General features: G+C 68.6%; 50 protein-coding genes. 21 read left to right on the top strand and 29 right to left on the bottom strand.

Annotation, left to right across the window (positions count from 1 at the left end):
- On the top strand, positions 1-300 hold a 300-nt coding region (locus tag BMY69_RS04445), incomplete at its 5' end, for an integrase core domain-containing protein (RefSeq protein ID WP_143070383.1).
- Between the two features lie 50 nt (positions 301-350).
- On the opposite strand, the gene lolA is transcribed toward BMY69_RS04445, so the two are convergent.
- From lolA to BMY69_RS04465, 4 genes are all read right to left on the bottom strand, one after another.
- Positions 351-1001: an outer membrane lipoprotein periplasmic chaperone LolA gene (gene lolA, locus BMY69_RS04450; protein WP_090175634.1), complete on the bottom strand. Its 651-nt coding sequence runs from the start codon at positions 999-1001 to the stop codon at positions 351-353.
- Between the two features lie 32 nt (positions 1002-1033).
- Positions 1034-1462, bottom strand: a complete 429-nt coding sequence (locus tag BMY69_RS04455) for a hypothetical protein (protein ID WP_090053061.1) — start codon at positions 1460-1462, stop codon at positions 1034-1036.
- A 6-nt stretch (positions 1463-1468) separates the two neighbouring features.
- The gene (locus BMY69_RS04460) at positions 1469-3748 is read right to left on the bottom strand and encodes a DNA translocase FtsK (protein ID WP_255364459.1); all 2280 of its coding nucleotides are present in this window, start codon (positions 3746-3748) and stop codon (positions 1469-1471) included.
- 97 nt (positions 3749-3845) lie between these two features.
- Positions 3846-4910: an alanine dehydrogenase gene (locus BMY69_RS04465; RefSeq protein WP_090053058.1), complete on the bottom strand. Its 1065-nt coding sequence runs from the start codon at positions 4908-4910 to the stop codon at positions 3846-3848.
- A 222-nt stretch (positions 4911-5132) separates the two neighbouring features.
- Here BMY69_RS04465 and trxB point away from each other — a divergent pair, with 222 nt between their 5' ends.
- The 3 genes from trxB to aat are packed head-to-tail and all read left to right on the top strand — an operon-like array spanning position 5133 to position 7974.
- Positions 5133-6095, top strand: a complete 963-nt coding sequence (trxB, locus tag BMY69_RS04470; protein ID WP_090053057.1) for a thioredoxin-disulfide reductase — start codon at positions 5133-5135, stop codon at positions 6093-6095.
- A gap of 38 nt (positions 6096-6133) precedes the next feature.
- A complete protein-coding gene (locus tag BMY69_RS04475) occupies positions 6134-7267 on the top strand; it encodes a GNAT family N-acetyltransferase (protein ID WP_090175637.1) in 1134 nt (377 codons plus the stop codon).
- On the top strand, positions 7264-7974 hold the full coding sequence (gene aat, locus BMY69_RS04480) for a leucyl/phenylalanyl-tRNA--protein transferase (RefSeq protein WP_090175638.1): 711 nt from the start codon (positions 7264-7266) through the stop codon (positions 7972-7974). The genes BMY69_RS04475 and aat overlap by 4 nt, the downstream gene beginning before the upstream one ends.
- Before the next feature lie 48 nt (positions 7975-8022).
- Here aat and BMY69_RS04485 read toward each other — a convergent pair whose 3' ends face one another.
- Positions 8023-9420, bottom strand: coding sequence for a DHA2 family efflux MFS transporter permease subunit (locus BMY69_RS04485; protein ID WP_090175640.1), 1398 nt, complete (start codon positions 9418-9420; stop codon positions 8023-8025).
- Positions 9421-9464: 44 nt separating this feature from the next.
- Positions 9465-10328: a pseudouridine synthase gene (locus BMY69_RS04490; RefSeq protein ID WP_090175641.1), complete on the bottom strand. Its 864-nt coding sequence runs from the start codon at positions 10326-10328 to the stop codon at positions 9465-9467.
- 115 nt (positions 10329-10443) lie between these two features.
- Between BMY69_RS04490 and BMY69_RS04495 the strand changes: the two genes are divergently transcribed.
- The gene (locus BMY69_RS04495) at positions 10444-11487 is read left to right on the top strand and encodes an HDOD domain-containing protein (protein WP_177191074.1); all 1044 of its coding nucleotides are present in this window, start codon (positions 10444-10446) and stop codon (positions 11485-11487) included.
- Positions 11488-11518: 31 nt separating this feature from the next.
- On the opposite strand, the gene BMY69_RS19530 is transcribed toward BMY69_RS04495, so the two are convergent.
- A complete protein-coding gene (locus BMY69_RS19530; RefSeq protein WP_177191075.1) occupies positions 11519-12046 on the bottom strand; it encodes a hypothetical protein in 528 nt (175 codons plus the stop codon).
- 214 nt (positions 12047-12260) lie between these two features.
- Here BMY69_RS19530 and BMY69_RS19535 point away from each other — a divergent pair, with 214 nt between their 5' ends.
- The 3 genes from BMY69_RS19535 (at position 12261) to BMY69_RS04510 (ending at position 16723) form a co-directional block, all read left to right on the top strand.
- Positions 12261-13046, top strand: a complete 786-nt coding sequence (locus BMY69_RS19535) for a restriction endonuclease (protein WP_177191076.1) — start codon at positions 12261-12263, stop codon at positions 13044-13046.
- Positions 13047-13133: 87 nt separating this feature from the next.
- Complete coding sequence (locus BMY69_RS04505; RefSeq protein ID WP_090175646.1) at positions 13134-15500, top strand: phosphoketolase family protein; 2367 nt, start codon at positions 13134-13136, stop codon at positions 15498-15500.
- Entirely contained in the window at positions 15497-16723 is a 1227-nt protein-coding gene (locus BMY69_RS04510) for an acetate/propionate family kinase (RefSeq protein WP_090175647.1), read from the top strand. The genes BMY69_RS04505 and BMY69_RS04510 overlap by 4 nt, the downstream gene beginning before the upstream one ends.
- Before the next feature lie 101 nt (positions 16724-16824).
- Here the strand turns inward: BMY69_RS04510 and BMY69_RS04515 are convergent, their stop codons facing one another.
- A complete protein-coding gene (locus BMY69_RS04515) occupies positions 16825-18342 on the bottom strand; it encodes a fumarate hydratase (RefSeq protein WP_090175649.1) in 1518 nt (505 codons plus the stop codon).
- Between the two features lie 118 nt (positions 18343-18460).
- On the opposite strand from BMY69_RS04515, the gene BMY69_RS04520 reads away from it, so the two are divergent.
- The 5 genes from BMY69_RS04520 (at position 18461) to BMY69_RS04540 (ending at position 24288) form a co-directional block, all read left to right on the top strand.
- Positions 18461-19432, top strand: coding sequence for a thioredoxin family protein (locus BMY69_RS04520; RefSeq protein WP_090053041.1), 972 nt, complete (start codon positions 18461-18463; stop codon positions 19430-19432).
- Positions 19433-19513: 81 nt separating this feature from the next.
- Positions 19514-20119, top strand: coding sequence for a PadR family transcriptional regulator (locus BMY69_RS04525; RefSeq protein WP_255364460.1), 606 nt, complete (start codon positions 19514-19516; stop codon positions 20117-20119).
- On the top strand, positions 20116-20865 hold the full coding sequence (locus tag BMY69_RS04530; RefSeq protein ID WP_090175654.1) for a siderophore-interacting protein: 750 nt from the start codon (positions 20116-20118) through the stop codon (positions 20863-20865). The genes BMY69_RS04525 and BMY69_RS04530 overlap by 4 nt, the downstream gene beginning before the upstream one ends.
- A 232-nt stretch (positions 20866-21097) precedes the next feature.
- Positions 21098-23245 (top strand): AsmA family protein, encoded by a 2148-nt coding sequence (locus BMY69_RS04535; protein ID WP_090175655.1) that lies wholly within the window; start codon positions 21098-21100, stop codon positions 23243-23245.
- Between the two features lie 146 nt (positions 23246-23391).
- Complete coding sequence (locus BMY69_RS04540) at positions 23392-24288, top strand: DMT family transporter (RefSeq protein WP_090175656.1); 897 nt, start codon at positions 23392-23394, stop codon at positions 24286-24288.
- A 209-nt stretch (positions 24289-24497) separates the two neighbouring features.
- On the opposite strand, the gene BMY69_RS04545 is transcribed toward BMY69_RS04540, so the two are convergent.
- The 4 genes from BMY69_RS04545 to orn all read right to left on the bottom strand — a co-directional run bounded on the left by BMY69_RS04545 (position 24498) and on the right by orn (position 28464).
- Entirely contained in the window at positions 24498-25436 is a 939-nt protein-coding gene (locus tag BMY69_RS04545; protein WP_090175658.1) for an isopenicillin N synthase family dioxygenase, read from the bottom strand.
- A gap of 64 nt (positions 25437-25500) precedes the next feature.
- A complete protein-coding gene (glmM, locus tag BMY69_RS04550; RefSeq protein WP_090053034.1) occupies positions 25501-26904 on the bottom strand; it encodes a phosphoglucosamine mutase in 1404 nt (467 codons plus the stop codon).
- 83 nt (positions 26905-26987) lie between these two features.
- Positions 26988-27893, bottom strand: coding sequence for a dihydropteroate synthase (folP, locus tag BMY69_RS04555; RefSeq protein WP_090175659.1), 906 nt, complete (start codon positions 27891-27893; stop codon positions 26988-26990).
- A 4-nt stretch (positions 27894-27897) separates the two neighbouring features.
- A complete protein-coding gene (gene orn / locus BMY69_RS04560) occupies positions 27898-28464 on the bottom strand; it encodes an oligoribonuclease (protein ID WP_090053031.1) in 567 nt (188 codons plus the stop codon).
- A 105-nt stretch (positions 28465-28569) separates the two neighbouring features.
- Here orn and sbcB point away from each other — a divergent pair, with 105 nt between their 5' ends.
- Positions 28570-29994: an exodeoxyribonuclease I gene (gene sbcB / locus BMY69_RS04565; RefSeq protein WP_090175661.1), complete on the top strand. Its 1425-nt coding sequence runs from the start codon at positions 28570-28572 to the stop codon at positions 29992-29994.
- 8 nt (positions 29995-30002) lie between these two features.
- The gene (locus tag BMY69_RS04570; protein WP_090175662.1) at positions 30003-30689 is read left to right on the top strand and encodes a DUF2461 domain-containing protein; all 687 of its coding nucleotides are present in this window, start codon (positions 30003-30005) and stop codon (positions 30687-30689) included.
- 106 nt (positions 30690-30795) lie between these two features.
- Here BMY69_RS04570 and BMY69_RS04575 read toward each other — a convergent pair whose 3' ends face one another.
- The 3 genes from BMY69_RS04575 to ligA are packed head-to-tail and all read right to left on the bottom strand — an operon-like array spanning position 30796 to position 34522.
- Entirely contained in the window at positions 30796-31179 is a 384-nt protein-coding gene (locus BMY69_RS04575) for an SMU1112c/YaeR family gloxylase I-like metalloprotein (protein ID WP_090175664.1), read from the bottom strand.
- Positions 31180-31184: 5 nt separating this feature from the next.
- Positions 31185-32135 (bottom strand): EF-P lysine aminoacylase EpmA, encoded by a 951-nt coding sequence (gene epmA, locus BMY69_RS04580; RefSeq protein WP_090175665.1) that lies wholly within the window; start codon positions 32133-32135, stop codon positions 31185-31187.
- Complete coding sequence (gene ligA / locus BMY69_RS04585) at positions 32132-34522, bottom strand: NAD-dependent DNA ligase LigA (protein ID WP_090175667.1); 2391 nt, start codon at positions 34520-34522, stop codon at positions 32132-32134. Before ligA ends, epmA begins: the two co-directional genes overlap by 4 nt.
- Positions 34523-34621: 99 nt before the next feature.
- Between ligA and BMY69_RS04590 the strand changes: the two genes are divergently transcribed.
- Positions 34622-36097, top strand: coding sequence for an MFS transporter (locus BMY69_RS04590; RefSeq protein ID WP_090175668.1), 1476 nt, complete (start codon positions 34622-34624; stop codon positions 36095-36097).
- A 65-nt stretch (positions 36098-36162) separates the two neighbouring features.
- Positions 36163-37350: a cation:proton antiporter gene (locus tag BMY69_RS04595; protein ID WP_090175670.1), complete on the top strand. Its 1188-nt coding sequence runs from the start codon at positions 36163-36165 to the stop codon at positions 37348-37350.
- Here the strand turns inward: BMY69_RS04595 and BMY69_RS04600 are convergent.
- On the bottom strand, positions 37289-38767 hold the full coding sequence (locus BMY69_RS04600) for a cryptochrome/photolyase family protein (protein ID WP_090175672.1): 1479 nt from the start codon (positions 38765-38767) through the stop codon (positions 37289-37291). The two genes, BMY69_RS04595 and BMY69_RS04600, sit on opposite strands and share 62 nt — an antisense overlap.
- A gap of 115 nt (positions 38768-38882) precedes the next feature.
- Here BMY69_RS04600 and BMY69_RS04605 point away from each other — a divergent pair, with 115 nt between their 5' ends.
- Entirely contained in the window at positions 38883-39332 is a 450-nt protein-coding gene (locus BMY69_RS04605) for a glycine zipper 2TM domain-containing protein (RefSeq protein WP_090175673.1), read from the top strand.
- A 138-nt stretch (positions 39333-39470) separates the two neighbouring features.
- On the opposite strand, the gene lpxK is transcribed toward BMY69_RS04605, so the two are convergent.
- The 9 genes from lpxK to BMY69_RS04650 form a co-directional block, all read right to left on the bottom strand.
- The gene (gene lpxK, locus BMY69_RS04610) at positions 39471-40451 is read right to left on the bottom strand and encodes a tetraacyldisaccharide 4'-kinase (protein ID WP_090175674.1); all 981 of its coding nucleotides are present in this window, start codon (positions 40449-40451) and stop codon (positions 39471-39473) included.
- A 4-nt stretch (positions 40452-40455) separates the two neighbouring features.
- The gene (gene msbA / locus BMY69_RS04615) at positions 40456-42231 is read right to left on the bottom strand and encodes a lipid A export permease/ATP-binding protein MsbA (RefSeq protein ID WP_090175676.1); all 1776 of its coding nucleotides are present in this window, start codon (positions 42229-42231) and stop codon (positions 40456-40458) included.
- On the bottom strand, positions 42228-42656 hold the full coding sequence (locus BMY69_RS04620; RefSeq protein WP_090053011.1) for an ExbD/TolR family protein: 429 nt from the start codon (positions 42654-42656) through the stop codon (positions 42228-42230). Before BMY69_RS04620 ends, msbA begins: the two co-directional genes overlap by 4 nt.
- A gap of 3 nt (positions 42657-42659) precedes the next feature.
- Positions 42660-43319 carry a MotA/TolQ/ExbB proton channel family protein gene (locus BMY69_RS04625; protein WP_254779039.1) on the bottom strand — a complete coding sequence of 220 codons (660 nt, stop codon included), beginning with the start codon at positions 43317-43319 and terminating at the stop codon, positions 42660-42662.
- Between the two features lie 146 nt (positions 43320-43465).
- A complete protein-coding gene (locus BMY69_RS04630; protein WP_255364461.1) occupies positions 43466-46822 on the bottom strand; it encodes a GH92 family glycosyl hydrolase in 3357 nt (1118 codons plus the stop codon).
- A gap of 116 nt (positions 46823-46938) precedes the next feature.
- Positions 46939-49239, bottom strand: a complete 2301-nt coding sequence (locus BMY69_RS04635; RefSeq protein ID WP_255364462.1) for a DNA internalization-related competence protein ComEC/Rec2 — start codon at positions 49237-49239, stop codon at positions 46939-46941.
- A gap of 182 nt (positions 49240-49421) precedes the next feature.
- Entirely contained in the window at positions 49422-50054 is a 633-nt protein-coding gene (locus BMY69_RS04640) for a hypothetical protein (RefSeq protein ID WP_143070385.1), read from the bottom strand.
- A gap of 112 nt (positions 50055-50166) precedes the next feature.
- Positions 50167-51084, bottom strand: coding sequence for a histone H1-like repetitive region-containing protein (locus BMY69_RS19965; protein ID WP_090175679.1), 918 nt, complete (start codon positions 51082-51084; stop codon positions 50167-50169).
- 168 nt (positions 51085-51252) lie between these two features.
- Positions 51253-51858, bottom strand: coding sequence for a rhomboid family intramembrane serine protease (locus BMY69_RS04650; protein ID WP_090053005.1), 606 nt, complete (start codon positions 51856-51858; stop codon positions 51253-51255).
- 138 nt (positions 51859-51996) lie between these two features.
- Between BMY69_RS04650 and BMY69_RS04655 the strand changes: the two genes are divergently transcribed.
- Both BMY69_RS04655 and BMY69_RS04660 read left to right on the top strand, forming a co-directional pair.
- On the top strand, positions 51997-52872 hold the full coding sequence (locus BMY69_RS04655) for a PhzF family phenazine biosynthesis protein (RefSeq protein WP_090175681.1): 876 nt from the start codon (positions 51997-51999) through the stop codon (positions 52870-52872).
- A gap of 2 nt (positions 52873-52874) precedes the next feature.
- The gene (locus BMY69_RS04660) at positions 52875-53333 is read left to right on the top strand and encodes a YaiI/YqxD family protein (RefSeq protein ID WP_090175683.1); all 459 of its coding nucleotides are present in this window, start codon (positions 52875-52877) and stop codon (positions 53331-53333) included.
- A 178-nt stretch (positions 53334-53511) separates the two neighbouring features.
- On the opposite strand, the gene BMY69_RS04665 is transcribed toward BMY69_RS04660, so the two are convergent.
- The 4 genes from BMY69_RS04665 to BMY69_RS04680 form a co-directional block, all read right to left on the bottom strand.
- Positions 53512-54369: a dimethylarginine dimethylaminohydrolase family protein gene (locus tag BMY69_RS04665; RefSeq protein WP_090175685.1), complete on the bottom strand. Its 858-nt coding sequence runs from the start codon at positions 54367-54369 to the stop codon at positions 53512-53514.
- Between the two features lie 60 nt (positions 54370-54429).
- On the bottom strand, positions 54430-54711 hold the full coding sequence (locus tag BMY69_RS04670; protein ID WP_090052999.1) for a hypothetical protein: 282 nt from the start codon (positions 54709-54711) through the stop codon (positions 54430-54432).
- Between the two features lie 90 nt (positions 54712-54801).
- A complete protein-coding gene (locus BMY69_RS04675; protein ID WP_090175687.1) occupies positions 54802-55692 on the bottom strand; it encodes an NAD(P)-dependent oxidoreductase in 891 nt (296 codons plus the stop codon).
- 24 nt (positions 55693-55716) lie between these two features.
- Positions 55717-56892: a BaiN/RdsA family NAD(P)/FAD-dependent oxidoreductase gene (locus tag BMY69_RS04680; protein WP_090175689.1), complete on the bottom strand. Its 1176-nt coding sequence runs from the start codon at positions 56890-56892 to the stop codon at positions 55717-55719.
- Between the two features lie 81 nt (positions 56893-56973).
- Between BMY69_RS04680 and BMY69_RS04685 the strand changes: the two genes are divergently transcribed.
- Positions 56974-57456 (top strand): YajQ family cyclic di-GMP-binding protein, encoded by a 483-nt coding sequence (locus tag BMY69_RS04685; RefSeq protein WP_090052994.1) that lies wholly within the window; start codon positions 56974-56976, stop codon positions 57454-57456.
- Positions 57457-57606: the final 150 nt, after the last annotated feature.

Here is a 57606-nt window from a genome sequence, read left to right on the forward strand (position 1 = left end):
ATCGTGCACACCGATCAGGGGTGCCAATACACCGCCGATCTGTTTGTTGCTCATCTGGCCGAACACGGCGCCATCCAAAGCATGAGCCGCAAAGGCAATTGCTGGGACAACGCCGTGGTCGAGCGGGTCTTCCGGACCCTGAAACACGAATGCCTCGGTGAGGAACGCCTGCCGCGGGAAATGACTCGCGTGGCGGTCATCGACTATCTGGCCGGCTACTACAACCACGAGCGTCTACACTCGACCCTCAACTACCTTCCGCCAGCAGAATTCGAAGCACTGGCGGCTCAATGCTCCTAGCTCGTGGTCCAGGAAAGTCCAGCCACTACAGGCGCGCTCCTACCAGGCGATCAGTGGACGGGCTGGGTCTGCAGCACCGGGGCGTCGCCGACCACGTCGGTCCCTTGCGGCGGGACGAAGGTGAACGTGCCCTCCGGCAACGCGGTATTACGCGTCAGGTTCGCGAAGGTGATGTTCGTGAGGTTGCCGAGCTGGTCCTGGAAACGCATGGCGGCGAGCGCGCCCTTCGCGTCGAACCCGAGGTCGGCGTAGGTGAACTGCGGATCCGCGCTCGTCGAGGTCAGGCGCAGCCACTGGTAACCGTCGTGCTGGCCCTGCTCCGTCACATGGAAGTCGCGGTCGAGCTGCGAGATGTCGGTGAGCACGGTCAGCGGGCTCTGCGCCTCTTCGCTGCTCTGCTTGCGCACGGTGACCTGCTCCAGGTCGGGGTCGTAGAGCCACACGCGGCTGCCGTCGGCGACGATGGTCTGCTTGTACGGCGCCGTGGTCTCCCAGCGGAACTGCCGCGGCGCCTCGAGCGCCAGCGTGCCCTTGCTGATCTTGCCGGCTTCGCCGTTCGGGCCCGACAGGGTCTGCGTGAAGCTGCCCGCGAGCGAATGCATCCCCTTGGCGAAGGCGTCCAGGCGGTCGCGCGCCGGGCCGGCGGCGAAGGTCGGCAGGCTGAGCAGGGACAGCGTCGCGGCGAGCAGGAGGCGTTTCATGGGCGTGGATTCCGTGGGATTCGGCGCGATTGTCAGCGATCGGTTTCGAACAGCGACTTAAGCATGTCGATGGCCTCGGCGGGCGTGATCTCGCCGGCCTCCATCTTCTCGCTGATGTCGGCGATGGCCTTGCCGTCGCGATGCCAGTAAGGCGCGTCACGCGTGGCCGTGTGCACCGGGCGGGCCTCCTGCCCCAGCACCGCGATCTCCGCGATCTCGGGCTGTTCGGCGAAGATGACTTCCAGCGCGTCGTCCACCCCGGCGGTATGGCCGCTCGGGTAGTCGCGGGTGACGAAGCATGCGCGGCCGTCGTCGGCGCGCAGCTCCAGCCCGGGAATCGACGGGTTCAGTTCGAAGATGCTCTCGACCTCGTCGAGCACCTCGGCCGTGGGCGCGAGGTCGCCGGTGACGAGCAGGCTCCAGGGGCGCTGGCGGAGCGCGCCCGGCTTCATCGGGTTCATGCGGGATCAGTCCTTCGGAGGCGGCGGCGCCAGCACTTCGCGGTTGCCGTTGTGCTGCGGCGCGCTGACGATGCCGTCCTGCTCCATCTGCTCGACGAGGCGGGCGGCGCGGTTGTAGCCGATGCGCAGGTGGCGCTGCACGCCGGAGATCGAGGCGCGGCGCGTCTCGGTCACCACGCGCACGGCGCGGTCGTAGAGCGCGTTGTCACCGTCGCCCTCGCCCTCGGCGTCCTGCGGCAGGCCCGAGTCGTTGATGATCTTGCCGTCGGCGGTGGACTGGACCTCTTCCAGCACGCCTTCGATGTAGTTCGGCGCACCCTGCGCGCGCAGCCATTCCACGACATTGTGCACCTCGTGATCGTCCACGAACGCGCCATGGACGCGCTCCGGCGTGGCGGTGCCCGGCGGCAGGTAGAGCATGTCGCCGTGGCCCAGCAGGGCCTCGGCGCCGGACTGGTCGAGGATGGTGCGCGAGTCGATCTTCGACGACACCTGGAACGCGATGCGCGTCGGGATGTTCGCCTTGATCAGGCCGGTGATGACGTCGACCGACGGGCGCTGCGTGGCGAGGATCAGGTGCACGCCCGCGGCGCGCGCCTTCTGCGCCAGGCGTGCGATGAGTTCTTCGACCTTCTTGCCGACGATCATCATCATGTCGGCGAATTCGTCGATGATGATGACGATGTGCGGCAGCGGCTCGAGCGGTTCGGCCGTCATGCCCGGCATGTCCGGGTTGGCGCGGAACAGCGGATCGAGCAACGGCTGGCCGCTGCTCTCGGCGTCCTTCACCTTCTTGTTGAAGCCGCCGAGGTTACGCACGCCCACCGCCGCCATGAGCTTGTAGCGGCGCTCCATCTCGGCCACGCACCAGCGCAGCGCGTTGGCGGCTTCCTTCATGTCCGTGACGACCGGCGCCAGCAGGTGCGGGATGCCTTCGTACACCGAAAGCTCCAGCATCTTCGGATCGATCATGATCATCCGGACGTCTTTGGCGCTCGACTTGTACAGCAGGCTGAGCACCATGGCGTTCACCGCCACGGACTTACCGGAGCCGGTGGTGCCGGCCACGAGCAGGTGGGGCATCTTGGCCAGGTCGGTGACCACGGCCTTGCCGCCGATGTCCTTGCCCAGCGCGAGCGCCAGTGGCGACTTCACCTGGTCGTAGCGCTCGGAACGCAGGATCTCGGAGAGGTAGACGATCTGCTTCTTGGTGTTCGGGATTTCCAGGCCGATGACGTTCTTGCCCGGAATGACGTCGACGACGCGCACGCTGACGACGGAAAGGCCGCGCGCGATGTCCTTGTCGAGGCTGGACACCTGGCTGCCGCGCACGCCGGCGGCGGGTTCCAGCTCGAAACGGGTGATGACCGGGCCGGGATAGACCCCGACGACGCGGGCCTCGACGCGGAAATCCTTGAGCTTCAGCTCCACCTGGCGCGAGAGCACCTCGAGGGTTTCCTCGGAGTAGCCCGGGCCCTGCGGCGGCGCTTCATCGAGCAGCGACAGCGGCGGCAGTTCGCCGTCCATCGACGCGCCGGTGAACAGCGGGATCTGGTTCTCGCGCGTGGCGCGGTCGCTCTTGACCACCACCGGCGCAGGCGTTTCGATGCGGACCGGTTCGCGCTTGGCCTGCTTGACGGCCTCGGCCTTCTTCACGACCTCGCGCTCGGCACGCGCGGTGCGCGCGGCCATGACGTCCGGCGCGCTGCGCAGCTTGCCGCCGAACCAGCCGCCGATGCGCATGACGAGCTCGCCCGTGGCGTCCATCAGCCGGAACCAGGAGAGGCCGGTGGCCAGCGTGACGGCGATCAGGCACACGGCGAGCAGCAGCAGCGGCGCGCCCTTGTCACCGAACGCGCCGTGCAGGCCGCGCCCCACCCACTTGCCGACGATGCCGCCCGGACCTTCCGGCAGGACGGCGGTGTCGACGTTGAGGTACATCAGCGCGGGCGCGGTGATGAAGAAGAACACGAAACCGATGAGCCGCAGCGACGGCTCCCACGGCTGGACGTTGCGCTCCCCGCGATGGCGGAGCACCTGGATGCCCAGCGCGAGGAGCAGCAACGGGAAGCCGTAACTCACCAGGCCGAAGATGTACCGGAGCAGGTTGGCGATGTTCGCGCCGACCGAGCCACCGAAATTGGTGGCGTGTTCGGCGACGCCCATGTGCCCCCAGCTCGGGTCCTGGTCGTTGTAGCTGAGCAGGCAGACGAGGAGGTAAAGGGCCAACGGCAGGAGGAGCAGCGCCCCGGCCTCGCGGAGGCGGCGCTTGAGCTCTTCGCTCAAGCCCTCCCGCTGGGCCTTGACCTGCGCCTTCGCCTGCTTCTTTACGACTTTCGCGCTTCGCGCCACTAACGAACGACCTCGGTCCCGGTTGCCGGCATCATGCCATGCCCTGGAGGGCCGGGTGCACGATCTTGCCGTTCTCGATGTTGATGCCCGCGGCGAGCGGGGCGTAGTCGCGCCACTCGTTGCCGGCGGCCAGGCGCTGCACGTACGGCAGGATGGCGGCCGAGATCGCGGTGGACGACGTCTGCGGCACGGCGCCCGGCATGTTGGTCACGCAGAAATGCGTCACGCCGTGGACCTCGTAGGTCGGCTCCTTCCAGGTGGTCGGACGCGACGTCTCGAAGCAGCCGCCCTGATCGATCGAGATGTCGACGAGTACCGAGCCCTTCTCCATCGTCTTGACCATCGCTTCGGTGACCACGCGCGGGGCCTTGGCGCTGGGGATCAGCACGGCACCGACGACGATGTCGGCGTTGCGGACTTCCTCGGCGACCGACGACTCGTAGGCGTACAGCGCGGTGACGTTCGGGCCGAGGGCCATCATCTCGGCCATGCGATCCGGACGCTTGTCGAACACGACCACGTTGGCACCGGCCGACGCGGCGAGCGCGGCGGCGTTGCCACCGGCGGCGCCGGCGCCGAGCACGACCACCTTGCCACGCGGCGTGGACGCCATGCCGCCCAGCAGCTTGCCCTTGCCGCCGTTGGGCTGGTGCAGGAGCGTGGTGCCGATCTGGGTGGCGATGCGGCCGGCGATGACGGACATCGGCAGCAGCAGCGGCAGCGCGCCGTTCTCGTCGACGGACTCGAAGGCGACGCCGGTCAGACCGATGTCCAGCAGGCTCTTCGTGAGCGCCGGCTCGGCGGCCAGGTGCAGGTAGCAGAACAGCAGGTGGTGCTTCTTCAGCAGCTTCAGGTCGCCTTCGATCGGCTCCTTCACCTTGACGATCAGCTCGCCCTTCTCGTAGACGGCGGCGGCATCGGGCACGACGGTGACGCCCAGGGCGGCGTAGTCGGCATCCGCGTAGCCGCTCTTGGTGCCGGCACCGGACTGGATGAAGACCTCGTGGCCACGGCGGACCAGATCGGCCGCTGCGGCCGGGATGAGGGCCACGCGGCCTTCGAGGGTCTTGGTTTCGGAGGGAATACCGATGCGCATCTTATGGAGGATCCTGAATGAGCCGATAAAAGTCGGGAGTAAGCCGCTCCGTGGGGACGAAGCGGGCACCATCGTGAGCCGAGCGTCTTGAATCGCACCCCCGTCTTCCCCATTCTTCCGGGTCGACCATGTCCTCGCGGACCTCGATACGGCCTTAGCATCCTGCCGCAAGAGGCGAGCGGTACGACTTAAAACACGCCGCAGTAAACCCAAGGATTATACATGAGCACCCCCAAGCACAGCCGTCTCCTGATCCTCGGATCCGGTCCCGCCGGCTACACGGCCGCGGTGTACGCCGCGCGCGCCAACCTGAAGCCGACCATGGTGACCGGCCTGGCGCAGGGCGGCCAGCTGATGACCACCACCGAGGTGGACAACTGGCCGGGCGACGAGAAGGGGGTGCAGGGCCCGGAACTGATGCGCCGCATGGCCGAGCACGCCGAGCGCTTCGAGACCGAGATGGTGTTCGACCACATCCATAGCGTCGACCTGCAGACCCGTCCGTTCCGCCTCAAGGGCGACGCCGGCGAGTACACCGCCGACGCCCTGATCGTGACCACCGGCGCCACGGCCAAGTACCTGGGCATCGCCTCCGAGGAGAAGTTCAAGGGCCGCGGCGTGTCCGCCTGCGCCACGTGCGACGGCTTCTTCTTCCGCGACCAGGACGTCGTGGTCGTCGGCGGCGGCAACACGGCCGTCGAAGAGGCGCTCTACCTCTCGAACATCGCCCGCAAGGTCTATCTCGTCCACCGCCGCGACAAGCTGCGCGCCGAGAAGATCCAGCAGGACAAGATCTTCGAGAAGGCCGCGGCCGGCAAGATCGAACTGCTCTGGAACCACAAGGTGGACGAGGTGCTGGGCGACGATTCCGGCGTCAACGGCGTGCGCGTCGAGGACGTCAACACCGGCGCGAAGCGCGATCTCGACGTCCAGGGCTTCTTCGTCGCCATCGGCCACACCCCGGCCACGGGCATCTTCGAAGGCCAGCTCGAGATGACCGACGGCTACATCCAGATCAAGTCGGGCCTGAACGGCATGGCCACCGCCACGTCGGTGCCGGGCGTGTTCGCCGCGGGCGACGTCGCGGACCACGTGTATCGCCAGGCGATCACGTCCGCCGGCTTCGGCTGCATGGCGGCGCTGGACGCCGAGCGCTGGCTCGACCAGCAGAACATGCTGGCCTGAGGGAACCGCCCCGCGACCCGCGCGGGGCGTTCCGCGACATGGACGGCATCCGCTTCCTCGACGGTCTCGGCGGCATCGCGTCCGCCGACTGGGATGCGCTCGTCCCGGACGGCAATCCCTTCGTCTCGCACGCGTTCCTGAGCGGCCTGGAGTCCCGGGGCTGCCTGCGCGAGGACTACGGCTGGAAGCCCTACCACCTGGCCCTGTTCGAACAGGGCCGCCTGGTCGCCGCCGCTCCCACGTACCTGAAGGGCAACTCGCACGGCGAGTTCGTCTTCGACTGGAGCTGGGCCTCCGCCTGGGAGCGGGCCGGCGGCGATTACTATCCGAAGCTGCTCGTCGCCTCGCCCTACTCGCCCGTGCCCGGCCCGCGCCTGCTGGTGCCGGAAGGAACGGCCGCCGAGGTGATCCGCAATCGCCTCACCGCCGCGCTGGTCGACGAGGCCGACCGCCTGGGGCTGTCGTCGATCCATGCCAACTTCCTGGCCGACGCCGACCTCGACGCCTTCGACGACCGCTGGCTCGCGCGCTCCGACTACCAGTTCCACTGGCACAACCGGGGCTATGCCGACTTCGACGCCTTCCTCGCCGCGCTCACCGCGAAGAAGCGCAAGAACATCCGGCAGGAGCGCGCACGCGCGCACGCGTCGGGCCTCACGATCGAGATGCGCGGTGGCGACGAGCTGTCCGACACCGAGTGGCGGCAGATCCACGCCTTGTATGAGCTTACGTTCGACATGAAAGGCAACCACGCGGCCCTGACCGCGCGGTTCTTCCAATACCTCGGCCGTACCCTCGGCTCGAATGTGCAGGTGGCGCTGGCGCGCGATTCGCACGACATCGTCGCCATGGCGCTGTTCCTCCGTGGCGGCGGTGCGCTGTACGGACGTTACTGGGGTGCCAGCGTGGAGGTATCGGGCCTGCATTTCGAACTGTGCTACTACCGTGGCATCGACTACGCGATTCGCGAAGGGCTCGCCCGGTTCGAACCCGGCGCGCAGGGCGAGCACAAGCTCGCGCGCGGCTTCCTGCCCACGCCGACGCACTCGCGGCATTACATCGCCCACGAAGGCTTCCGCCGCGCGGTGGCGGACGCGCTCGAGCACGAGGCCCGCCATCGCGAGGCGTATCGCGAGGAGCTCATGACCCACTCGCCTTACGCCGATCGATGATCCGCCTGCCGCAACTGCACCGGACGCGCGTCAGCCTGTTTCCGGATCCGGAGACGGCCCTGCAGGACCCGAACGGCCTGCTCGCCTGGGGCGGCGACCTCTCGCCGGAGCGGCTGCTCGCGGCCTACGGCCAGGGTGTGTTCCCTTGGTTCAACGCCGACGAACCGATCCTGTGGTGGTCGCCCGATCCGCGCTGCGTGTTTCGCACCGACGGCGTGCACCTCAGTCGCAGCCTGCGCAAGCAGCTGCGCCAGTCGAACTGGCAGGTCACGGCCGATACGTCCTTCAGCCGCGTGATGCACGCGTGCGCCGCGCCGCGCGACGGCCAGCCCGGCACCTGGATCGGCGACGACATGATCGCGGCGTACGAGGAACTGCACCGCCGTGGGCACGCGCACAGCGTCGAGGTGTGGGATCGCGGGTCGCTCGTGGGCGGCATCTACGGCGTGGCCGTCGGCAGGCTGTTCTGTGGCGAGTCGATGTTCAGCGCGCGCAGCGGTGGCTCGAAGGTCGCGCTCGCGGCGCTGTGCAACCTGCTGCATGGCTGGGGCTTTCCGCTGCTCGATGCCCAGGTGACGAACAGCCACCTGCTCAGCATGGGCGCCGTGGAAGTGCCGCGTGCCGAGTTCGTCGTGCAGGCCCGCCGCCTTGCCGCGATGCCGGGTGTGACGGGGTCGTGGGTGAAGTATCCGCTCGCGCTGCCCTGACCACGTAGGAGCGCGCCCTGCGCGCGACATGTTTTAAGGCCAAGCGATTCAGCGTGCCCTGTGACCGCTCATTTCCGCGCCGGCATTTCGGGGCAACAGCGCGCACACCGGTGCCGCGATCAGCGACACGAACGTCACCACCAGGAACGCCGCGCTGAAGTCGGGCAGCTGCGCGCTGGCGTGCCCGTTCCACACCACGGACACATGCAGCGCGGCGGACGCCACGCAGATACCCAGCGACAGCATCAGCTGCTGGAACGTGGTGTAGAAACTGGTCGCGCTGGAGAAGCGCTCGCTCGGCACGTCCGCATAGGCCACGGTGTTGTACGCGCTGAACTGCAGCGACTGGAAGAATCCCGAAAGCAGCAGCACGGCGTAGATCGTCCACAGCGGCCAGTCGGGGCGGAACGCCGCGCACAGCGCCACGCACACCATCGACAGCACGCCGTTCCACATCAGCGTGGCGCGGAATCCCCAGCGACGCAGCACCGGCGCGGCGGTCGCCTTCATCAGCATCGCGCCCAGCGCGGACACGAACGTGACGACACCGCTGTGCGCCGCCGAGAGGCCGAATCCGAGCTGCATCATCAGCGGCAGCAGGAACGGCACCGCGCCGGCGGTGATGCGCGTGAGCGAGCCGGCCACCACCGAAAGACGGAACGTGGTGAAGCGCATCAGCGACAGGTCGAGGATCGGGTTCGGCACGCGGCGCGAATGCCACACGTACAAGGCACCCACCAGCAACCCGCCCACGATCAGCACGGCCGAGAGGTTCGACGACGCCGTGCCGTGACTGACCATTTCGAGACCGAAGACCAGGCACGACAACGCGACGCCGGACAGCACGAAACCGAGCCGGTCGAACCGCACCTTGTCCGGCAGTCGCACGTCGGGAATGTATCTCGTGGCGAGCCACATCCCCGCGAGGCCGATGGGCACGTTGATGTAGAAGATCCAGCGCCACGACACCCAAGTGACGATGAAACCGCCCAGCGGCGGTCCGACCACCGGGCCGATCAGCGCGGGCACCAGCAGCCACGACATCGCCGAGACCAGCTCGGATTTCGGCACGGAACGCAGGAGCACGAGGCGCCCGACGGGCACCATCATCGCGCCGCCGATGCCTTGCAGCAGGCGCGAGGCCACGAGCAGCGGCAAGTTGCCCGAGACGCCGCAGAGGATGGAGCCGAGGGTGAACAGCGCGATGGCGGCGCGGAACACGTTGCGCGAGCCGTAGCGATCGGCGATGGCACCGCTGGCCGGAATGAACACGGCCAGGCTTAGCATGTACGACGTGAGCGCCACGCTCATGTGCAGGGGAGACACGTCGAACGACTGCGCCATCGACGGCAGCGCCGTCGCCAGGATGGTGCCGTCCAGTTGCTCCATGAACATCGCGCTCGCGATGATCAGGGCGACGGTGCGGAAGCCTGGTGCGGAAGTCATCGGGGACGCGCGGCTGAGAGGCGCATAGTTTGCGCCTGCAAGCGTCAAAGGTCGAGGCTTCGCCCGCTGCGGAAGTGGCGGGGCTTGCCGCTGAGCGGGTCGACGAAGCGCAACTCGCGCGCGAGCAGGCGCAGCGGATCGCCGTAATCGCCCGTGTCGTCGCGCAGCTCGGGATAGGTGCGGTCGCCGACGATCGGCGCGCCCAGACTGGCCATGTGCACGCGAAGCTGGTGCTTGCGACCGGTCTCGGGCTCCAGGCGGTAACGCCAGTGACGCTCGCCGCGCTCGATGACGTCGACACGCGTTCGCGCGTTCGGCTCGCCGGACACCTCGCGCATGCGGAAGAATGGCTCGGCGCGTTCCAGGCGCGATGCGTGGAAAAAGGGAAAGTCACGCCCCGGCATCGGTGGCGCGATCGCTTCGTAGATTTTCGCGATGGCGCGTTCCCGGAACAGGCGGGTGTACGCGTCGCGGCTCGCGGGACGCGCGGAAAAGACCACGAGGCCTGCGGTGCCGCGGTCCAGCCGATGAAGCGCGGCGAGGTCCGGGTTGTCCAGGCGGCGCATGAGCCTGACCGAGAGCGTCTCCTCGACATGACGACCGGCGGGCATCACGGGAAGGAAGTGCGGCTTGTCGGCGACGACGAGGTCGTCGTCCATGAAGACGATCGATTCGTCGAACGGGATGCGTGGTTCGTCGGGAACCTCGCGCCGGTAGGCCACGACCGCGCCCGGGCGATAGGGTGACGTTCGCGACACCGGCTGCCCGTCGGCCGTGACGGTGCCGCGCTCCATCCGGTCGATCCACGTCGCGCGATCGATCGTGGCGAAGCGCTCGCAAAGGAAATCGAGGACGGACGCCCAGCCGCCGGGAGGCAGGACGATGCGGCTCGTGGGGTGATGGGTCATGTCGGTATCTTACGGCCGTCCGGTCCGGCGGCAGGCGACACGCCTCGCCAATCGTTTCGCCCCACCTTGCGGCATATACTGCCCGCATCGTCCCCATCCCAACGCGGAGCCACACGTGATCGGCCGGTTCTTCAGGAAGTGGTTCGGAGGTGCGCGGGCACGGTCCGCCGACGCATCGGCGCGCCTGTCGCTGCCCGATGCCGCGCCATTCGTGCCCAAACCGTCCGACGCACCGCCTGGCGCCCTCACGGGCGACGAGATCGAAGATCGCTTCTATCGCCTCGTGTTCGGCATCGGTCCCGCGCGCGACCCGGGCCTGACGCCCGCCGAACAGAACGTGCTGCGCCGCGTGCGCGACGCCTTCGGCAGCGAGCGCTTCGACGTCGCCACCCTGCCCCGGCTCCCCGCCGTCGTGCCGCAGCTGATGCGCTCGCTGCGCAACGACGATGCCGACAATCGCGCGCTGGCCGAACAGATCTCGCGCGACACCGTCCTCGTCGGCGAAGTGCTCCGGGTGGCGAACAGCGCGTACTTCCGCACGGCCCGCCCCGTCTCGGGCCTGCCCCAGGCCATCGCGATCATGGGCCACGACGGCCTGCGCCGCGTGGTGATGCAGATGGTGATGCGACCGATCCTGCGCACGGACGACGGCCCGCTGGGGCGCGACGCCGGCGAGCGGCTGTGGGAACACGCGGAGCGCTGCGCGCGGGCCTGTGCGTTTCTGAGCCGTGGCGTGTGCGACCCCTTCGAGGCGTTCCTTGCCGGCATCGCGAGCCAGGCGGGCGCGCAATCGATCATCCGCGAGGTGGCCAACGTGCCCGGTGCGGCCGGTCTGGCGTACAGCCGTCCGTTCATGGCGGCGATAGGGCAACAGATCGAACGCCTGTCGCTGCACGCGGCGCGGCACTGGAGCTTTCCCTCGCGTGTGGTGCAGGCGCTGGCGGAACGCGCGGATCCGGCCGACGCGGGCGCGCGAACCCCGCTGGGGCGGTCCCTGCTCGCCGCCAGCCGCGTGGCGATGCTGGACGTGCTGACCGAACGCGGCGCGGCGGATCCCGACGCGGTACTGCTGGCGCACGCCGCGCTCGGCTTCGGCCAGGAGCGGCTCGTGGCCTGCCGGGACGAGCTGCGCACGGCCGTGGCGGTCGCGGAGGCCTGAGCAGGCGCTCCGGCGACCACCTGTCGCGAGGCTAGCGCTTCACGCCCGTGCCGAGGACGTCGGTCCAGAGACGCTCGGCCAGATCGGCCGAGGCGGCATCGATCAGCGTCGGCACCGCGACATCCAGCCGGGGCGAGGCCGTGTCCAGCTTCCGCGATTCGTGCAGCCGATACGATTTCGCGGCGATCAGCCCGCGCGCCACGATGCGGCAGTCGATCGCCATGTCGATGTCCAGCGACGGCGGCTCGGCGTCGGCCTTCGCGCCGACCAGGACCTCGAGCCCACGGCAGTTGATGATGAGGTCGGTGAAATACTTCGGCTGCAGCGCCGTGCGCAGGCGCGCCTCGACGACGCTGGCGATGTCCGGCGTGACCTGCACCTTTTCCTTCGACTCGAGGCCCGCCACGGTCAGCACCCGAGCGCCCGGGTTGTCCACGGTCAGCCACGGCGACGATGGGCTTGCCGACACAGCGCGGCTCATGTCGCTTTCGATCATCGCGCGGCCGCCACAGCCGGCCAGCGCCAGCGCCGCGGAGGCGACGACTACATGCTTCAACACCTGTCTTTCCCCGATTTCCCCTGACTCGACCTCCCAATGTACCGGGCATGTGCATATGCGGCAAGAAAGTCAGGAATGTGAAGGGGCGGATGCGCGGCCGAGAGCACGCCACCGGCAACCCCGCTATCATCTGGCGCCTGTACGTCTGGAATCCCGCCACCCCATGTTCGACGCGCGACCGCACCCACCTGTCGGCACGGATGCCCTGGCGCGCATGAGCTGGCACACGTTCGAGCACCTGCTCGCCGAGTACTACCGCGAGCAGGGCTGGCGCGTCGAATACGACTCCCGTCCGAAATCCCTCAAGGCGCTGGGCGCGAGCCTCGACCTGCGCATGCGTCGCGGCAACGAGGTCACCATCCTCCAGTGCCGCCAGTGGGACGCCACCGAAGTGCAGGTGCAGGACGTCAACGAACTCCTTGCGACGATGCTCAACGAAGGCGCATCGGGCGGCATCCTCGTCACGCGCGGCACCTTCAGCGGCGACGCGCGCACGGTGCAGCTTCGCCAGCCACGCCTCCAGCTGATCGACGGCGACGTGCTGCGCGTGATGCTGAAGCTCGACGGTCCGGCGACCGGCGTGACGTCGCACGTCGCCGCCAGCGAGAGGCCTGCACGCAAAGAGAAGCCCGCACGTGCCCCGGCGCCCCGTCACGACCGGCCGTGGCTGGTTCCCTCGATCGTGGCCGCGGTGGTGGTCTGCCTGCTCGGCCTGTTCGTGTGGCGCGCGATGACGCGGGTCACGGCGCCGCCACCGCCCGTCGCCGCGACGCCGGCCGCTCCTCCGGCCGCCCCCGCCCCGGCCGCCACCACACCGCCCGTCGCCGCGACGCGCCCCCGGAACGACCTGCCCTCGCCGACGCTCTCGCGCGAGCTCGCCGAACGCGCGCGGCTGCAGGAATCGCGCTCCGAAGCTTCCCGCCACGGCACGCAACGCCAGGCCGAGGACGCGATGAAGGTGATGGAGCGGAACACGCGGGAACTCGGCTCGGCGGAATGACCCGCCAAGCGGCGCGACGTTCTTTCACGCCAGGCGAATCCACCCGGGCCTAGGCTGAAGGGCGACCTCGTCGCCTGGATGCCCGCCATGACCGAACCGCTCGCGCCCGATCTGCTGCGCCGCATGCACGCCTACTGGCGCGCCGCGAACTATCTCTCCGTCGGCCAGATCTACCTGCGTGACAATCCGCTGCTCGAGAAACCGCTGGGCAAGGAGCACATCAAGCATCGCCTGCTCGGTCACTGGGGAACGACGACCGGACTCAACTTCATCTACACGCACCTGAACCGGGCGATCGTCGAACGCGACCTCGACATGATCTACGTGATCGGCCCGGGGCACGGTGGACCCGGCCTCGTCGCGCACACGTACCTCGAAGGCTCGTACACCGAGGTCTATCCGCACATCGATCGCAGCGCGGCCGGCATGCGCGAGCTGTTCAGGCAGTTCTCGTGGCCGTACGGCATCCCGAGTCACGTGGCCCCGGAAACGCCCGGCTCGATCCATGAAGGCGGCGAACTCGGTTATTCCCTCTCGCATGCGTACGGCGCGGCCTTCGACAATCCGGAACTCATCGTCGCGTGCATCGTCGGCGACGGGGAGGCCGAAACCGGCGCGCTCGCGACAAGCTGGCACTCGAACAAGTTCCTGAACCCCGCGCGCGACGGCGCGGTGCTGCCGATCCTGCACCTCAACGGCTTCAAGATCGCGAACCCCACCGTGCTCGCGCGCATCGAGCCCGACGAGCTGCGCGACCTCATGCGTGGCTACGGCTACGAGCCGCACTTCGTCGAAGGCCACGAATTCGAACCGATGCACCAGGCCTTCGCCGCGGCGCTCGACCGCTGCCTCGACGAGATCCGCCGCATCCAGGAGAAGGCGCGCGGCGGCGACGCCGACGCGGCCACACGTCCGCGCTGGCCCATGATCGTGTTCCGCAGCCCCAAGGGCTGGACCGGGCCGAAGGAGGTCGACGGCAAGCCCGTGGAAGGCACCTGGCGCGCGCACCAGGTGCCCATCGCGAAGTTCGAGAACGACGAACACGTCGCGATCCTCGAGCGCTGGATGAAGAGCTACGAACCGGAGGAGCTCTTCGACGAGCGCGGCCGCTTCCGCGAGGAGTTCGCCTCGCTCGCACCGACGGGGCGCCGACGCATGGGCATGAACCCGCACGCGAACGGCGGGCTGCTGCTGAAGCCCCTGCACATGCCCGACTTCCGCGGCTTCGCCGAGGACGTGAAGACGCCCGGCGAGCACAAGGCGGAGGCGACGCGCGTGCTGGGCCGCTTCCTGCGCGAGGTGATGCGGCAGAACATGGAGACCTTCCGCCTGTTCGGTCCCGACGAGACGGCCTCGAACCGGCTCGAGGCGGTGTACGAAGCCAGTGGCAAGACATGGCTGGCCGAAACGGAAAGCGTCGACGAGAACCTCTCGCCGGCCGGGCGCGTGATGGAGGTGCTGAGCGAACACCAGTGCCAGGGCTGGCTCGAGGGCTACCTGCTGACGGGCCGGCATGGGTTCTTCTCGTGCTACGAGGCCTTCATCCACATCATCGATTCCATGTTCAACCAGCACGCGAAGTGGCTGAAGGTGACGCGCAAGATGGCGTGGCGCCCGCCGATCGCGTCGCTGAACTACCTGCTGAGCTCGCACGTGTGGCACCAGGACCACAACGGCTTCTCGCACCAGGATCCGGGCTTCATCGACCACGTCGCCAACAAGAAATCGGAGATCGTGCGTGTTTACCTGCCACCGGACGCGAACTGCCTGCTCTCGGTCGCCGACCATTGCCTGCGCAGCCGCCATTACGTCAACGTGATCGTGGCCGGCAAGCAGCCCGACTGGCAGTGGCTGGACATGGAGAGCGCCGTGCGCCATTGCACGGCCGGCGCGGGAATCTGGGAATGGGCAGGACGCGGCGGAGACGATCCCGACGTGGTCATGGCCTGCGCGGGCGATGCGCCGACGGTGGAGACGCTCGCCGCGGTGATGCTGCTGCGCGAGTACGTGCCCGACATCCGCATACGCGTGGTCAACGTGGTCGACCTGATGTCGCTGGAAACGCCCGACGAACATCCGCACGGCATGGACGACGAGCAGTTCGACGGCCTGTTCACGAAGGATCGTCCGGTGATCTTCGCCTTCCATGGCTACCCCGGCATCATCCACAAGCTGACCTATCGCCGGCACAACCACGACAACATCCACGTGCGCGGCTACAAGGAAGAAGGCACGACCACCACCGCGCTCGACATGATGGTGCTGAACAACATGGACCGCTTCCAGCTCGCGCTCGACGCGATCAACCGTATCCCGCGCCTGGCGGGCGAACGCGAAAAGGCGGCACAGCGCTACTGGTCGGCCATCGAGCGGCACAAGCTCTACGTCAGCGAACATGGGCAGGACCTGCCCGACGTGCGCGACTGGCAGTGGAAGGCCGAGGAGGCCTCGTGAGTCGCGCCGGGCACGTGCTGGCCCTCAACACGGGCTCGTCGTCGCTGAAATACGGGCTCTATCGTGTGGAAGGCGACATGTGCGAGGCACTCTTCGCCGACCAGACCGACGCGCCGGGCGGTGACGCGGACCCGGTGGCGGCGATCGTCGATGCCCTGCGCACGCGTTCGCTGCCGACGCCGGACGCGGTCGGGCACCGACTCGTGCATGGCGGGCCGAACATCCGCCGGCATGCGCGTATCGACGATGCCCTGATGGCACACCTGGAAGAGGCGAAGGCGTTCGCGCCGTTGCATGTTCCCCCGGCGGTCGAGATGGTGAAGCGGGCGCGCAAGGCATTCCCCGATGCGCCGCAGGTCGCCTGTTTCGATACGGCGTTCCACGCCAGCATGCCCGCCGTCGCGCGCGCCCTGCCCCTGCCCGCCGATCTTCGCGAGGGCGGCATCGAACGTTACGGGTTCCACGGGCTGTCGTACGAATCGATCGTGCGGAAGCTGGGGCCTTCGATGCCGTTGCGCGTCGTGATCGCGCACCTGGGCAACGGCGCGAGCCTGTGCGCGGTGCGTGACGGCGAGTCGGTGGATACGACGATGGGCCTGACGCCCACGGGCGGCATCGTGATGGGCACGCGGCCGGGCGATCTGGATCCCGGCGTGTTGCTGTACCTGATGCGCGAACGCGCCTACGACGCGAAGCGGCTGGAGTTGCTGGTCGACCGAGAGTCGGGCCTGAAGGGTCTTTCTGGCGGCATCAGCGACATGCGCAAGCTGCGCGAGTCGCACGACGCGGCGGCGAAGCTGGCGCGCGACGTGTTCGTGCATGTCGCACGCAAGCACGTCGCGGCGATGGTGGCGTCCCTGGGCGGGCTCGACCTGCTGGTGTTCACGGGCGGCATCGGGGAGAACGACGCGGCGACGCGGGATGCGATCCTCGCGGGCCTGCAGTGGTTCGGCGACTTCGAGGTTCGCGTGATGGCGACGGAAGAAGACGAACAGATCGCGAGGCACACAAAACAAGACGCCGGGAGCCGCAGGTCCTGTTGCTCACGGCTTAAACAGATGTCGCGCGCAGGGCGCGCTCCTACAGGACGGCGTCAGACGACCACGACCGGGCGGGATGCGATCCTCGCGGGACTGCAGTGGTTCGGCGACTTCGAGGTCCGCGTGGTGGCGACGGAAGAAGACGAACAGATCGCGAGGCACACCTGGCGCCTCGCTTCGTAGGAGCGCGCCCTGCGCGCGACATCTTTCGCCGGGAGCCGCAGGTCCTGTTGCTCACGGCTTAAACAGATGTCGCGCGCAGGGCGCGCTCCTACAGGACGGCGTCAGACGACGACCACGGGAATCTTCCCGATCTTCGAGCGCCACTCCTTCGGGCCCGTCTCGTGCACCGACGTGCCCGCGCTGTCGACCGCGACCGTCACCGGCATGTCCTTGACCTCGAACTCGTAGATCGCCTCCATGCCGAGGTCTTCGAACGCGAGCACGCGCGAGGCCTTGATCGCCTTGGAGACGAGGTATGCCGAGCCGCCGACGGCCATCAGGTACACGGCCTTGTTGTCGCGGATCGCCTCGATCGCGGCCGGACCGCGCTCGGACTTGCCGACCATGCCCAGCAAGCCCGTCGTCTCCAGCATCTGGCGCGTGAACTTGTCCATGCGCGTGGCCGTGGTCGGGCCGGCCGGACCGACGACCTCGTCGCGCACCGGATCGACCGGACCGACGTAGTAGATGAAGCGGTTGGTGAAATCGACGGGCAGCGTTTCGCCGCGGTTGAGCATGTCGATCATGCGCTTGTGCGCGGCGTCGCGGCCCGTGAGCAGCTTGCCGTTGAGCAGGATCGTCTCGCCCGGCTTCCAGCTCTGCACGTCCTCGCGGGTGATCGTGTCGAGGTCCACGCGACGGCCCTTCGAGGCGTCGTACGTGAGCTTCGGCCAGTCTTCCAGCGACGGCGGATCGAGCGCGACCGGGCCGGAGCCGTCGAGCACGAAGTGCGCGTGGCGCGTGGCGGCGCAGTTCGGGATCATCGCCACCGGCAGGTTCGCCGCGTGCGTCGGGTAATCCTTCACCTTGATGTCGAGCACGGTGGTGAGGCCACCCAGGCCCTGCGCGCCGATGCCGAGCGCGTTGACCTTCTCGTAGAGCTCGAGGCGCAGTTCCTCCGCGCGGTTCGACGGGCCGCGCGCGATCAGGTCGACGATGTCGATCGGCTCCATCAGCGCTTCCTTCGCCAGCAGCATCGCCTTCTCGGCGGTACCGCCAATGCCGATGCCGAGCATGCCCGGCGGGCACCAGCCGGCGCCCATCGTCGGCACGGTCTTCAGCACCCAGTCGACGATGGAGTCGGACGGGTTGAGCATCGCGAACTTGGACTTCGCCTCGGAGCCGCCGCCCTTGGCGGCGACGATGACGTCGACCTTGTCGCCCGGCACGACCGAGACGTTCACCACGGCAGGCGTGTTGTCGCGCGTGTTCATGCGCTTGCCCGCCGGATCGGCGAGCACCGAGGCGCGCAGCTTGTTGTCGGGGTGGTTATACGCGCGGCGCACGCCCTCGTTGACCATGTCCTCGACGCCCATGGTGGCGTCGTCCCAGCGCACGTTCATGCCGATCTTGAGGAACACGGTGACGATCCCGGTGTCCTGGCAGATCGGCCGGTGGCCCTCGGCGCACATGCGCGAATTGATCAGGATCTGGGCGATGGCGTCCTTCGCCGCCGGGGATTCCTCGCGCTCGTACGCGGCCGAGAGGTTCCGGATGTAATCCACCGGGTGGTAGTACGAGATGTACTGGAGGGCGTCGGCGACGCTGGTGATGAGGTCGTCCTGCTTGATCGAGGTCATGGCGCTACGGCTGGCTCGCGAGGCTGGCAAAGACCACGATTTTAACGCACCCGGGCGTGTAAGGTGCCGCTGCCCCGTCCGGTCTTCTTCCGGGACCCGCCAGAACCCTGGAGTCTCCATGCGCCACCCGTTCCGTTCCGCCTTCCTCGTCGTCGCCCTCGCCGCCACGGCGCTGGGACTGGCGCGCCCTGCCGCCGCGGCGCAGACCGCGCCGGAGTTCGCCGGCATCGCCACCTGGCAGAACTCGAAGCCGCTGACCATGAAGCAGCTGCGCGGCAAGGTCGTGCTGATCGATTTCTGGGCCTATTCCTGCATCAACTGCCTGCGCACCCTGCCCCACGTGACCCGCTGGTACGACCAGTACAAGGACAAGGGCCTGGTCGTCGTGGGCGTGCATTCGCCCGAATTCCCGTTCGAGAAGCAGGAAGGCAACGTCCGCGACGCCATCAAGCGGTACAACATCCACTACCCCGTGGCGCAGGACAACGACCTGGCCACCTGGGACGCCTGGGACAACCAGTACTGGCCCGCCGAGTACCTCGTCGACCAGCGCGGCAACGTCGTCGCCCATCACTTCGGCGAGGGCAACTACGCCGAGATGGAGAACGCGATCCGCACCCTGCTCGGCCTGCCGCGCCTCGACGCCGCGGCCGCGGGCGAGGACAAGGACGCCCCCGACTTCACGCAGCTGGGCTCGCCGGAGATGTACTTCGGCAGCGACCGCAGCCAGAACAACGCCAGCCCCGAGGGTTCCCGCGGCGGCACGCGCGACTTCACCGCCCCGTCGCGCCTCGACCTGAACAAGTTCGCGCTCGTGGGCCGCTGGGAGATCGGCCGGCAGAACGCGACGCTGGAAGGCCCGTCCGGCGAGATCCGCCTGCACTTCAAGGCGAAGAAGGTCCACATGGTCGCCAGCGCGAACGATCCGGTGACCGTGGAGGTGCTGGTGGACGGCAAGCCGCAGGCGCCCGTCACGATCCAGGCCTCGCAGCTGTACACCCTGTACACGGCCAACGACTACAAGGACCACGTGCTGACGATCCGGATTCCCAAGGCGAATTTCCACGCGTTCACGTTCACGTTCGGCTGAGGCCCTCCTCGGCCCCTCTTGCGTGACTGTTACTTGCGATATATCGTACGTGCACTACGTACGATATATCGGAGTATGCCCATGCACTTTTTCCACCACGCGCGGCACCGCCTCCACGAGCAGATGCACGCCATCGGTCGCGGTGGCGGCCGCTTCGGCGGCAGTCCCTTCGAATTCGACGACCGCGAGGGCGGCCGCGGCGGTCGCGGTGGCGGCCGTTTCGGCGGCCGGATGTTCGGCACCGGCGATCTGCGGCTCCTGCTCCTGGCCCTCATCGAGGAGCAGCCCCGCCATGGCTACGAGCTGATCCGCACCATCGAGGAGATGTTCGACGGCCAGTACAGCCCGAGCCCCGGCGCGATCTACCCCACCCTGACGATGCTCGAGGAGCTCGGCTATGCCCGGGTGGAAGCCGAGACGGGCGGCAAGAAGCTCTACGCGATCACCGATGCCGGCCGCGCCTTTCTCGCCGAGAACCGCGACAGCCTCGAGGCCCTGACCGAGCGGCTGCAGGTGATGTCGCGCCACATGCGCCGCATGAGCGTGCCGGAAGAGGTGCGCGAGGCCATGCACCGCCTGAAGTACCAGCTGATCAACCATCACAAGGCCTGGGACGCCGCGGAGATCGCGCGCGTCGCGAAGCTCGTCGACGCCGCCGCGAAAGCCGTGGGAGAGCGCCAGACATGACGGAACGCCATGCGATCACCCGCGTACGCCATCCCCTGAAGATGCGCCGGCTCGAGGTGGCGCGGGTGGAGAACCTCACGCCGCACATGGTCCGCGTGACGCTGGCGGGCCCCGATCTCGAAGGCTTCGTTTCGGCCGCGCCGGACGACCACGTGAAGCTGTTCTTCGCCACCTCGGACGGCTCCCTGAACCTGCCGACGTTCGGCGACAACGGACCGGTGTACGCGGACGGCGAGCACTCGCCCTCGCGCGATTACACGCCGCGCCGTCACGACCCCATCGCCAATGAACTCGACATCGACTTCGTCATCCATGGTGACGGTCCGGCGTCGAGCTGGGCCGAGACGGCCCGACCCGGTGACGTGCTGCACGTGGGCGGCCCCCGTGGATCGATGGTCGTGCCCGACGATTACGACCATTACGTGCTGGTGGGTGATGCGACGGCCTTGCCCGCGATCGGGCGATGGCTGGAGGAGATGCCGGCCAGCCGGGAGGTCACCGTGTTCGTCGAGGTCGCATCGCCCGCCGAACGCCAGACGCTCGCACGCGACGTGCGCTGGTTCGTGCCCGGCGAGTCGCCGACGCTCGACGAGGCGCTCGCCGCGCTGCCGATCCCTCCGGGCGATACGTTCTGGTGGGTCGCCACCGAGTCGAAGCGGGCGCGGGCATTGCGGTCGTTGCTCGTCGAGACGCGCGGCATCGACAAGGACTGGGTCAAGGCCACCGGTTACTGGCAGGCCGCCTGAGCGTGCAATCACTCGGTAGGAGCGCGCCCTGCGCGCGACATGTTTTGAGGCCGCGGGCGTCAGGACCTGATGCTCTTGGCGAAAAGCTGTCGCGCGCAGGGCGCGCTCCTACCTGGCGGGGCCGGCGTCTTCCCGCCAATTTCACTTCCCTTAATTCTTCCTGCCCGCGAACACATAACCTTGGCGGCTCGCGCGTTAACCCTATGCGCGTTATGGGATCGGGAGCGGCACGATGCGGCGTGGCAGGAAAATTCTGGCGTGGGTTCTCGGGATCGTCGTCCTGCTCATCGTGGCGGTCATTCTGTTCATCGCCTTCTTCGACTGGAACCGGCTGAAGCCGACCATCAACGAAAAGGTGTCCGAGGCGATCGGGCGGCCCTTCGCCATCAACGGCGACCTCTCCGCGAGCTGGTCGCGCGAGCCCGGTGAAGGCGGTCTGGTCGGTCTGATTCCCTGGCCGCATTTCACCGCGCGCGACATCACGGTGGCGAACCCCGATTGGGCGAAGGACAAGCACTTCGCCACGCTGGAGACGATCCAGTTCCGTCTGTCGCCCTTCCCGCTCATCGCCCACAGCATCGTCGTGCCCGAGATTCGCCTCGGCCAGCCGCGCATGGCGCTGCAGCGCGCGAAGAACGGCGACAACACGTGGACGTTCAAGCTCCCCGAGAGCACGGGCCCGTCCGAGTGGCAGCTCGAACTCAACGCGATCGCGTTCGACAAGGGTCACATCGATTTCTCCGACGCGACGAACCAGATCGTCATGGGTATCGACGTGACGCCGCTGGGCAAGGGCATTCCGTTCGACGAGATCATGGCGCAGCAGGAGAAGGATGCCCGCGCGCAGGCGAAGAAGACGACCGGTGCCAGCGCGAAGACCATGGCGAAGAGCGACGCCGACGAGAAGGACCGTCAGGACCAGACCAAGAAGAGCCAGGTCTATCAGTTCGCATGGGACGCCAAGGGTACCTACAAGAAGTCGACTGTCTCCGCCAAGGCGCGGACCGGCGGGGTGCTCGCGCTTCGCGATGCCGATCGTCCCTTCCCGGTCCAGGCCGACGCGCGCTTCGGCGATACGCATATCGCCTTCGTCGGCACGCTGACCGACCCGGTCAACATGGGTGCTCTCGACGTGCGCCTGTGGTTCTCGGGCACGAGCATGTCGCATCTCTACGACCTCACCGGCATCACGCTGCCGGATACGCCGCCCTTCGCGACCGAGGGGCATCTCAAGGCGAACCTGAAGAAGGGCGCCAGCGTGTTCACGTACGAGAACTTCACCGGGCGCGTCGGCGGCAGCGATCTTGGCGGCAGCCTTACCTTCGACACCCGCGGCGCGCGGCCGAAGCTCAGCGGCAACCTGAAGTCGAACCAGCTGCTCTTCGCCGACCTGGCGCCGCTGGTGGGCGGCGGGTCGGACGAGGAGAAGGCGGAGCGCGGCGACGCGGTGAAGCAGCCGCCCGACAAGGTCCTGCCCGTCGAGCCGTTCAAGACGGATCGCTGGAACGCGATGGATGCCGATGTCACGTTTACGGGCGTGAAGATCGTCCACGGCGAACGGCTGCCGTTCGAGAACGTGTCGACGCACCTGATCATGAAGGATGCGGTGCTTACGCTCGACCCGCTGAAATTCGGCGTCGCCGGCGGCACGGTGGGCAGCAACATGCGCCTCGACGGTTCGAGGACACCGATGCGCGGCGGCTTCAACCTCGGCGCCCGCCACCTCAAGCTGAAGGAGCTGTTCCCCACGTTCGCGCCGATGCAGACGAGCTTCGGCGAGCTCAACGGCGACGCGTCCCTGACCGCGGTCGGCAATTCGCCCGCCGCGCTGCTCGGCTCCTCGAACGGCGAGGTGAAGCTGCTGATCAACGACGGCGCCATCAGCGGCTCGCTGCTGGAGCTGGCCGGCCTCAACGTGGGTAGCTACGCGGTGACGAAGCTGTTCGGCGACGACGTGGTGAAGATCAACTGCATGGCGGCCGATCTGGTGGCGACGGACGGCGTCATGGAATCGCGTCTGTTCGCGTTCGACACCGAGAAGGCGTTGATCAACGTGACGGGCAACGTGAACTTCCGCGACGAGAAGCTCGATCTCGACATCGTGCCGCACACCAAGGGCTTCCGCCTGTTCTCGCTGCGATCGCCGCTGTACGTGCACGGCACGTTCAAGAATCCAGCGCCGGGCGTGCATGCCGGTCCGTTGATCCTGCGCGCGGGTGGCGCCGCGGCGCTCGCGGTGTTCGCGGCCCCCGTGGCGGCACTGGGCGCGCTGGCCGTGCCGGAAAGCGGCAAGGCCGACGCCACGCAGTGCAAGCCGCTGCTCGACGATCTGAAGCGCAGCCCGCCGAAGGCGCCGCCGGCGGGTAAGCCGGCGCGCTAGGGGATGCCGTAGGAGCGGACCTGGCCGCGACAGCTGTTCGCGAAGAGCAACAGGCCCTGTCACGCACGGCCCCAGGAGCTGTCGCGGCCAGGTCCGCTCCCACAGACCGCTGGTGGGTATGGCGACGTTCGGGCAAGCTTTCCCGCATGTCGCCTTCCCGCATCGCCCACTGGCAAATCCATTTCTGTGTCCTGCTCTGGGGCTTCACGGCCATCCTCGGCAAGCTGATCGCCCTGCCCGCGTTGCCGCTGGTGTGGTGGCGCATGTTGCTGGTGTCGGGCACGCTGCTCTGCGTGCCGCGCGTCTGGCGCGGCCTGCGTGCCATGCCGGCGCGTCTGCTGTTCTCCTACGCCGGCATCGGTGTCATCGTCGCGCTGCACTGGCTCACCTTCTACGGCGCCATCAAGCTCGCCAACGCCTCGGTGGCGGCCACGTGCATCGCGCTATGCCCGGTGTTCCTCGCCCTGGTGGAGCCCTGGATCGCGGGTCGCCGCTTCGATCCGCGTGAACTGATGATCGGCGCGGCGGTGGTGCCCGGCGTCGCGCTCGTGGCCGGCGGACTGCCGGGCGAGATGCGGCTCGGTCTCGCGATCGGCGTGCTGTCGGCGCTCTTCGTGGCATTCTTCAGCGCGTTGAACAAGAGGCTCGTCGATCGCGCCGACGCGCTGACCGTCACCTGTGTCGAACTCGGCACCGGTACCGTATTCCTGACATTGCTGGCGCCTTTCGTCGCCGCGCCCGCGTTTCCGCTTCCGGACGCCCACGACGGCGCTTTGCTGCTCGTGCTCGCCTATGGCTGCACGCTGCTGCCCTTCGCGCTGGCGCTGTCCGCGTTGCGCCACCTGTCCGCCTTCGCCACGCAGATGGTGACGAACCTCGAGCCGGTCTATGCCATCGTGCTGGCGATTCCGCTGCTCGGCGAGCAGCGGGAGCTGGGGTGGACGTTCTACACGGGTGTCGCGATCATCCTGGTCGCCGTGTTCGCTCATCCGTGGCTGCATCGCGGGGATCGGGCGGAGCCAGGGAATCTGGTGGCACCCTAGCGGTCGACATGGTTGGTTCAGGCGCGGCCGCGTGCCTTCATCGTGCGCTGGCGACGGGCGCGCTGCGCCGCCGACCGCGCCGACGTTTTCCGGGGTGACGAGCGCTTGGCTCGCACGGGCGGGCTGGAGGGTTTCACGGGATGCTCCGGGAGAGGGTCCGGGAGGATCGATGCTGCGACCCGCCCGGTGAATATCCCGCTAAGAAGGCGTCAGATGAGTTTGATTTCGCGCAGGCGTTCCTGCAGGTACTCGTGCGCCGTGATCGGTTCCGGATAACGCTTCGGATTGTCCGGCGTGACGCAGGATTCCAGCACGTCGAGCACGACGTCCGGGTTCGGATGCAGGAAGAACGGCACGGAGTAGCGCGGCTTGCGTGCGGCGTCGCCGTCCGTCGGGTTCGTCACGCGGTGCGTCGTCGACGGATACACATGGTTGGTGAGGCGCTGGAGCATGTCGCCGATGTTCACCACGATGGCGTCGCCTTCGGTGGTGATCGGCAGCCACTCGCCTTCGCGCGTCTTCACTTCCAGGCCAGCCGTGCTCGCGCCGACGAGCAGCGTGATGAAGTTGATGTCCTCGTGCGCGCCGGCGCGTACGTTCGGGATGTCGCCTTCCGGAATCGGCGGGTAATGGATCGGGCGCAGGATCGAGTTGCCCGAGTCGATCTTGTCGTCGAAGAACTTTTCCGGCAGGCCGATGTGCAGCGCCAGCGCGCGCAGCACGCGCGAGCCGAGCTGGTCGAGCTGCTGGTAGATGCCGTAGCCCTTGTCCTTGAACGCCGGCACTTCCGACGGCCACACGTTCGGCGGCATCACGTCGGCGTACTTCGAATCGCGCGGGATCTCGCGGCCGATGTGCCAGAACTCCTTGAGGTCGGCGAACTTGCTGTCCTTCGCGGTCTCCACCTTGAACGGCGTGTAGCCGCGCGCGCCGCCACCGCCAGGAACGTGGTACTTGCGCTTGGTGTCGTCGGGCAGCGCGAAGAAGGCCTTGAACGCGTCGTACGCGCCGTCGATGGCTTCCTTCGGAATGCCGTGACCGCTGATGCAGCAGAAACCGAATTCGCGGTAGGCGGCGCCGATCTCGGCGACGAAGGCCTCGCGATCGGTGTCGTAGCGGCGGATATCGAGGGTGGGAACCGTCTTCATGATGTACCTGCGTGGCAGCGTGACGAGGCCGGCGCGTGAATCGCGCCGGACGCTCGCTCGTGGGTCAGGCCGTCGCCTGGGCCGCCGATTTTACGGCCTCGGCCAGCTGCCCCGCCAGACGGTCGACCTCGGCGGCGTCGGCGGCCTCGATCGTGACGCGGACCAGCGGCTCGGTGCCCGAGGCACGCAGGACGACCCGGCCGCGGCCTTCCAGCGCGGTTTCGACCTCCGCCAGCGCCTGTTTCACCGCGTCGGACTTCAACGCTTCCTTCGCCCCCTGGACGCGGACGTTGACCATGGTCTGCGGCAGCTTGACCAGGCCGGCGCGGGCCTCGGCGAAGGTTTCGCCCGATTCCGCCAGCGCCTCGAGCAGCGCCAGGGCGGCCACCACGCCGTCGCCGGTGGTGAAGCGATCGAGGCAAAGGATGTGGCCCGACGTCTCGCCGCCCAGCACGCCGCCGTGTTCCTTGAGCTGCTGGAGAACGTAGCGGTCGCCGACGTTGGCGCGCACGAAGGGGATGTCCAGCTGTTTCAGCGCGCGCTGGAGGCCGTAATTGCTCATCAGCGTGCCGACGACCGGGCCTGGGAGCGCGGCCTTCGTCTTCCAGTGCCGGGCGATCACGTAGAGCATGTCGTCGCCATCGGTGACCGTGCCGTCGCGGTCGACGACGCGGACGCGGTCGCCGTCGCCGTCGAAGGCGATGCCGAGATCGGCGCCGCGCTCCACGACGGTGCGGGCCAGCGATTCCGGATCGGTGGAGCCGACGCCGCGGTTGATGTTGAGGCCGTCCGGCTCGGCGCCGATGGTCGAGACCTCCGCGCCGAGGTCGCGGAAGACCTTCGGTGCCACCTGGTAAGTGGCGCCGTGCGCGCAGTCGAGCACGATGCGCATGCCGGCCAGCGAGAAGTCGTCGGAGACGGTGGACTTGCAGAACTCGGCGTAACGGGTGACGGCGTCGTCCACGCGGCTGGCCTTGCCCAGCGCCTCGGACGCGACGGTCGCGAACTCGGCGTCCAGTTCGGCTTCGATCTCGGCCTCGAGGTCGTCGTCGAGCTTTTCGCCCTGGCCGGAGAAGAACTTGATGCCGTTGTCCTGGTGCGGATTGTGCGAGGCGCTGATGACGATGCCGGCATCCGCACGCAGGGAACGCGTGAGGTAGGCGACGCCCGGCGTCGGCATCGGGCCGAGCAGGCGCACGTCGGCGCCCGACGCGACCAGTCCCGCTTCGAGGGCGGATTCGAACATGTAGCCGGACACCCGGGTGTCCTTGCCGATGACGACCATCACCTTGCGATTGTGGTCGCGGCGGTCGGGCCCGGCGCCCGCCGGTCGGCGGTCGGCGGCGCGGCGGCGCGCCAGCACGGCGCCGGCGGCGCGCCCCAGCCGCAGGATGAAATCCGCGCTGATCGGGTACGTACCGACGTGACCGCGGATGCCGTCCGTGCCGAAATACTTGCGTTCACTCATGGTGTTGTCGTCCTTACTTCCGGATCGGGCGAGGATACTCCCATGGAGCGGCATGGGAGCGGCCACGGATCGGGCGTGGCGGGTCAGTCGTCGTCCGGCCAGCGGGGCATGGCGGGCCGGTCGTGGCGGGGCGCGGTGTCGCCGGCCTTGACGGCGGCCCAGACCGCCAGGGCGTCGACCGTGGCGGCGACGTCGTGGACCCGGACCATGACGGCGCCGCGCTGCACGCCGATCAGGGCGGCGGCGACGGAGCCGTGGACCCGGTCGGTGGGCGTCTGGCGGCCCGTCAGGGCGCCGATCATCGACTTGCGCGACAGGCCGATGTACGCGCCTGCGCCGAGCTCGGCGAAGCGTGCCGTGGCGCGCAGCAGCGCGAGGTTGTGCTCGAGGTTCTTGCCGAACCCGAAACCCGGGTCGACCAGCACGCGGCGGCGGTCGATCCCGGCCAGTTCGCAGGCGAACAGGCGATCCGTCAGGAAGCGGTGGACCTCGCCGACCACGTCGTCGTACGCCGGCTCCTGCTGCATCGAACGCGGCTCGCCCTGCATGTGCATGAGGCACACGGGCACGCGCAGGTCCGCGGCGGCGTCGAGCGCCCCCTCGCGACGCAGGGCGTACACGTCGTTGATCATGCCGGCGCCCGCGCCGACGGCGGCGCGCATCACCTCGGGCTTCGAGGTGTCGATGGCGATGGGCAGCGTGGTCGCGGCGGCGAGGCGCTCGATCAGCGGCACGACGCGGCGGATCTCTTCCTCGACCGGCACCTCGTCGGCGCCCGGCCGCGTCGATTCGCCGCCGACGTCCAGCATGTCCGCGCCCTCTTCCGCCAGCCGCATGGCATGCGCGTAGGCGGCCCCGAGCGTGTCGTGGCGGCCGCCGTCCGAGAACGAATCGGGCGTGACGTTGACGATGCCGACGACGCGCGGGCGGTCGAGCGACAGCGCGCGTCCGTTGCAGTCGAGCACGGCGGCGAACGGATCGACGTTCATGCGGTCAGCCCGGCTGCTGGCCGCCGAGCGCGCCCATGAAGCGGCGGTAGTGGCGGAGCTCGTCGATGGAATCGCGGATGTCGGACAGGGCCGTGTGCGCGGAGTCCTTGCTGAAACCGCGCGCGATCTCGGGCGACCAGCGGCGCGACAACTCCTTCAGCGTGGAGACGTCGAGGTTGCGGTAATGGAAGTATCGCTCGAGCTGCGGCATCTCGCGATGCAGGAAGCGGCGGTCCTGGCAGATGGAATTGCCGCACATCGGCGACTTGCCGGCGGGCACCCATTCCTTGAGGAACGCGATGGTGGCGGCTTCGGCCTGCTCCAGCGTGTCGTCGGATTCGACGGCGCGGGCCCACAGCCCCGAACGGCCATGCTGGTTGCGGTTCCAGGCATCCATCTGCTGGAGGCGCGCGTCGGTTTGCGAGATGGCGAACACCGGCCCCTCGGCGAGGACGTTCAGGTCCTTGTCCGTCACGATCGTGGCGATTTCGAGGATGGAGTCGTTGTCGGTATCCAGTCCCGTCATCTCCAGGTCGATCCAGATGAGGTTGTCGTCGTTCGCTGGTGTCATGGGCGCTCCTTGAATGCCGTCGAGTCTAACCCGGCGGGGGCCGGCCTGTATCGCAGACGACAGTTGCGGGCCGTACCGGTGAACGGAACGTGAGATCATCCGCGGATGGCCGAACCGACCTTCTTCTGGCACGACTACGAAACCTTCGGCGCCGATCCGCGGCGCGACCGGCCCAGCCAGTTCGCCGGCATCCGCACCGATGCGGACCTGCGGATCGTGGGCGAGCCGGTGATGATCTACTGTCGCCCGCCGCGCGACATGCCGCCGCAGCCCGCGGCGTGCCTGATCACCGGCATCGCGCCCCAGCTGACCGAGCGCGAAGGGATGTCCGAGGCCGCCTTCGCCGCCGCCATCCACGACGAGATCGCCCGTCCCGGCACCTGCACGGTAGGCTACAACTCGCTGCGTTTCGACGACGAGTTCACCCGCCACCTCCTCTACCGGAACTTCTACGACCCGTACGGGCGCGAGTGGGAGAACGGCAACTCGCGCTGGGACCTGATCGACCTGGTCCGCATGTGCGAGGCCCTGCGTCCCGAGGGCATCGTCTGGCCGACGCGCGAGGACGGCACGCCCAGTTTCAAGCTCGAGCACCTGGCCACCGCCAATGGCCTCAAGCAGGATCGCGCGCACGACGCGCTCTCGGACGTCGAGGCCCTGATCGGCCTGGCACGCCTCATCCGCACGCACCAGCCGAAGCTCTGGGACTGGTACTACGCCCTGCGCCGCAAGCAGCGCGTGTTCGAACTGCTGGACGTCGCCGCGATGACGCCCGTCGTGCACGTCTCGTCGCGCTACCCCGCCAGCCGCCATTGCCTGACCGTGATCGCACCGCTCGCGGCGCACCCGACACGCGCGGGCGAGGTGATCGTCTACGACCTGAGCGCCGATCCGACCGACCTGCTGACCCTCGACAGCGACGACATCGCCGATCGCGTGTTCGTCGCGCGGGCCGACCTGCCGGAAGGCGTGGAGCGCATCGCGTTGCGCACGGTACGCGCGAACCACGCGCCCGCGCTCGCCCCGCTGTCGGTGCTCAAGGGTGCCGACCACGGCCGCCTGGGCATCGACATGGGCGCCGTGGAGCGGCACCTCGACGCGTTGCGCGGCAGCGACGGCCTGGCGGAGAAGCTGCGCCGCGTGTACGCGAAGGCGTCGGACCTGCCGCCTGCCGAAGATCCGGAGCTCGCCCTCTACGGATCGTTCCTTCCGGACGCCGATCGCCGCCTCCTCGCCGACGTGCGCGCGACCCCGCCGGACCAGCTCGGCACCCGCTCGTTCCCCTTCCGCGACGCGCGCTACCCCGAACTGCTGTTCCGCTACCGTGCGCGGAACTGGCCGGAGACGCTCAGCCTGGAGGAACACGCGCGCTGGGAAGCCTTCCGCGTCGACCGGCTGACCCGGCACGGCCCGCTCACCACGCTCACCCTCGACGAATACACCACCGAACTCGCCACCCTGCGCGCCCTGCCCGGCGCTCCGCTCGCCCTGCTGGACGAGCTGGAAGCGTGGGGCGAGGAACTCCGCTGACGACCGCCATGCCGAAACCCTATTTCACGCCCGCCACCTTCCGCTTCTTCCGATCCCTCGTCCGCAACAACAACCGCGAGTGGTTCCATGACCACAAGGACGACTACGAGCGACACGTGCGCGAGCCCTTCCTCGCCCTGATCGGCGACCTGGCCGCGCCGCTGGCGAAGATCAGCCCGCATTTCCGCGCCGACACGCGCAAGGTCGGCGGATCGCTGTACCGCATCCATCGCGACACGCGCTTCGCCAACGACAAGCAGCCGTACAAGGGCTGGCAGGGCTCGCGGTTCTTCCACGAGCGCCGGCACGAGATCCAGGCCCCGGGTTTCTACCTGCACATCCAGCCCGGCGAATGCTTCGTCGGCGGCGGTATGTGGCACCCGGAACCGCCGGTGCTGAAGAAGCTGCGCGAGTTCCTCGCCGACAACCCGGGCGCGTGGAAACGCGCGACGCACACGAAGGCATTCCAGGAACGGTTCTCGTTCTGGGGCGAGAGCCTCACGCGCCCGCCGCGCGGGTTCGATCCGGGCCACGAGCTGATCGAGGACCTGAAGCGGAAGAACTTCGCCGCCGGCCAGGACTTCGACGAGACCATGGCATGCTCGGCCGAACTGCTGCCCTTCGTCATCGACAACTTCAAGCGACTGGCACCGATGGTCGACTACCTGTGCGCGGCACAGGAACTCGAGTTCTGAGGCCTGCCAGTTGGTAGGAGCGTGCCTTGCGCGCGACAGCTTTCGAGGCCTTGAGCAACAGGCCCTGTTGCCCATCGCGAAAAACTGTCGCGCGCAAGGCGCGCTCCTACAGTTCGTATAGCTCGATCGGCAGATCGTCCGGGTCGGCGAAAAACGTGAAACGCCGGCCGGTGTATTCGTCGACGCGGATCGGCTCGCACGGAACGCCGTGACCCGCCAGCTTCGCGACCGCCGCGTCGATGTCCGTCACGGTGAAGGCCAGGTGCCGCAATCCCTGCGCTTCGGGCCTCGAGGGACGCTTCGGCGGTGACGGGAACGAGAACAGCTCCAGCTGCACGCCGGGGCTGACTTCCAGATCGAGCTTCCACGAATCGCGCGCCTCGCGGTACGCCTCGTGGATCACGCGCAGTCCCAGCACCTCGGTGTAAAACGCCTTCGAGCGCGCGTAGTCGGAGCAGATGAGCGCGACATGGTGGATGGCTTCGAGCATCGGGATCAGGCCTCGGAAAATGGGAACGCAAGCACGTCGGCGATCGCGTCGATGCCCGCGAGCACCATGAGCAGGCGCTCGACGCCGAGCGCGACGCCCGCGCAGTCGGGCATCGTGTCGAGGACGGCGAGCAGGCGTTCGTCGATCGGCACCTCGGGCGTACCGCGCTCGCGCCGCTTCGCGTTGTCGCGCTCGAAGCGCGCGCGCTGCTCGGCCGCGTCGTTGAGTTCGTGGTAGCCGTTGGCCACCTCGTACGGACCGACGTAGACCTCGAACCGCTCGGCCACCGGCGGATCGTCGTGGCGGATGCGCGCGAGCGCGCACTGGCTGGCCGGAAAATCGGAGACCACCGTCACGCGGTCGCGCGGGAAATGCGGCTGGATGCGGTGCGTCATCAGCAGGTCGAGCCAGTCGTCGCGCTCCAGGCCGCCCGGATCGATGCCGATGTCGCCCAGCGCCTCGCGCAGGCGCTCGACGGGATCGGTCAGCGCGTCGACACCGAGGACGTCGTGGAACAGGCCGCGATACGTCGTCTCGACGATGTCGATGGTGCGCCCCGCTCCCAGCAGGAGGACCTCGAGGAGTTCGAGCACCTCCCGCGCGAGCATGGCGTCGTCCCAGCCGACGCGATACCACTCCAGCATCGTGAACTCGGGATTGTGCCGACCGCCCGCCTCGCCGTCGCGGAACACGCGGCCGAGCTCGTAGCAGTCGCCGACGCCCGCGGCGAGCAGTCGCTTGAGCGGAAACTCGGGCGACGTGCGCAGCCAGCGCCACGGCGACCCCGCGTCGACGTGCCCGGTGAAGCGTGTGCTGAAACTCTGGATGTTCGGGTCGGTGTTGCCGGCGGCGGAGAGCATCGGCGTCTCGACCTCCAGCACGTGCCGTTCCGCGAAGAACGAGCGGATGCTGGCGTAGACCCCGGCGCGCAGGCGCAGGTGTTTCACGTCGCTCACGGCGCGACTCCATGCTCGGCCAGCAACGCCATCAGATCCGCTTCCGTGTACACCGGCACGCCGAGCTCGTTCGCCTTGTCGAGCTTGGATCCGGCCGCTTCGCCCGCGAATACGCCCGTGGTCTTCTTCGACACCGATCCGGCGACCTTGGCGCCGAGCGATTCGAGCCGCTCGGTGGCGTCGTCGCGCTTCAGCGACTCCATCGTGCCGGTGATGACGTAGGTGAGACCTTCGAGCGGCAGCGCGGCGGCGGCCTTCGCCGGCAACGCGGACGCGAGGCGACGCATCGCTTCGTCCGCGCGGCGGAGCTCGTCCATGTGCTCCGCGTCGGCGAGGTACGCCGACAGGTTCGTGGCGGCCGCCTGCGGCACGCCCGCCACGATCCACTGGTGTTCGCCCGCCTTCACGAGCGCATCGAGGCTCGCGTAGTGGCGCGCGAGGATGCCGGTGCTCTTCGGGCCGAGCTTCGGGACCTTCGCGGCGTCGAGCAGCACGTCGAGGCCGAGTCGATCGCGCAGCTTCGGCGACGGCGCGCCCTCGTCGGCGAAGGTGATCCCGGCGGCGAGCAACGCATCGACCACCTTCTGGTTGCCCTCCTGTTCGAAGAACGCGGCGATCGACGTCGCGACCTCGTCGCCGATGTCGGGCAGCACGCGCAGCACGGGCGCGGGGGTGCGTCGCACGTGTTCGAGCGAGCCGAGCCAGGTCGCCAGCGTCTTCGCCGTGCTCTCGCCGATGTGCATGATGCCGAGGCCGAAGAGGAAGCGCGGCAGCGTGGAGCGCTTGCTCGCCTCGATGGCTTCGACGAGGTTCTCCGCCCACTTCGTCGCGACCTTGCCCTGCTTCACCGTCTCGGGCGTCGAGCCGTCGCGCTCGTCGGCGAGCGTCTTCATGCGCACGAAACTGTCGACCGTCAGGGCGTAGAGATCGGCGGGCGTCTGCACCATGTCGAATTCGACGAGCGCGTCGACGAAACGGTCGCCCAGGCCATCGATGTCCATGGCGCGACGCGAGGCGAAATGGATCAGCGCCTCCTTGCGCTGCGCGGCGCAGATCAGTCCGCCGGAGCAGCGGTAAGCCGCGGCGCCCTCCTCTCTCAGCAGCTCGGAATGGCACACGGGGCACGTGGCGGGCATCTTCCAGGGAACGGTGCCGACGGGCCGCTCGGCCTCCACGACGCGCGCGACCTCGGGGATCACGTCACCCGCGCGGCGCACGATCACGGTATCGCCCACGCGCACGTCGAGGCGAGCGACCTGGTCGGCGTTATGCAGGGTCGCGTTGGTGACGGTGACGCCGGCGACCTGCACGGGCTTCAGCCGGGCGACGGGCGTCGCGGCACCGGTGCGGCCGATCTGGATCTCGATGGCCTCCACCGTCGTCATCTGTTCCTGCGCGGGATACTTGTGCGCGATCGCCCAGCGCGGCGCGCGCGAGACGAAGCCCATCGTGCGCTGGCCCTCGTAGTCGTCGAGCTTGTAGACCACGCCGTCGATGTCGTACGGCAGGCTGTCGCGTTTCTCGCCGATGCGGCGGAAATACGCCAGCAATCCCTCGAACCCCTTCGCCTTCGACACCTCGGGCGATACCGGGAAGCCCCATTCGCGCAGCTTCGCGAGCGTGGCCGAATGCGTATCGGGCAACTCGCCGCCTTCGACCCGCCCCACGGCGTAGGCGAAGAACGCGAGCGGCCGCTTCGCGGTGACGGACGGATCGAGCTGACGCAACGAACCCGCCGCGCCATTGCGCGGATTCGCGAGCGGCTTCTCGCCCGCCGCGCGGGCACGTTCATTGAACGCTTCGAAGCCCGCGCGCGGCATGATCACTTCGCCGCGCACTTCGATCACGCGCGGCCAGTCGTCGCCGCGCAGACGCAGCGGAATCGCCTTGACCGTGCGCAGGTTCGCGGTGACGTCTTCGCCCACCGCGCCGTCGCCGCGCGTGGCGCCCTGCACGAAGACGCCGTTCTCGTACGTGAGGCTGATGGCGAGGCCGTCGAGCTTGGGCTCGACGGAGAACTCCGGCTGCCTGCGATGCAGCGTCTGCTCGATGCGACGTTCGAAATCGGCCACTTCACGGTATTTCTCACGGTCGGTCTCGCCTTCCTGCTCGAACGCGTTGCCGAGGGACAGCATCGGCACGGCGTGCACGACCTCGGCGAAACCGCCCCGCGCACGCGCACCCACGCGGCGCGTCGGCGAGTCGTCGCTGGCCAGATCCGCGTACTCGGCTTCCAGCGCCTCGAGCTCGCGCATGAGGCTGTCGTACTCCGCATCGGCGATGTCCGGATCGTCCAGCACGTGATAGCGATAGTTCGCGTCCTCGATGCGCTGGCGCAGGTGCTGCGCGCGCTCGACGGCTTCGACGGGGGCGGTAGGTTGTGCCATGTGCAGGGTCCGTGATGATGCGCTTGACCGACGCGACCCTGAACTGTCGGACGGGGCCGCGGCGAAAGCAATCATCCCATCAGATATAATGCCGGCGCTATGCCACCCTCCGACGTCGCAAATACCGAGCCGACCGACGTTCAGATCCTTCCGACAGACCGACCGGCGCTTGCGCCCGCCGAGCCCTCCAGCAGAGCCCGCTATCGTGGCCTGATCTGGCTGGTCTCCGCCGCGTTCTTCATGCAGGCGCTGGACTCCACGATCGTCAACACCGCCGTGCCGGCCATCTCGGGCGCTCTGGCAGTGACGCCGCTCAGCATGCGCACGGCGCTCACCAGCTACGTGCTGACGCTGGCGATCTTCATTCCGATGAGCCCCTGGCTCTGCGACCGTTTCGGCACGCGTCGGGTGTTCGGTGGCGCGATCCTGGTGTTCGCGCTCGGCTCGCTGCTGTGCGGCGTGGCGCAGAGCCTTCCGCAACTGGTCGTGTCGCGCATCATCCAGGGCCTGGGCGGTGCCGCGCTGATGCCCGTGGGTCGTTATGTGCTCGTCCGCAGCATCGACCGTCGCGAGTTCGTCAGTTCGATGACCACCGTCGCGACGTTCGGCCTGCTCGGCTCGGTGTTCGGGCCCTTGCTCGGCGGCGCCCTGGTCGAGTACACGAACTGGCGCCTCATCTTCCTCATCAACGTGCCCGTCGGCCTCGTGGGCCTGCTGCTCAACCGGCGGGAGATGCCTGATTACCGGCTCGATCGCGCGCATCGCTTCGACACGAGCGGCTTCCTGCTCTTCGCTGGCGCGTCGGCGCTGTGCCTGATGGCCGCCGAAACGCTGGGCGGCGATGGCCACGGGCTCCTCGTGGCGGCCTATACCGCCGGCGCGGTGGCGCTCGGCACGCTCTACGTACGGCACAGCCGCCGCACCGCCTATCCGGTGAGCGATCTGTCGCTGCTGAAGGTGCGCAGCGTGTGGGTGTCGCTCGCGGGCAATCTGTTCACGCGGCTCGGCGTCTCGGGCATGTACCTGCTCCTGGTGCTGTTCCTGCAGATCGGTTGCGGATGGTCGCCCCTGACCGCCGGCCTGATGATGGTGCCGCAGGCGATCGGCTCCATCGCGGTGAAGCCCTTCATCGACCGCCTGCTCACGCACTTCGGCTACCGCCGCCTGCTCCTGGGCAACACGATCCTCGTGGCGATCGTGCTCTGCGCGTTCGCGCTGCTCAGCCCGTCGACGCCACCGCTCGTCATCGCCGCGTTCGTCTTCGTGTACGGCGCGGTGATGTCGGTGCAATACACCTCGATGAACACGCTGGCCTACGTCGACCTCGACGTGAAGTACGCGGCCATGGCGTCGTCGATGGCCTCGACGGCGCAGTACCTGTCGATGAGCTTCGGCATCGCGCTCGCGTCGCTGCTGATGGCCGGCTTCCTCGGCAGCCATGCGGCCGAGGGCTACGTGTGGGCCTTCCGCTGGTCGGTGATCGTGATGGGCATGATCACGCTGGCGGCGAGCTGGATCTTCGGACGCCTGCGCGACACGCGGGCCACGCCTCCGGAAACGGCCGGGGCCACCTGACGCCAGCATAAGCTACCCTCAAGGACACCGCGCCTTCCTTCGCGGCTTCGATCCGGAACGATCCCATGCACGACTCCGCAGGCATCCTGCTCACCCTCTTCATCATCTTCGTCGCCGCGCAGATCGGCGGCGAGATCGCCCAGCGTCTGCGGCTTCCCTCGGTGGTCGGGGAAATCGCCGCCGGGTGCGCCATCGGCCCGTCGGCGCTGGGCTGGGTTGCCCTGCCTGACATCGCCGTGGGTACCCCGCTCGACGTCCTCGCCGAGATCGGCGTGATCCTCCTGCTTTTCTCCGTGGGCCTGGAAACCCGTCTCGACGACCTGAAGAAGGTCGGCGCGAGCGCCTTCCTCGTCGGCGTGCTCGGCGTCGTCGTTCCCTTCGGCCTCGGCGCCATCTGGGCGCATGGGTCGGGCTTCGACTGGGTCCGTTCCCTGTTCGTGGCGGCGGCCTTCGTCGCCACCTCGGCGGGCATCACCGCGCGCGTCCTGCAGGAGCTCGGCGTGCTGCAGCGACAGGAGGCACGGATCATCCTCGGCGCGGCGGTCATCGACGACATCCTCGCGATGCTGCTGCTCGGCATCGTGTCGTCGCTGCAGGGCGGCGGCCAGGTCGACGTCGGCAGCCTCGCCATGACGTTGCTCGGCGCCGTGGGTTTCGTCGCCGTCATCGGCTGGGGCGGCACGCGCGTGATGCGCCGGGGCTCCGGCTGGCTGGACAAGCCGAGCAACCCGATGTCGCCGCTGGCGATCGTGCTCGCGCTGTGCCTCGGGCTGGCGTATCTCTCGATGCGATTCCACCTCGCCGCGATCATCGGCGCGTTCCTGGCCGGCATGATCGCCTCCGAAACCCGCCAGCGGCACCAGCTCGAAGAGCAGACGGCGCCCCTGCTCGCCTTCCTCACGCCGTTCTTCTTCGTGGTCACGGGCGCGAAGGTCGACCTCGCGGAGTTGGGTAGCGCGGCGGCGCTGGGAATGCTCGCGGTGGCGACTGCGATCGCGATCGTGTCGAAGCTGGCGGGCGGCTTCCTGGGCGCGATCCGCCTCGGACGTCGCGGCGCGACGATCGTCGGCTTCGGCATGGTGCCGCGCGGCGAGGTGGGCGTGGTGATCGCCAGCCTGGGCCTGGCCGCCGGCGTGTTCGACCAGCGGCTCTACGCGGTGATCGTGGCGATGTCCCTGCTCACGGCGATGGTCACTCCTCCCGTGCTGGCTCTTCTGCTGCGCGACCGCCACGAGACTGCCGATACGCCGTGAGCGCGTCCTCGCGGGAGCTCTTGAGGTCGACGATCGGCTTCGGGTAACCCGACCGCCGAAGGAATTCGGCATCCTCCCACGGCGCGTGCACTAGCCGCCCGGGCGCCTTCGCGAGCTCGGGCACCCAGCGGCGGATGTATGCACCATCCGGGTCGAATTTCTCCGACTGAGTCACCGGGTTGAAGATCCGGAAGTACGGCGCGGCATCCGCGCCCGAACCCGCCACCCACTGCCAGCCCATGGCGTTGTTGGCCAGGTCGGCGTCGACGAGCGTGTCCCAGAACCATTTCGCGCCGAGCAGCCAGTGCTGGCGCAGGTTCTTCGTCAGCAGGCTCGCCACGAGCATGCGCACCCGGTTGTGCATCCAGCCGGTCGCCCACAGCTCGCGCATCCCCGCGTCGACGATCGGGATGCCGGTGAGGCCCTGCTTCCAGCGCCGGAGCGCGTGGGCGTCCCGGGGGGCCCAGCGCATGCCGTCGAAGGCCGGATTGAAGTTCTCCCTGGGCGTCTTCGGAAAGTGGAACAGCAGGTGGTGCCCGAATTCCCTCCAGCCAAGCTGGCGCAGGTAGGGCTCGATGTCGGCGGAACGGCGGCGCGCCACGTGTTCGCGCAACGATGTCGCGATCTGCACCGGCGAGATCTCCCCGAAATGCAGGTGCGGCGACAGTCGCGAGGTGCCGTGCCGGGCCGGAAGGTCGCGGCCGTCCGCGTAGTGCCCGAGGGCGTCGTCCGCGAAGATCCCGACCATGTCGTGGGCACCCTGTTCGCCCGGAGTCCACTCGGCGAAGCCGCGCGCCCAGTCGAGGGTGGGCAGGAGCCGCAGTTCCTCGACGGTGGTGCTCGCGCTGGCCCCGTTCGCGCGGGAGCGCGCTTCCCACACCGCGCCTTTTCCGCCGGCGAATGCCAGGCCATCCGGTACCGGCAAAGGTTCCAGACCTTCGATGCGCGGGCGCAGGTTGCGCCAGAACGGCGTGAACACCCGGTAGGGCTCGCCCTGCTTCGTGGCGATGTCCCAGGGCTCGCACCAGAGGGCCGCGTTGCACGATGCGACGGCGATGCCGTCGGCCTCGAGCGCCTTGCGTAGTGCCTTGTCGCGGCGGATCGCGCGCGGTTCGTAGAGCCGGTTGAAATACACCGCCTCGGCGTCCGTCGCGGCGATCAGCGCGCGCAGGGCGTCGAGCGACGGGCCGCGCATCACGTGGAGCCGGCCGCCGAGCCGGTCGAGCGAGGCGTCGAGCGCCTTCAGCGAGTGGTGCAGCCACCAGCGACTGGCGGCGCCGGGCGCCCACTCGCCTTCTTCCTCGGGTGCGTGAACGTAGACGGCGAGAACGGTGTCGTGCGCCTTCACCGCCGCGGTCAGCGCGGGGTTATCGGCAAGACGGAGGTCGCGGCGGAACCATACGATGGCTGTACTCATCGGCGTAGTATCCATGAACTACGTGACGTGAGAATCGTGCTCGATCTTCGTTCAGTCGCCATGCTTAGACTGTAAGCGCAGACGACGCCTTCCCTGTCGTCCCAAAGGAGTTTCCATGAACATCAAGACCGTCCTCGGCCTCCCCCTCGCCGCCCTGCTCGCCACCGCCGCCGTGGCGCCCGCGTCGGCCGCGACGCTCACGCGTCCCGACGGCATCTACGTCCGCTGCGACCAGTGCGGCGTCGTCCAGAGCATCGAGCACAACGTCGTGGCAGGCCGCGAGCACGGCACCGCCGGCGCGGTGATCGGCGCCATCGCCGGCGGCGTCCTCGGCAACCAGGTCGGCAAGGGCAAGGGCCGCACGCTCGCCACGGTCGGTGGCGCCGTCGGCGGCGGCTTCGCGGGCAACGCCATCGGCAAGGGCGGCGGCAGCGAGAGCTACACCCTGCGCCTGAAGATGGGCACCGGCGGCTACACCAACGTACAGGTCAAGGACGCCTCGTCCATCCGCCAGGGCGACATCGTCGTCGTGGACGACCAGGGCAACGTGCAGCGCGTGCAGTAACGCTCGCGATTGTCGCGGAGAGAAAAGCCGGTCCACTGGGCCGGCTTTTTCTTTGTGGAAGGCGCGCTCGTGGCAAGCCTGCCCGCTGCCGCGGGATCGCCGATGCGATCGGCTCCCACCGGGCAGTGGAACCGCCGGTCAGCGACTGGCGCGGATGCGTGCGGCGACGGCGTCGTAGAACGGTTCGGGGAGGATGGCCCGGACGGGGACGCGCCACCAGTTGGGGCGCGCGAAGGCGCGGCATTTCACGGCGTCCTTGTCGGTCATCAGGACGGGACATCCGTCCGCGAACGTGAAGTCGTCGCGCGTGAAGGCGTGGTGGTCGGCGAACGGATGACCGTGGACCGCGATGCCCTGCGCGGCGAGGCTGGCGAAGAAGCGCGCCGGGTTGCCGATGCCGGCGACGGCGTGCGCCGGTCGGCCGGCGAAATCCGCCAGCGGCGCGGTAAGGGAATCGTCGGCCATGTTCACCGCCACGCCGCCCTCCAGCTGCATGACGATCTCGCCACCGCGCGGCACGCCGCCGTTGACGACGATGAAATCGACCGTGGCGAGCCGGCTCGCGGGTTCGCGCAACGGACCGGCAGGCAGCAGGTGCCCATTGCCCAGGCGGCGCTCGCCATCGATGACGCAGATCTCCACGTCCCGGCCGAGCCGATGATGCTGGAGCCCGTCGTCGGCGAGCACCAGATCGCAGCCGGCATCGACCAGCAGTCGCGCCGCTTCGGGACGTTCGCGGCCGATGGCCACCGGTACGCCACTCTGCCGGATGAGGCTGGGCTCGTCGCCGACCTTCGACGGATCGTCGTCGCCGGTCAGAAGATAGGGACCGCGTTCGGAGCCGCCGTAGCCACGGCTGACGATGCCGGGACGGAATCCCCGCTGTGCCATGGCCTTCGCGAGAGCGACGATCAGCGGTGTCTTGCCGGTCCCGCCGATCGTGATGTTGCCGACGACGACGACCGGCACCGGGAGCCTGACGACGCTCGCCGGGTCGGCACGAAAGCGCTCGGCACGGCGACGCACCGCGAGCCCGTAGAGCGCCTCGAGGGGACGCGTCCAGAGCGGCGGCGTGCCGTCGCCGTACCAACGCCGTTGCAGCGACGCGCCGAGGGCCACCGGCTCAGCCCGCCGTGGCCTGCTCGTGGAACTGCATGCGATGCAGCGCCGCGTACTGACCGCCCTGGTCGAGGAGTTCGCGATGCGTGCCAAGCTCCACGATACGGCCCTGCTCCATCACGGCGATCTGATCGGCGTGCTCGATCGTCGAGAGACGATGGGCGATGACCAGCGTGGTGCGATCGCGCATGAGGCGCGTCAGGGCATCCTGGATCAGGCGCTCGGATTCGGTATCGAGCGCGCTGGTGGCTTCGTCAAGCACGAGGATCGGCGCGTTCTTGAGGATGGCGCGCGCGATGGCGATGCGCTGGCGTTGTCCTCCGGAGAGCGAGTTGCCGCCCTGCCCGATCCGCGTGTTCAGGCCTTCCGGCAGGCGCTCGATGAATTCCATCGCGTTCGCGGCCTGCGCCGCCGCGACGATGTCGGCTTCCGACGCGCCGGCCATCTCGCCATAGGCGATGTTCGCGGCCACGGTGTCGTCGAAGAGCACGACATGCTGACCGACCCAGGCGATCTGGCGGCGCAGCGATGGCAGCCGGTACTGCGTGTAGTCGCGGCCGTCGATCAGGATGCGGCCTTCGGTCGGCTCGTAGAAACGCGGCAGCAGGCTGACGAGGCTCGACTTGCCGCTGCCCGATCGACCCACCAGCGCCGTGACGGTGCCGGGCGCGCAGACCAGGTCGACGCCGCGCAGCGCCACGTGCCGGTTGCGCTCGTAGACCAGCTTCACGCCTTCGAAGCGGATGTCGCCCTTCGTGCGCACCAGTTCCTCGGTGCCGTTGTCGACTTCCGCGGGCTCGTCGATGATCGCGAAGAGGTCCTCGGCGGCCGTGACGCCCTTCTGCAGGCTGGCCTGGATGCCAGCGAGGCGCTTCAGCGACGGAAGCATGGCGCCCATCGCGGTGAGCACCGCCGTGAAGACGCCGGGCGTGATGCTGTTCAGGACATCGGGCCGCGTGCCGAGGAACACGAGCGTCGCCAGCGCGACCGCGCCCGTGGTCTGGATCGTGGCGCTCGACATCGCGCTGGTGGACGACACCTTGAGGTTGAGCCGGCGCTGACGCTCGGCGACCTCGCCGAAGCGCGCCTCTTCGCGCGGCTGCCCGCCGTAGATGCGGACCTCGCGGTTCGCCGCCACGGCTTCCTCGACCGCGCTGGTCACCGTGCCCATGTTGCCCTGGATGCGCTTGCTGATCTTGCGGTAGCGACGGCTGATCACCGTGACGATCGCGACGACGCACGGCACGAGCACCAGCAGCGCCATCGCCAGGTAGGCGCTGTGGTAGAGCATGACGCAAAGCATGCCGACGACCGTGAGGCCTTCGGTGACCGCGACCTTCAGCGAGTCGGCGGACGCCGAAGCCACCTGCTCGCTCGTGTACGTGATGCGCGAGATCTGCTGACCGGAAGGCTCACGGGCGAAGAAGGTCGCCGGCAGGCGCAGGTACGCGGCGAAGACGTCGACGCGGATCGCCTGCACCACGTTGCGGCCGACGTACGCGATGCCGTAGTCCGTGGCATAAGAGGCCACGCCGCGCACGAGGAAGATGCACACGATCCAGATCGGCATCCAGAAGATCGTGTACGGATCCTTGTCGACGAAGAGGTTGTCGATAAGGGGCTTCAGCATGCCCGTGAACACCGAAAGGCAGATCGGGTCGACGATCATGCCCACGATGGCGATGTAACCCGCCGTGCGGAAGCGTCGCGTATAGCTGAGCAGACGCTTGTAGGTCTGCCAGGTGCGGACGTCCCAGACCGATACCTTCTGACCGCTCACCGGCTGGCCGCCGTATCGCCGGGCGTCGTGGCGATGGAGAGGTGGGTGAAGCCGAGCTGGCCGAGGGCGTCCATGGCGCGCACCACGTTCTGGTGCGCCGTGTTGGCGTCGGCGCGGATCACGACCAGCCGGCCGCGGTCGGGGCCCGCCACGCGTTCGATCGTGCTCTTGAGCGGATCGATGCCTTCGCCGAGCACCTCGTCGCTACCGACCGAGTAATGGCCGTCACGGTCGACGACCAGCGTGAGCGCCTTGTCGGTGCCCTCGCGGGCCTCGGCGTCGGCCTTCGGCAGGTTCACCTTGAGGCGCGAGTGTTCGATGAACGTCGTGCTGAGCACGAAGAACATCAGCAGGGTGAGCAGGACGTCGATCAGCGAGATCACGTTGATCTCGAAGTCGTCCTCGCGACGGGAGCCGATGCGCATGGATCAGCCGGCCTGCGGAGCGGCGGCTTCCGGCGCGGCGGTGCGACGGCGCGCGACCGGGCGCGGTGCCGAGAGATCGTCGAGGAGCGCGGTGGCCTCCTTCTCCATCTGCACGACGTAACCGCCGACCTTAGAGCGGAAGTAACGATGCAGCACGTACGCGGGAATCGACACGATGAGACCGAACGCGGTGCAGATGAGCGCCTCGCCGATGCCGCCGGCCATCTTCGTGGGATCGCCGATGCCGCCGGCCATGACGTTCATGAACATGCGGATCAGGCCGATGACCGTACCGAGCAGGCCCAGCAGCGGGCCGATCAGCGCGATGGTGCCGAGCGTGCTGAGGTAACGCTCCATGCGATGCACGACATGGCGGCCGGTGTCCTCGATGCGTTCCTTGATGAGCTCGCGCGGGCGGTCGCGGACCGCGAGCGCGCCGGCGAACAGTTCACCCAGCGGCGAGCCCTTCTCCAGCGCGGCGAGGTGGGCGGCGTCGAGCTTCGACGAGCGGGCCCACTCGCGGACCTCGGCGCCGAGCCCCGGCGGCAGCACGGCCGCGCGGCGCAGGGCCCAGAAACGTTCCAGCACGATCGCCAGCGCCGCCAGCGAACAGATGAGGATCGGCAGCAATGCCCAGCCGCCAGCCAGAAGGATCTCGAGCACGTGAACCCCGGAGCCAAGAAAAAGTCAGGCCGGCATGATAGCAGGCGCCGGTCGGGGGACTGAGCAGTCCTTGGCAGTCTTCACATGTCGGCCGCGGGTGCCGGCGCCCCGTCCGGGCGCCGGCGATCCTTGCCGTATCGCCGCCGTCAGGGCGTCAGCAGCTCCAGCTCGGCCACGCCCACCGGTCCGGCATTGTCGAACACCAGGCGATAGCGGGCGTACGCCGCCGGATGCGCCACGACGAACCCGCGGGTCTGGCGGTGCCACGGGAAGCGCTCGTCGTGCCGTTCGTCGAGCGTCGTCCAGCTCTTGCCGTCGGCCGAGCCCTGCAGCGTCCAGCCCGACGGTGCCGCCAGCGCGGCCGCCGATGTGATCGTGTACACCGAGATCGTGGCCGGGGCCTTCAGCGCGTAGCCGACTTCCGCCTTGCCCGCCGGAAGCGTGAACTCGGTCGACGAGTCGTTATCCGCCACGGCGGCGAGCTTCGCGTCGCGGCGACCGTTGAGGGTCACGCCGTCCGGCTTCGTCACGTCATGCAGCGGGGCGGGCTTGGCACCCTCGGCGGTCAGCGACGCCGGCAGCGCCTCGGCGCCGGTGCCCCACTTCGACGGCGTCGGGCCCATCTCGAAGTCGAGCGTCGCGCCCTTGGCCAGCAGCTCGTGCGGGAGCGTGAGCTTGTTCCAGGGCTGGCCGTTGACCTTCAGCGACTGCACGTAGCGGTTCGTGTCGCTTACACCGGGCGCGCGGATGTCGATGCGCGCGTCGCCTTCGATCGTGATGGTCATGCGCGGGAAGTGCGGCGCGCCGATGACGTACTCCGGGGTGCCCATGCGCAGCGGGTAGAAACCGGCGGACGCGAAGATCCACCACGCCGACATTTCACCGTTGTCCTCGTCGCCGGGATAGCCCTGGCCGATCTCGCTGCCGACGTACAGGCGGGACACCGCGTCGCGCAGCTTGTCCTGCGTCTTCCACGGCTGGCCGGCCTCGTCGTACATCCAGATGATGTGGTGCGACGGCTGGTTGGAATGGCCGTACTGGCCCATGCGCACGTCGCGGGCCTCCAGCATCTCGTGGATCACGTCGCCATAATCGCCGACCTGGAAGTTGCCAGGCGTGCTGAAGAACGTGTCGAGCTTGGCGCCGAGCGCCTCGCGGCCGCCGTAGAGACCTGCGAGGCCCGCGCCGTCCTGCGGCGCGTGGAAGGCCATGTTCCAGGCGTTGGTCTCGGTGTAGTCGCCGCCCCAGCGGATGGGGCTGAAGTCCTTCGCGTCCCAGCGCCACTTGCCCGCCGGGTCACGGGCGACGAAGAAGCCGACGGCCGGATCGAAGAGGTTCGCGTAGCCCAGCGCGCGTGCCCGGTACCACACCGCGTCGTCGCGGTACGACGCGTAGCGGTCGCCCGAGGGTGCCGCCTTCGCGAGCTCGGCGGCGAGGTTGCCGATGGCGAAATCGTTGATGTAGCCGTCCATCGACCACGATAGGCCTTCGCTGACCTTGTCGTCGGTGTAGCCGTTGAACAGCGAGCGCTCGATGCCCTTGCGACCCGCGCCCTTCACGTCGGTGCTGACGCTGGAGGCGTTGCGGATCGCCGACTGATAGAACGACGCCACGTCGAAGTTGCGCACGCCCTTGAGCCAGGCATCCGCGAAGGCGACATCGGAGCTGGTGCCCACCATGAGGTCGGCGTAGCCCGGCGACGACCAGCGCGCGATCCAGCCGGCGTCGCGGTACTGCTGCACGAAGCCGTCGATCATGCGGCCGGCTTCCTTCGGCGTGAACAGTACGTACGCCGGCCAGGCCGTGCGGTAGGTGTCCCAGAAGCCGTTGTTGACGTACGGCTGGCCCTCGACGATGCGCGCGCCGGTGTGCGTCGGCGTGTTCTCGCCCACCGGCGCGGAGAACGGGCTGGCGTAGCTGTAGACCGGATGGTCCTTGCTGCCCGTGTTCTCGTAGGCGCTGTTCGGGTAGAGGAACAGGCGGTAGAGGTTCGAATACAGGATGGTGCGCTCGTCGCGGCTGGCGCCTTCGACGCTGATCATGCCCAGCCGGTCGTCCCACGCCTTGCGGGCGCGCTCGCGCACGTTGTCGAAGGTGTCGGCGGACGCGATCTCCTGCGACAGGTTCGCCTTCGCCTGATCGATGCCGATCAGCGACGTGGCGATACGCATGGTGACGGTGCGGTCGCCGCTCTTCGACGTGTCGAAACCGAACCACGCCGAGGCGGCGTCGCGCTTCTCGCCGGTCAGGCGGCCGCTCTCGGCCACCGGCTTGTCGAACTCGGCGTAGAAGTACAGGCGCGTCGCGCCGGTGGAGAGTCGGCTCTTGACGTCCGACCAGCCCTGGATCGAGCGGTGGTCCGGGTCGAGCGTCACCGCCGCGCGATCGTCGAGGTTGTCGAACACCAGCTGCGAGCGCTTGTCGGTGAAGGTGAAACGGAACATCGCCGCGTGGTCGGTCGGCGCGATCTCGGTGACGATGCCGTTGTCGAAGCGCACGCGGTAGTAGTCCGGGTGGGCGAGCTCGGCGTCGTGGCCGAACGAGAGAGCGCGCGTCTCGCGCTTCAGCGGCGGCGCGCCGGATGCGACCTGCGCCGGCATGATCTGGAACGTCTGGCGCTCGCCCATCCACGGGCTCGGCTCGTGCGACAGGCCGAACGCCTCGATGCGCGGCCGGTTGTCGTCGCCGTTGCGCTCCTGGTACTGGTAGATCCAGTTGGAGCCGGCGTTCGTCGTCGGCGTCCAGAAATTGAAGCCGTGCGGCATGGCCACCGCGGGGAAGTTGTTGCCGCGCGAGAAATTGGCGTTGGCGTTGGAACCGCGGCGCGTATCGACGTAATCGGTCGGGTGCGTGCTGGTCATCGGCTTGACGACGCCGATGCGGACATCGTCGATGTAGCCCTCGAAGGCCTTGCCCGCCGGCGCGTCGGCCGCGAGTTCGATCGAGCGCACGCGGCGGCCCTTCGCGACGGCGCCGAGATCGACGCTCACGTAGTTCCACTGGTCCGGGTACAGCACGCGTCCCTCGCCCTGCCCCTTCGCCGTCGCGGGCACGCGGTGCTGGTCGCGCGCGGCGGTGGTCGACAGCCGCGAGCCGTCGTCGAAGACGACATCCACCGTAACGTAGTTCGCCGGGTTGGTGAGGTCGTCCTTGTTCGAGCGCGGGAAGACCAGCCACGACAGCGTGCTGCCGTCTTCGACGCGGATGTCGGTATCGAACAGGCGCGCCGTCGTGGCCGTGCCCGTGGAGGTGCCGGCGTAACGCAGCGAATGCGTGCCGGTGAAGCCGACGTTCGCCTTCGCGGTCAGCACGGCCTCGGCCGGCGGGCCGCCCACGACCTGGACATCCAGACCGCCGCCTGCCTTCGCCACGAGGGAAGGGTCGCCGCTTTCGAACGAGCTGTCGAAGCGCTGGGTGGCCGCGAGGGCTCCCGTCGGTACCACTGCCGCTGCCGTCGCCAGGGCGAGAACCGCCCGTCCCCAAGCCTGCTTCGATGCCGTCACGCGCTATCCCCTCGTTTGCGGAATCCGCATTTAAATCGTTCTAAATTTCGAATGTCAAACGGCGGTGCAACAAGAGTCGTTCTTCGCGCCGGCGCTGTGACGTGCGTGGCGAAATATCACTCGCGCCAGTATCGATCCGCCGGACGCCGCCATTCGCGGGCGACGCGGGGTGGCGCGTCGTGCGGGAAATCGATCCGGATCGCGCCGCTGCGCGCGGTGACGAAGACCTCGGCGCCCACGTCGGCGTGACGGTCGATCACCGACGAATGCGGGTGGCCGAAGCGGTTGCGCCAGCCGGCCGAGGCCATCGAGAACCGCGGTCGCACCGCGTCGAGCCACGCGGCATCCGACGAATGACGGCTGCCGTGGTGCGCGATGGTGGTCACGGTAGGCAGCGTCGACGCGAGGCCATGCGGATCCATGCGGCGCTCCGCGGCCTTGCCGATGTCGCCGGTGAGGAGCAGGCGACCGCCCGCGCCCTCGATGGCGAGCACGCAGGAGCGATCGTTGCCCTTCGTTTTCTCGCCCGGAGGCATCGGGACGGGAAGGAAATGGAAGCGGACGTCGTCCCACGTCCAGGATGGCGCGCGCGAGCAATGCCGGGCGTCGAGACGAAGCCGCGCCGGCTCGCCGGAAAGCCGGGACGCCTCGGGATAGCGTCGTACGATCGACCCGGCACCCCCTGCGTGGTCGCTGTCGCCGTGGCTGATCACCAATCGGTCGACCGGCCCGATGCCGAGCGCGGTGATCGCCGGAAGCACGACGCCCGCCCCCGCGTCGCCGCCGCCGGCGTAGGCGGGACCCGCGTCGTACACGAGTGTGTGCGACCGCGTGCGGACCACCACGGCGAGTCCCTGCCCCACGTCGAGCACCCACGCGCGAAACGCGCCCGGAGTCGGCTCGTCGCGCGCGGGGCATGCCAGCGGGAGGAAAAGCAGTGCCCCGTAGCCTCGCAAGGGCATGCCGCGCGGGAGGAAGACCCACACGGCACCCAGTGTGGCCAGGACCGTCGCCGCGAGCGTCCCCTCGGCGACGCCGATGCGCCCTCCGGGCCACGTCGCCATCAGTTCGAGCAAGCGCCACTGCCAGGACATGACCCACGCGGCGACATGGAAGAGCGGACCGGACAGCATGGGCATCGCAAGCGCCGCGCAGCCGAGCAGCGTCAGGGGAACGACGACGAAGCTCACCAGCGGCGCCGCCACGAGGTTCGCGGGGAAGCCGACGAGCGAGGCCGTGCCGAAGAGCCAGAGCGACAGAGGCAGGAGGGCGACGGTCATCGCCGCCTGCGCGCGCAGCATCTCGCCGAGCAGGCCTCGCAGACCCGCGGAACGCGGGGCGACGCAGGCCATGAGGAAACCGACGCCGCCGAAGGAAAGCCAGAAGCCCGCGGAGAGCACGGCGAGCGGATCGACGACGAGTACCGCGAGCACGGCGAAGGCGAGCAGCGACGCACCGCCCGCGCGACGGCGACCGAGCCCGGCGAGCACGACGACGGCGACCATCAGCAGCGTGCGCACGGTCGGCAGGCTCATGCCCGCGAGCAAGCCGTAGCTGGCGGAGATCGCGAGACCCGCGGTGGCCTGCGCGATGGGCCGCGGCAGACGGAGCGCGAGCCACGGCAGCCACGCGTACAGCAGGCGGGCGAGGATCACGCCGCCGCCCGCCGCCACGCCGACATGGAATCCCGAGATCGCGATGAGGTGCGACACGCCCGTCGCGCGAGCGACGTCCCAGTCCGACGCGTCGAGGCCGCGCGTGTCGCCGACGGCGAGCGCATTGAGGATCCGTGCGTCGTGCGCTCCGACGGACGCATCGATGCCCGCCGCGATGCGTTCGCGCCAGCCGTCGACGCAGACCGGCGCCGCCAGTCGCTCGTTCGCGCGTGACTCGCGCACGTAGCCGGTCGCGACGATGCCGCGCTGCAGGGCCGTGCGCTCCGCGTCGCCGCCACCGGGATTCACGCCGCCGCGCGGCCGTCGCACGCGCACGTCGAGGCGCCAGTGTTCGCATGCCCTGGGCGGTGCCTTCGCGCGGTACCACGTGAGGCGAAGGCGTCCGTGCGGCGCGGAGGGTGCGCTGCCTTGCGGTTCCATCACGAAGGAGATGTCGTTGCCGATGCGTCGGGGAAGATCGATCACGCGGCCTTCGACGACGATGTCCTCGCCGTCGCGCTCGGCGGGCCATCGCGCGTCCATCGCGCGGTCGCCATGGATGGCCGTCCAGGCGGCGAACGCGCATGTCACGGCGGCGAGGCGGAGGCCCGTTCGCTTCGACACGGAAGCAACGAGAACCGCGAGGATGCCTGCGACAGCCGACAGCTCCCACGGCGGTAGCTGCGCGAGGCCTTGCACGGCCGTGCAGCCAACGACGGCGGCGATCGCGAGCGTGACGAGCGAGAGGCGAATGCGGAGCAAAGGCCGGGGCCAGGCATGGGGCGCTCGAGCTTATGTCGCGCCTTCGTGGGGGTGGCCCGTTGGCGGCGTGTCGCGAGCACCCGTTCGCGCGCGAGCGCGCTCCCACCCGTGGGTAGGGGCCGTTTACGCGGCGTCGGCCGCGAACGTGCTCCGAGCCGTTGGGCAGGACAACGACGGCGGAATCAGTCGGTGGTGCTGCGGAAGCGGCTGCGGTCGCGTCCGCCGCCGAACTGACGTTGCGAAGGCGTTGGGCGTGCGCCGGACGGCGGTGCGGGGCGGCTCTGTCCGCCGCGGTTCCAGTTGCCCTGGGGACGGTCGCCACCACGGTTCCAGTTGCCACCCGGCCTGTCGCCATTGCCCTGCCAGTTGCGCGGCGGGCGATCGCCACCGCGGGACGCACCCGGAGGCGGACGATGGTCGCGGTCGTCGCGATTCCAGCCGCCGGGTGGGCGACGGTCGCCTTGCCAATTGCCCGGGCGGCCGTCGCCGTGCCCGCCGTGCCAGTCGCCACGCGGCGGTGGACCGCGCCATGCGTTCCGGTCGCGGTAGTAGCGATCACGGTAGAACCGGCGTCCGTCGTACCCGTCGACCCAGACGGTGCCGTACGACAGCGACGAATAGCAGCAGCCTGGGCCGTAGCCGTAACCGCCGTAATAGCCGCCCCCGTAGCCCGGGGAAACGACGGTGGTTTCCTCGCCGTAATAGGCATCCGCGCCCGTGCCGTTACGCACGTAGCCGTAATCCGGGTCGTAGTAACAGCCCGCCAACGGCAGGCAGCCGATGAGCAGCATCACCATCGCTTGGACACGACGCATGGGGGCAGACCTCCGTGGGGACGGTTCGGACACTGCGCTCAGCCCATTGAATGGGCGATAAAAGAAAAGGGCCGCCCGACGGCGGCCCATCCCTTTCATTCAGCTTTCGCGATCAGCCCTTGTTCTTCTGCTGATCGCCGCGCTCGTGCGCCATGTTCGGGTGGTTGGCCTCCGGCGAGGGGGCCTTTGGTGCGGGGTTCGGGCCGCCATCGTCCACGGCACCCGCCGTGTGCGATTCACCCGTCGGCCACGAGGGCGGCTGGCGATCGCGTTCACGCTTGGCGTCGAGCAGCGCCTGGATATGCGCGACCGCTTCTTCCTGACTGATGTGCTGGACGGGCTCGTCGTTCGCCGCCGGCGCGGGTGCCGGCTTCGGACGCGGTTTCGGCGCCGCCTTCGGCTTCGCGACCGCGGTCGGTGTCGTCGCCGGCGCCGCGGCCGGCGCGACGGACGTCGGTTCGACCGGCCGCTTCGCGGGAGCCTTGCGCGCGGTGGTGCCGCCCGATGCCGGTGTCTTCCGGACGGTGGCGGCCGGGCTCTTGCGCGTCGCGACGGTCTTCGCGGGCGCCTTCCGTGCCGATGTCTTCTTCGCCACAGGGGCTTTTTTCGCGGCGCTCTTCTTCGTGGCGGTCGAGCGCGACGGACTCTTGCGTGCCGCGGCCTTCTTCGTCGACGCCTTCGTGGCAGGCGACTTCTTCGCGACCGACTTCTTCGCCACCGGCTTCCGGATCGCCGACTTCTTCGCCACGGCCTTCTTCGCTACAGCCTTCTTCGCCACCGACTTCCTCGCGGCGACCTTGCGCGTGGCGGCCTTCCGCACGGTCTTCTTCGCGGCGGATTTCTTCACGGCGGCCTTGCGCGGCGACGTGCGAGCGGCGGTCTTCCTGGCGGCTGTCTTGCGTGCGGCGCCCTTCTTCGCTGCGGCGCGCTTCGCCACGGGACGAGCGGTGCTCTTGCGGGCGGCGGTCTTCTTCGTAGCCGTCTTGCGTGCCGCGGACTTCTTCGCGGCGGACTTACGGGTCGTAGCCATGCGTTCATTCCTCTGCGGTAGTAGCCGACGCGGACCACCCGTCGAGGGGAAAGCCGCGTGCATGCCGGACGTCATCGATAAGACAGCCATTCGTTCCGGACGGAACGCATGATGTAACAGGTGTCGCCCGAAGTCACATAAATCTGTCGGAAAAATTCAGCTTCGCGCTCACGACAGGCGCGGCTGCGTCAGCAGCGCGATGAAATTCGACAGCACCGCGGGATTGAGCGCGATGGTGAAGAGCACGCCGTAAAGCGCGCCCCACAGGTGCGCGCTGTGGTTGACGTTGTCCCCGCCACGCTTGTCCATGTAGACCGAATACACCACGAAAAGCACGGCGTAGAGGATCGCCGGCATGGGGATCACGATCAGGTAGATGCGTGCCCAGGGTGCCAGGAGTATGAACGCGAAGAGGATCGCCGACACCGCGCCCGACGCCCCCAGGCTGCGATAGCCCGCGTTGCGGCGGTTGGCCAGGTACGACGGCAGGATCGAGAAGACCAGCGCGCCGATGTAGAAGGTGAGGAATCCCAGCGGGCCCATGGCCGCGGTGAAGAACTGCTCCATGATCCGGCCCGCGAAGTACAGGGAGATCATGTTGAAGAACAGGTGGCCGCCGTCGGCATGCACGAGGCCGTACGAGACCAGCCGGTAGTACTCGCGGCTGCGGCTCAGGGCCGGCGGCCAGAGGATGAGGTCGTCCAGCAGGCGCTGGTTGCGGAAGGCGACGATCGAGACCACACAGGTCACGAGGATGATGAGCAGTGTGATCATGCGTTGAAACCGGTGTCCTGACGCGTCGAACCAACGCGCATCTTGGCGGGAACGCGCGCCGATGTCGAATGCCCGGGCGCGGAGCCGTGCGCATCCCGGCCCGCTATCATGGCCCCTCCCCGTCCCTGGTTCCCCTCGATGCCTTCCATCCGCTACAAGCAGCTCGACGTCTTCGCCGCCCGTCACGGCGGCGGCAATCCGCTCGGTGTCGTGATCGACGCCGAGGGCTGGTCGGACGCGCGCATGCAGCGTTTCGCCCACTGGACCAACCTGGTCGAGACCACGTTCCTCCTGCCCGCGCGCGCCGAAGGTGCCGATTACCGCGCGCGCATCTTCACCCCCACGAAGGAAATTCCCTTCGCGGGCCACCCGACGATCGGCAGCGCCCATGCGGCGCTCGACGCTGGCCTGATCCGTGCCGATGCCGCCGGTATCGTCTGGCAGGAATGCGGCGCCGGTGTGCTGCCCATCCGTGTCGAAGGCGAAGGCCCGGGGCGCGAGCTGTTCGTGCAGTCGCCGAAGGCGCGCGTCGTGGGCGACGCCTCCCATGGCGGCGAAACGCTTTCGGCGGTGCTCTACGGCGTGAAGCGCGGCGTGCTGCCCCCCGCCTGCGTCGAGGGTGGCCGCCGCTGGTGGATCGCCGAGTTCGCCGACGAAGCCGAGCTGCGCGGCTGGCGGCCCGATCACGCGGCGATCCGCGCGCTGGCGATGGCCACCGACACGCTGGGACTGTGCGTCTTCGCCCGCTCCGCGGACGGCATCGCCGTGCGCGCGTTTCCGGCCGGCGTCGGCATCGTCGAAGACCCCGCGTCGGGCGCGGCGAACGGCCTGATCGCCGCCTATATCGCCCAGTGCGACGCGAACGGCCCGCTGGCGCGCGGCTACCTCGTCAGCCAGGGTCGCGAGGTGGGACACGATGCGCGGATCATCATCCGCATCGACGGCGACGCCGTCTGGGTCGGCGGCCGCACGAACACCATCATCGACGGCCACGTGGACTGGCAGGACCTCTGAGCATGCGTATCTGGGTCGACGCGGACGCCTGTCCGAACGTCATCAAGGACATCCTGTTCCGTGCCGCCGAGCGGGAGCAGGTGGAAACGACGCTCGTGGCGAACCAATGGATCCGGACGCCGCCGTCGCGCTTCGTGAAGTCGATCCAGGTGCCCGGGGGCTTCGACGTGGCCGACGACGAGATCGTGCGCCGCGTCGAGCCGGGCGACCTCGTGGTGACGCAGGACATTCCGCTCGCTTCGTTCGCCATCGAGAAAGGCGCGCTGGCGCTGCACCCGCGCGGCGAGATGTTCACGAAGGACACGATCGCGGCGCGCCTGTCGATGCGGAACTTCATGGAGGAACTGCGCGGCGCGGGCGTCGACACCGGCGGCCCCGCCGCCATGCACCCGCGCGACCGGCAGGCTTTCGCGAACGAACTCGACAAGTGGCTGGCGCGGAGGCGCGCGGCCGGGCGTTAGTGGAGGCCCGGTCGGCTTTGCCTTGTGGGAGCGGACCTGGCCGCGACGGCTCTTCGCCGTGGGCAGCAGGGCCTGTAGCGTTGGCGCTAAAAGCCGTCGCGGCCAGGTCCGCTCCCACAGCGTTCTTGGGCGCGTGGCGGTCAGGCACCTTCGAGCGGCGTTCTTGGGCGCGTGGCGGTCAGGCGCCTTCCAGCTCGTCCAGCCGCAACGTCAGGCACTTCGCCGAGCCGCCGGCTTTCATGAATTCATCCAGCGCGACTTCGATCACCATGAATCCCGCGCCCTCCAGCCGGCTGCGCAAGTCGGCGCTGGCGCGATTCAGGATGACCACGCGTCCCAGGTTCACGGCGTTGCAGGCGAAGAGCACGGCGTCGTGCTCGTCGACGACGAGGCGCTGGCCCGGCGGTACGTGCCGCTCGATCGTCGCCAGCGATTCCGCGTCGAACGCGGCGGGAAAGTAGAGCGCGTAGCCATCGGACAAGGGACAGAAGCACGTGTCCAGGTGGTAGAAACGGGGATCGACGAGCTTCAGCGAGAGCACCTCGACCTCGAGCAAGCTCGCCAGCGCAGGCGCCGCTCGGGCATCGGACCGGTGCCCATGGCCCATCCACAGACGCCGCGACACGCCGCGGTCGAACAGCGCGTCGCCGGCACCTTCGAAGAAAACGCCTTCCGGCAGATCGACGACATCGAAGCCATGGTGCGCGAACCACGCGCGGTCATGCGCTTCCTCGCCCTGCCGCTGCTCGTAGCGAAAACGGCTCGGCACGAAGGTGTTGCCGTAGACCAAGCCGGCATTCGCGCAGAACGTCATGTCCGGCAGGCGCTTCGCGGGCGGCTGCACGACGACGTCGGCATGACGGGAAACGGTGTCTTTCAGGGCGTCCCACTGGCGACCGGAACGTTCGCTCGTGGTGTCATGCAGGTGGCCATCCATCCAGGGATTGATGACGTAGTCGACCTCGAAGAACGTGGGCGCGCACATCAGGATCCGGGGGACGGTGCGCTCGGTCGCCGGGGACATCGTTTCTGCCATGGACGGTGGACGCCTTCAGGGGAACGAGGCGCCATCATGGCAGAAACGTGTCGCGATCCGTCAGTGCAGGCGGTCGCAGATGGCGCTGACCGTGTCCTGCGAGAAGTGCAGCTTGAGGAGCGCCTCCTTCAGGGCATCCCGCGTGTTGGCCTCGCTCTCGACCTCTTCGCCCACGCTGCTCGGCGACACGTGCACGAAGGTCTTGCCGTCCTGGTACGCGCCGCCGTCCTCGTAGTAATTCTGCTTGGTCAGTACCTTGTACGTGCCGTCGTTGGACTCGAGCACCGTCAGCGTGCGCTTCTCGTGCTCGCCTTCGTACACCGTCTTCCAGGTTGCCGTCATGTCTTCCACCTTCGTAAGCGCACCCAACGTGCTGGCCCGATTGTGGCGGACCTGGCGGGCTAACGATTGTGAAGGCGTGCGTAATCCGGCTTAACGCTTCGCGTCGTCGAGGCGCGCCCGCGCGGCCGCCACCCGGGCCATGCCGGCCCAGTCGAGGTCGCCGTCGCCCGCGCCGAGCGCCTCCAGCAAGGTGTCGTGCATCACGCTCGCGAAGGGCATGGGGACGCGCTCCGCCTCGGCCGCCGCGCGCGCCAGGCCGATGTCCTTGAACCCCAGTGACATCTTGAACCCCGCCGGCGAGTACTTCTCCTCGGCGATCAGGCCACCGTAAATGGTGTAGATCGGGGACGCGAACAGCGAACCGCCCATCACCTCGAGGAAGTCCTTAGCGGAGACGCCGTGGGCGCGCGTCAGCGCCGAGGCCTCGGCCATGCTTTCGATCGCCGCGCCGATCAGGAAGTTGCCACCGATCTTGACGATGTTCGCGCGAACCGGATCGTCGCCCATCGGCCAGACCTTCTGGCCCAGCAGCGCGAGCAGCGGCGAGACCGTCGCCAGCGCCTCCGGGCTGCCGGCCGCCACGATGTTGAGGCCGCCCGCGGCGGCCACGGCGGGACGGCCGAAGACCGGCGCCGCGACGTAACCGAGACCGCGGTCCGCGTGCGCCGCGACCAGTTCGCGCGCGAGCGCGACGGAAATGGTCGCGTGGTTCACGTGCACCGCACCCTTGGGCAGCGCATCGAGCACGCCGCTATCCAGCAACACCTCGCGCACCGCAGCGTCGTTGGCGAGCATGCTGTGCAGCACCTCGACGTTCGCGACCGCTTTCACGGCGGTGTCCGCCACCGCGGCGCCCTGCTCCGCCAGCGGCGCCGCCGCGTCGGGCGAGCGGTTCCAGACGGTGACGTCGTGGCCGGCCTTGACGAGGTTGCCCGCCATGCCGGCGCCCATGCTGCCCAATCCGATGAATCCGATACGCATCGCTTCGCTCCAGGAGTGTCCGGGTCAGACGGCCAGACCGGCGGCGTTGCCGGAGGCCCAGGCCCATTGGAAGTTGTAGCCACCGAGGTGGCCGGTGACGTCGAGGACCTCGCCCACGAAGTACAGCCCCGGCTGTCGACGGGACATCATCGTCGACGACGACACCTCGTCGGTGTCCACGCCGCCCAGCGTCACTTCGGCGGTGCGGTAGCCCTCCGTGCCGCTGGCCACGATCGGCCAGTCGGCAAGTTGCGCGCCAATGTCGTTCAGTTCGGCGTCGCGGTATTGGCGCATCGGACGGTTGGGTATCCAGACCTCGCAGAGGCGCTCGGCGAGGCGCCGCGGCAGGAGGCCCGAGAGGATGGTCTTCAGTTCCGCCGCGGGACGCTCCGCGCGGGCGGAACGCAGTGTCTCGCCCGCGTCTGCACCGGGGAGCAGGTCGACGCGCAGGTCCGTGCCCGGCTCCCAGTACGACGAGACCTGCAGGATCGCCGGGCCGCTCACGCCGCGGTGGGTGATCAGCATCGCGTCGCGGAACGCCGCGCCGTTCGCCCTCGCCTCCACGGGCAGCGCCACGCCCGAGAGACCCTCGAAGCGTTCCTGGTGCTTCCCGCTGAGCGTCAGGGGCACGAGGCCCGCGCGCAGCGGCAGCACGGCGTGGCCGAACTGCCGCGCCAGGTCGTAGCCGAAGCCGGAGGCGCCCAGGCTGGGGATCGAGAGACCGCCGGTGGCGACGACCAGCGACGCCGCGCGGACGTGGCCCAGCGGCGTTTCGCCCGAGAAGCCGCCGGCCGACGCCCGCAGGCGGGTGACCGGACAGTTCGTCTCCACGCGGACGCCCGCGGCGGCGCATTCGTCGAGGAGCATGCGGACGATCTGCTTGGAGGATTCGTCGCAGAACAGCTGACCGGGCGACTTCTCGTGCCAGGCGATGCGATGACGGTCGACCATCGCGATGAAGTCCCACGGCGTGTAACGCGCCAGGGCGGACTTGCAGAAATGCGGATTCGCGGAGAGGAAATTCGCGGGTGTCGTGGCGGTGTTGGTGAAATTGCAGCGGCCACCGCCGGACATCAGGATCTTCTTGCCGGCGCGGTTGGCATGGTCGACGACGAGCACGCGGCGCCCGCGGCCGCCGGCCACGATGGCCGTCATCAGGCCCGCCGCACCTGCCCCGACGACGAGGACGTCGTATTCCATGCCGCTTATCCGCCGTGCAAACGCACATGATACCGCCCTCGCGTAAACTCGTCCGTCGATCCCATCGACAAGGACCCTCCCATGCCCTCCTTCGACATCGTCTCGGAAGTCGACCAGCACGAACTCACCAATGCCGTCGACCAGGCGAATCGCGAGATTTCCAACCGCTTCGACCTGCGCGGCACCGGCGCGAAGTTCGAGCTGGAGGAGAACGTGATCACGCAGAAGGCGGAGAACGAGTTCCAGCTGACCCAGATGCTGCCGATCCTGCGCGCGCGCCTGGCGGCCCGGAAGATCGACCTGCGCGCGCTCGACGAGGGCAAGGTGGAGACGAACCTGGCTGAGGCGCGACAGAAGATCACCGTCAAGCAAGGCATCGAGCAGCCGGTCGCGAAGAAGATCATCGCGAAGATCAAGGAGGCCAAGCTGAAGGTCGAGGCCCAGATCAACGGCGAGAAGGTGCGCGTCACGGGCAAGAAGCGCGACGACCTGCAGGATGCGATGGCGCTGCTGCGCAAGTCGGACATCGAGCTGCCGCTGCAGTTCGAGAATTTCCGCGACTGAGAGCCACATGCCGATGAGGCGTGCTCGCCTCTCCTGCGGACCGGGGCGGTAGACCCCGGCGTACGCCGGGGTGACGGTTGCCGTCATACCGGCGCACGCCGGTATCCACGTCCCCGGTGCATGGTTTTCGCGAAACCCGGGACGTAACGC

Origin of the sequence: Luteibacter sp. UNC138MFCol5.1 (assembly GCF_900110505.1) — a bacterium.
GTDB lineage: Bacteria > Pseudomonadota > Gammaproteobacteria > Xanthomonadales > Rhodanobacteraceae > Luteibacter.

What these genes read in the sequence shown, in the direction of transcription:
- lolA (WP_090175634.1), bottom strand. Translation starts at nt 1,001, where the DNA reads ATGAAACGCCTCCTGCTCGCCGCGACGCTGTCCCTGCTCAGCCTGCCG.
- BMY69_RS04455 (WP_090053061.1), bottom strand. Translation starts at nt 1,462, where the DNA reads ATGAACCCGATGAAGCCGGGCGCGCTCCGCCAGCGCCCCTGGAGCCTG.
- BMY69_RS04465 (WP_090053058.1), bottom strand. Translation starts at nt 4,910, where the DNA reads ATGCGCATCGGTATTCCCTCCGAAACCAAGACCCTCGAAGGCCGCGTG.
- trxB (WP_090053057.1), top strand. Translation starts at nt 5,133, where the DNA reads ATGAGCACCCCCAAGCACAGCCGTCTCCTGATCCTCGGATCCGGTCCC.
- BMY69_RS04475 (WP_090175637.1), top strand. Translation starts at nt 6,134, where the DNA reads ATGGACGGCATCCGCTTCCTCGACGGTCTCGGCGGCATCGCGTCCGCC.
- aat (WP_090175638.1), top strand. Translation starts at nt 7,264, where the DNA reads ATGATCCGCCTGCCGCAACTGCACCGGACGCGCGTCAGCCTGTTTCCG.
- BMY69_RS04485 (WP_090175640.1), bottom strand. Translation starts at nt 9,420, where the DNA reads ATGACTTCCGCACCAGGCTTCCGCACCGTCGCCCTGATCATCGCGAGC.
- BMY69_RS04490 (WP_090175641.1), bottom strand. Translation starts at nt 10,328, where the DNA reads ATGACCCATCACCCCACGAGCCGCATCGTCCTGCCTCCCGGCGGCTGG.
- BMY69_RS19535 (WP_177191076.1), top strand. Translation starts at nt 12,261, where the DNA reads ATGAGCTGGCACACGTTCGAGCACCTGCTCGCCGAGTACTACCGCGAG.
- BMY69_RS04505 (WP_090175646.1), top strand. Translation starts at nt 13,134, where the DNA reads ATGACCGAACCGCTCGCGCCCGATCTGCTGCGCCGCATGCACGCCTAC.
- BMY69_RS04515 (WP_090175649.1), bottom strand. Translation starts at nt 18,342, where the DNA reads ATGACCTCGATCAAGCAGGACGACCTCATCACCAGCGTCGCCGACGCC.
- BMY69_RS04520 (WP_090053041.1), top strand. Translation starts at nt 18,461, where the DNA reads ATGCGCCACCCGTTCCGTTCCGCCTTCCTCGTCGTCGCCCTCGCCGCC.
- BMY69_RS04525 (WP_255364460.1), top strand. Translation starts at nt 19,514, where the DNA reads ATGCACTTTTTCCACCACGCGCGGCACCGCCTCCACGAGCAGATGCAC.
- BMY69_RS04530 (WP_090175654.1), top strand. Translation starts at nt 20,116, where the DNA reads ATGACGGAACGCCATGCGATCACCCGCGTACGCCATCCCCTGAAGATG.
- BMY69_RS04535 (WP_090175655.1), top strand. Translation starts at nt 21,098, where the DNA reads ATGCGGCGTGGCAGGAAAATTCTGGCGTGGGTTCTCGGGATCGTCGTC.
- BMY69_RS04540 (WP_090175656.1), top strand. Translation starts at nt 23,392, where the DNA reads ATGTCGCCTTCCCGCATCGCCCACTGGCAAATCCATTTCTGTGTCCTG.
- BMY69_RS04545 (WP_090175658.1), bottom strand. Translation starts at nt 25,436, where the DNA reads ATGAAGACGGTTCCCACCCTCGATATCCGCCGCTACGACACCGATCGC.
- glmM (WP_090053034.1), bottom strand. Translation starts at nt 26,904, where the DNA reads ATGAGTGAACGCAAGTATTTCGGCACGGACGGCATCCGCGGTCACGTC.
- folP (WP_090175659.1), bottom strand. Translation starts at nt 27,893, where the DNA reads ATGAACGTCGATCCGTTCGCCGCCGTGCTCGACTGCAACGGACGCGCG.
- orn (WP_090053031.1), bottom strand. Translation starts at nt 28,464, where the DNA reads ATGACACCAGCGAACGACGACAACCTCATCTGGATCGACCTGGAGATG.
- sbcB (WP_090175661.1), top strand. Translation starts at nt 28,570, where the DNA reads ATGGCCGAACCGACCTTCTTCTGGCACGACTACGAAACCTTCGGCGCC.
- BMY69_RS04570 (WP_090175662.1), top strand. Translation starts at nt 30,003, where the DNA reads ATGCCGAAACCCTATTTCACGCCCGCCACCTTCCGCTTCTTCCGATCC.
- BMY69_RS04575 (WP_090175664.1), bottom strand. Translation starts at nt 31,179, where the DNA reads ATGCTCGAAGCCATCCACCATGTCGCGCTCATCTGCTCCGACTACGCG.
- ligA (WP_090175667.1), bottom strand. Translation starts at nt 34,522, where the DNA reads ATGGCACAACCTACCGCCCCCGTCGAAGCCGTCGAGCGCGCGCAGCAC.
- BMY69_RS04590 (WP_090175668.1), top strand. Translation starts at nt 34,622, where the DNA reads ATGCCACCCTCCGACGTCGCAAATACCGAGCCGACCGACGTTCAGATC.
- BMY69_RS04595 (WP_090175670.1), top strand. Translation starts at nt 36,163, where the DNA reads ATGCACGACTCCGCAGGCATCCTGCTCACCCTCTTCATCATCTTCGTC.
- BMY69_RS04600 (WP_090175672.1), bottom strand. Translation starts at nt 38,767, where the DNA reads ATGAGTACAGCCATCGTATGGTTCCGCCGCGACCTCCGTCTTGCCGAT.
- BMY69_RS04605 (WP_090175673.1), top strand. Translation starts at nt 38,883, where the DNA reads ATGAACATCAAGACCGTCCTCGGCCTCCCCCTCGCCGCCCTGCTCGCC.
- BMY69_RS04620 (WP_090053011.1), bottom strand. Translation starts at nt 42,656, where the DNA reads ATGCGCATCGGCTCCCGTCGCGAGGACGACTTCGAGATCAACGTGATC.
- BMY69_RS04640 (WP_143070385.1), bottom strand. Translation starts at nt 50,054, where the DNA reads ATGCGTCGTGTCCAAGCGATGGTGATGCTGCTCATCGGCTGCCTGCCG.
- BMY69_RS19965 (WP_090175679.1), bottom strand. Translation starts at nt 51,084, where the DNA reads ATGGCTACGACCCGTAAGTCCGCCGCGAAGAAGTCCGCGGCACGCAAG.
- BMY69_RS04650 (WP_090053005.1), bottom strand. Translation starts at nt 51,858, where the DNA reads ATGATCACACTGCTCATCATCCTCGTGACCTGTGTGGTCTCGATCGTC.
- BMY69_RS04655 (WP_090175681.1), top strand. Translation starts at nt 51,997, where the DNA reads ATGCCTTCCATCCGCTACAAGCAGCTCGACGTCTTCGCCGCCCGTCAC.
- BMY69_RS04660 (WP_090175683.1), top strand. Translation starts at nt 52,875, where the DNA reads ATGCGTATCTGGGTCGACGCGGACGCCTGTCCGAACGTCATCAAGGAC.
- BMY69_RS04665 (WP_090175685.1), bottom strand. Translation starts at nt 54,369, where the DNA reads ATGGCAGAAACGATGTCCCCGGCGACCGAGCGCACCGTCCCCCGGATC.
- BMY69_RS04670 (WP_090052999.1), bottom strand. Translation starts at nt 54,711, where the DNA reads ATGACGGCAACCTGGAAGACGGTGTACGAAGGCGAGCACGAGAAGCGC.
- BMY69_RS04675 (WP_090175687.1), bottom strand. Translation starts at nt 55,692, where the DNA reads ATGCGTATCGGATTCATCGGATTGGGCAGCATGGGCGCCGGCATGGCG.
- BMY69_RS04680 (WP_090175689.1), bottom strand. Translation starts at nt 56,892, where the DNA reads ATGGAATACGACGTCCTCGTCGTCGGGGCAGGTGCGGCGGGCCTGATG.
- BMY69_RS04685 (WP_090052994.1), top strand. Translation starts at nt 56,974, where the DNA reads ATGCCCTCCTTCGACATCGTCTCGGAAGTCGACCAGCACGAACTCACC.